The following is a 57,671-nucleotide window of genomic DNA, read 5'->3' on the forward strand; positions in this document are numbered from 1 at the left end:
TCTCCCCTTTCCCTCTTTGCTAAAGAGGGGGAAAAACGAGCGAGATTTTATATCATTGTTTTATTTTGATATGGTAAATATAAATTAGTCAGATGATAGCCAATTTATAAGGAAAATCCCCTCTTTAGCAAAGAGGGAAAGGGGAGATTTGGCAGCCTTAATTAGCGAAGAAAATAAGTAATACAAAAATGAAAATCCTCAACCCCATTTTGCCTATTATGGATACTATTTTAGGCGACTTAGTTAGCCTCCAAACTGAAGGCAAAATTACACATCAAACTATTGAACGCGTGCCGTTGCAGTGGTATGAAAGCGAACGGAATATTTTGCGTAAAACTACTGACACAGGGCGTGAAGTGGCGTTTCGTTTGTTCAAAGAGGGGCAACGCTTGAAACACGATGATGTGGTGTTTATCAGCGATGAGTTAGCGATTGTGATCGAAATCTTGCCAAGCGAAGTGATTGTGCTTTCGCCGAAAACTTTGCCTGAAATGGCGAGAGCCTGTTATGAAATCGGCAACAAACATTCGCCGCTTTTTTTAGATGGCGATGAAGTCACGTTGCCTTACGATAAACCGATGTTTGAATGGTTACAAGCGGCAGGATTTGAACCGAAAAAAGCAGAACGCCGTTTAAGCCAAGCCCTGCGAGCCAATTCAGCACAAGGACATCGGCATTCACATAGCCATTCACACGATCATAACGGCTATCATCATCACGGAGATGGAAATTGGCACAAACATTAAACCGCTCTTTAACGGATTTAGGTGCGTTGTTGCACTTGGTCGATCCCACCTTGCCGATTGGAGGATTTAACCATTCAAACGGTTTAGAAACCTTCGTCCAGCAAGGCGTTGTTTCGACTAAAGCAACTCTCGAAGAGTATGTGCAAACCCAGCTGTTGCAGAACTGGATTTACAACGACGGGGCATATCTTTCCCTTGCATTCGATGCAATGAACGAAGGTAATTTTGACCGCTTGTGTGAGCTGGATTGGCAACTTTCCGCCACTAAAGTGGCACGCGAAAGCCGCGAAGGGAGCTTTAAACTCGGTGTACGCTTGCTGAAAATTTTTATTCGCTACGAAACACATACGCTGCTCACCGCTTACCAACAAGCGATTGTCGAAAAACGCGTGCAAGGCTACTTCCCTATCGTGTTTGCAATGGTTGCTCAAGCAATGGGGTTAAGCAAAGCCGATACGCTCTACGCTTTTTATTACAATGCCGCAGTGGGGGCAATTACTAATGGAGTGAAATTGATTCCTCTCAGCCAAATGAATGGGCAAGATATTCTGTTTGACTTGCGTGGCTCGCTCGTACAAGCGGTAGAATTAAGCCTTGAACCCGACGAAGAGTGGCTTGGTGCGGCAACGCTGGCGAATGATATTCGGGCTATGCAACACGAAGTGCTTTATACGCGACTTTACATGTCGTAATAATATTGAAAACAATTAAGGAAAAGCAAAATGAGCTTTAAAGAAATTTTAGAAACCTTACCCACAATCGATCATTTAACCGGTTTAAATGTGATGGATGGTAAAACGATTATCCACAACATTCCAGCCATACCAGGTAAATTAGGTTCGCTTCGACTTTATAATGCATTAGCTGAAAAATTTAACGGGAAATTAAACCGCACTTCCGCACAACAAGGCGTTGAATGGTTTGCAGAATACATCGAAGATGCAAAAGCGAATCCAGGCAAGCATCCGAACATTGATTTACTATTTAAAGTCATTGATGAAAATCTTAATTTAACCCTGATTCCACTTTGCTAATTAATCAGAATTATTTAGAATAATTGAACTTTTGATTGACAAAACCTGTCTTATTAACAAATTGGTTCAATAAAATAGCTTATTGTGCTATAACTAAGTACATTGATTGGCAAAAGCCAAAATAAAGAAGGGAAACGATGGATAAAGAAACACAAATGATGTTAGTTCCTCAAGGCAGTATCGAAGGTTATATTCGTGCGGCAAATGAATATCCGATGCTGACCGCAGAGGAAGAAAAGGAATTGGCAGAACGTTTGTATTATCACGAGGATTTAGATGCTGCGAAAAAACTCATTTTGTCGCATCTTCGTTTCGTGATCCATGTTGCGCGTGGCTATTCTGGCTATGGTTTGCCACAAGCTGACTTAATCCAAGAAGGCAATATCGGCTTAATGAAAGCTGTTAAACGTTTTAACCCTGAAGTTGGTGTACGTTTGGTGTCATTCGCCGTGCATTGGATTAAAGCGGAAATCCACGAATATGTTCTTCGTAACTGGCGTATCGTAAAAGTAGCGACCACGAAAGCTCAACGTAAATTATTTTTCAACCTACGCAAAACTAAACAACGTTTAGGCTGGTTCAATGAAAATGAAGTTGATCTAGTAGCAAATGAATTGGGTGTTTCCAAAGAAGATGTGATCGAAATGGAATCGCGTATGAGCGGTGCAGATGTAGGTTTTGATTTACCTACTGATGATGCAGAAACAGAGACTTATTCTCCAGCCCTTTATTTGGAAGATAAAAGTTCCAATTTCGCAGCAGAGCTTGAAGATGAAAACTTTGAAAGCCAAGCAACCGAGCAATTAGGTGCTGCGCTACAAAGTCTAGATGCGCGTAGTCAGGATATTATCAAAGCTCGTTGGTTAGATGATAACAAAGCTACATTGCACGACTTGGCAGCGAAATATAATGTCTCTGCGGAACGTATCCGTCAATTAGAAACCAATGCGCTGAAAAAATTAAAAAGTGCGGTGAGTTTTTAAATAACTTAGAAAAAGAAAACCTGCTAATTAGCAGGTTTTTTATTTATCATTTAAACGTAATTTCAAATCTTCAACAGTTTGGCAAGTCTTAATCTTATCAAACACTTGGTTCGCTTCATCATATTCCTTATTCAAATAACGTAACCACTGTTTAATTCGTGCCACATGATAAAAACCGCTGTCATATTCATTTTCGACATTCGCGTATTTTTGCAAGATTTTTTGAATCTCACACCAAGGCATTTTTTCTGCATTTGATTTCAGAACATGGCTTAAATTCGGAATATTCAATGCACCTCGTCCCACCATTAAATCCTGACAACCTGTTTGGGATAAGCAGTCTTGCCCATCTCGCCAATGCCAAATTTCTCCGTTAGCAATAACAGGAATGGATAAACGCTCTCGGACTTCACCAATTTTTTTCCAATTAATTCGATCAGCACGATAACCATCGGCTTTTGTGCGTCCATGAACTGTAATTTCGGTTGCTCCACCCTGCTCCACCGCATCAGCGATTTCAAAAGCTTGAGAAATATCATCCCAGCCTAACCGCACTTTTACACTAACGGGGAGTTCACTTGGCACAGCTCTGCGTAAGGCTTGAGTGGCACTATAAATCAATTCAGGCTGTTTCAATAATGCCGCACCACCATTACTGCCATTCACAGTTTTAGAGGGGCAACCACAATTTAAATCAATGCCATGAGAACCAAGCTCGATCGCACGAATCGCATTTTCAGCAAGGCATTCTGGATGCTGCCCTAGCAACTGCACTCGCACAGGCGTGCCAGAGGAAGTAAAGCCCTGATTTTTTAATTCAGGGCATAAACGATAAAATACTTTTTCAGGGAGAAGTTGATCAACTACGCGCACAAATTCTGTTATACATAAATCATAGTCATTCACTTCGGTGAGAAGTTGGCGTACAAAGGGATCTAAAACCCCTTGCATAGGCGCAAGAATAACACGCACTATTTCCAGCCTTTTGCTTTACAAATTAAATCGTAAGCAGCTTGAATCTGTTGAGTTTTTTCTTTTGCCATTTCCATCATTTCTGGCGGTAAACCTTTCGCCACGAGTTTATCTGGATGGTGTTCATTCATTAAACGACGATAAGCACGCTTAACCGTGTTTTGCTCGTCGGACTCAGTCACACCCAATACTTTATAGGCATCATTTAAAGTTGGACCTGAAGCATGTTGGTAACCACCACTATTTTGTTGCTGATATTGTTGGTAACCACCTTGATAGGCACCTTGTTGATATTGCTGATAAAAACCGCCTTGAGTAAAAGCTCGAGCAGCCATTTCCATTGCTATCATCTGTTCAAATTGCATACGAGAAAGACCCAGTTCTTCAGCGATCACATAAAGCACTTCTTTCTCATTTTCGTGAAGTTCTGAATCGGCAAAAGCCGCCTGAACTTGCACTTGTAAGAACATTCGTAATAAATCAGCACGTTGCCCACAGCCAATGCGAAATTCACGGATAACTTGACGAATCGGGAAATCAGATTCTTTACCACGACGAAACGCATCCTGCGCTAATTTGCGCCCCGCATCATCCAATTTAAGCTGAATCATTAATTGATTAGCTAATTGGATATCTTCTTCTGTTACACGCCCTTTCGATTTACTTAAATGCCCTAACACCGCAAAGGTGGTTTGCATAAACAAGTCTTGACGCGTTGTTTTCTTTTTAAAGAAACTGGAACTTACCGAACCAAGTTCATACAATTTTTTATCTGCAATAGAGCCTAAAATGAGCCCAGCAATCGCACCAAAAAACCCACCAACTTTCCAACCTAAAAATACGCCTATAATTTTTCCAATAAATCCCATTCTTTCCCCTGTTAAGTCAAAGTGCGGTTATTTTTATAATGTTATTTATAATGATGACAAAAATTTATTTCTCAAGTTTTATACGCCAAATTCGGCACGATAAGCACGCATTTCTGGCAAATGGCTACTGTATCGAGGATCTTGTTCGATAAATTGCATCAAGTCATCTAAATCAATGATTGATAGCACTTGGCATTGATAATCACATTCAACTTCTTGAATTGCAGAAAGCTCGCCTTTTCCTCTCTCCTTACGGTTTAAGGCGATTAATACCGCTGCAAGCTCTGCCTTATTTGCACTGATTAATTCCATAGATTCACGGATCGCAGTACCCGCCGTAATCACGTCATCCACAAGCAAAATTTTTCCTTGCAATGGGCTACCAATTAAATTGCCGCCCTCTCCGTGATCTTTCACTTCTTTGCGATTAAAACACACGGGTTTATCAATACCATAACGATTAAATAGCGCCACCGAAACTGACGTGCCAATTGGAATACCTTTGTAAGCCGGGCCAAAAACAACATCAAAATCTACCGCACTTGCCTGAATTGCCGCAGCATAGAACTCGCCTAAACGCGCTAAATCTGCCCCCGTATTGAACAAACCCGCATTGAAGAAATACGGACTTTTACGCCCCGATTTCAAAGTAAACTCTCCGAATTTCAATACATTTCGGCTTAAAGCAAATTCGATAAAATCGCGTTTATATTGTTCCATTTTTTAATCCCTATAAACTGTGTTTATAAGCCTAGCGCTTCGCGTTGAGCGATGAAAATTTGATTACAGCCTTGTTTAGCTAAATCTAATAATGTTAATAATTCTTCATGGCTAAATGGCTCTCCTTCTGCAGTGCCTTGCACCTCAATCATGCGACCATCTTCCATCATCACAACATTCATATCCGTTTCTGCTGCAGAATCTTCTACGTATTCCAAATCACAAACTGCTTGACCATCAACAATCCCTACAGAAATTGCCGAAACTAAACCTTTAATTGGATTAGTTTTTAACGTGCCATTCTCAATTAAACCATTGATCGCATCACATAATGCGACAGCCGCACCGGTGATAGAAGCTGTTCGAGTACCACCATCCGCTTGAATAACATCGCAATCTAAAGTAATCGCACGTTCACCAAGTGCTTTGAGATCCACCATCGCGCGCAAAGAGCGGGCAATTAAGCGTTGAATTTCCATTGTGCGTCCACCTTGTTTACCTTTAGCCGCTTCGCGTTGCATGCGACTATGTGTTGAGCGTGGTAACATTCCATATTCAGCCGTGACCCAGCCTTGCCCCTGTCCTTTTAAGAAACGCGGAACAGCATCTTCCACTGTTGCAGTACAAAGCACTTTGGTATCACCAAATTCAACAAGCACAGAACCTTCAGCATGCTTGGTATAGTTACGAGTGATTTTAATTGGGCGGGGTTGATTATTTTCTCGATTATTTGGACGCATAATTATTCCTTGATATGGTTTCGAACGATGTAATAAAAAAGCGCACTATTCTAGCACGCTTTGGTTTTCATTATTGGGTAGTTTTTTCAAAGTCACGAATTTTGTGGAAAGTTTCGTTTAAATCTGCCGCAAAATTAATTTTTTGAATATCTGGCGAAGAATTAGATTTAACTAACATTCTCAACGGCTGGAATTGCATATTGCACAAGTAAAGTTGTTGATGCGGCAACATATGTTGAACAAATCGAGTAAGCGCATGAATGCCACCAGCATCAAGCACTGTCACTGCATCACATTGCAGCACAATATGTCGGATTTCATGATCGGTATGAACCGTTCTATCATGCAAATCTGCAAATAATTTATCTGCAGCAGCAAAGAAAAGTGGACCGCTAATTCGGTAAACCAAAACATTATCTAAATCTTCAGGCGCATTGTGCTCAATGGCTTTTGTCATCTCAGCAATCGTCCGAATAAACAAGAGACTCGCAAGCAACACCCCCACACTAATCGCAATCACCATATCAAATAATACGGTCAAAATAAGACAAGTCAGCAACACCGCCATTTCATTTTTGCCTGAACGGCGAGCAAGGTGAATAATATCGTGCACACTTGCCATATTCCACGCCACCACCAACAACAAAGCAGCCATAGATGACAAAGGCAAATAAGAAAGGGCTTGCGAAAACAAAAGTAAAGCGAATAAAACAAGTATTGCGTGCACGACACTCGATATTGGCGATACCGCCCCTGATTTCACATTAGCCGCAGAACGAGCAATCGCAGCTGTTGCCGTAATCCCACCAAAAAACGGAGAAATGATATTCCCCAAGCCTTGTGCTAATAACTCGTTATTAGAGTGATGTTTAGTATCAGTCATATTATCTAAAATCACGGCACAAAGAAGTGATTCAATTGCGCCTAATACCGCCATTGAAAAAGCAATGGGTAACAACGCTTGTAAGATATTAAAATCCCAATGAATTAATTGACCTTGTGCATCAGGAATATTCCACGGCAGAGAAAAATCTGGCAATACATTAGGAATCCCATGACCAATGGAACCATCAGGCAAAGTATATTGGAATGCAGATCCAATCGTCGCCACCTCAAAACCAAAATTCTGTAATGCTATAGCTAAAATTGTACCAATAATCACAGCAGGTAGATGCCCTGGCACTGCCAAACGCAATTTATGCCATTGAGTCAGGACTAATAGTGTTACCACACCAACTGCTGTATTGGCCCAATTTATCGTAGGAAGTGCGGTAAAAATTATTTGGATTTTTGCGAGATAATGCGCCGGCATTTTTTCTATGGAAAGCCCCAAAAAATCCTTAATCTGCAAAGTACCAATAGTAATGCCAATCCCACAAGTAAAACCTAAGGTGACGGGCAAGGGAATATATTCAATTAAACGTCCTAGACGAAATAACGCCATCAACACTAAAATGAACCCCGAAAGCAACGTTGCCATCAAAAGACCACTTAGCCCAAATTGTTGAGTAACAGGGTATAGAATCACAACAAAAGCGGCTGTAGGCCCAGATATATTAAAGCGAGAACCACCCGTCAGCGCGATAACGATACCCGCAATAATTGCCGTGTAAAGACCATGTTGCGGCGGTACACCACTCGCAATAGCCAAAGCCATGGAAAGCGGAATTGCAATTACACCAACGGTCAACCCTGAAATAATGTCGCGAATCAGAGATTTTTTCGAATAACCTAAACGAAAGGAATCTTTCAGCGCGCTAAAGGGTTTTACAGCTAAAAAAACATTTTTAGAAAATAACGCTTTAATATGCATAAAAAAACTACAAACGATAAATAAAGTGCGGTTATTCTAGCGAAACTTTTAAAAGTTTTTTATGTTCTAGCGCAAAAAACTTGACTAAACTGGAGCAAATCTTTATAGTTTGCGCACCTTTTACGGTGAGATGTCCGAGTGGTTGAAGGAGCACGCCTGGAAAGCGTGTATGTGGGAAACTGCATCAAGGGTTCGAATCCCTTTCTCACCGCCATCCTAATTTAATCCCCTTATTTTTCTTCTTTCCTTCTTATTCAAAATCAATTTTTTATTCTTCTTATTTTTATTACGCTCATTGAATTTTTTCATCAATGCAGTAAACTAGGCACCGATTTTTAATCACCTCTCTTTTCACTTTAAATGTTACCTGCGAGTAACAAAAGGACACATCATGACAAACAAAGTAAACAGTTATGTCTGGAAAGCCTTAATTGGCTCTGCCGTCGGCTATGCAATGGACGGTTTCGATCTTCTCATTTTAGGTTTCATGCTTAGCGCAATTTCTGCAGACTTAAATCTAACACCAGCCCAAGGTGGATCTCTCGTAACTTGGACACTGATTGGCGCAGTTTTTGGCGGCATTTTATTTGGCGCATTAAGCGATAAATACGGACGTGTACGCGTGCTTACTTGGACTATTCTTCTCTTTGCGGTGTTTACTGGTTTATGTGCGATTGCGCAAGGTTATTGGGACTTACTGATTTATCGCACAATTGCTGGTATTGGATTAGGCGGTGAATTTGGAATTGGGATGGCTCTAGCAGCCGAAGCATGGCCCGCACGCCACCGAGCTAAAGCAGCATCTTATGTTGCATTAGGTTGGCAAGCTGGTGTGTTAGGTGCCGCATTACTTACACCATTATTGCTCCCGCATATTGGCTGGCGTGGAATGTTCTTAGTAGGTATCTTCCCTGCATTTGTCGCTTGGTTCTTACGTTCTCATCTACACGAACCTGAAATTTTCACTCAAAAACAAACCGCACTTTCAACGCAATCCAGTTTTACTGATAAATTACGTTCATTTCAGCTTCTTATGAAAGATAAAGCCACGAGCAAAATTAGTCTTGGTATCGTCGTACTCACCTCCGTACAAAACTTCGGTTATTACGGCATTATGATTTGGTTACCTAATTTCTTATCAAAACAACTTGGATTCAGTTTAACTAAATCTGGACTTTGGACAGCCGTTACCGTCTGTGGCATGATGGCTGGAATTTGGATTTTCGGACAACTTGCTGACCGCATCGGACGCAAACCAAGTTTCTTACTTTTCCAATTAGGCGCGGTGATAAGTATCGTGGTTTACTCACAACTTACCGATCCTGACATCATGCTTCTTGCTGGGGCATTTTTAGGTATGTTTGTGAACGGAATGATGGGCGGTTACGGTGCATTGATGGCAGAAGCCTACCCAACAGAAGCTCGAGCAACCGCACAAAACGTACTTTTCAATATTGGTCGTGCCGTAGGGGGATTTGGACCTGTGGTTGTGGGCGCAGTTGTGCTCGCATACTCCTTCCAAACTGCCATCGCCCTACTTGCGATTATCTACGTAATTGATATGTTAGCGACAATTTTCTTAATCCCTGAATTAAAAGGTAAAGCCTTAGACTAAGAAAATATAAAAGATAAAAATGCTCGCCAAGTGCGAGCATTTTTTATGAAATAAAAGTAAGCAATTGTAAGAATACTTGTTCAGCTGAAATCTCTTTCATTGAACTTGCCGATAAGTAATGCTGATTTTTACCATAACAGCCAATCAATTTAGGATCCGTTGCGCCATAAAGCGTAATATTGGGCTTATCCAAGGCGGCAGTTAAATGCGCCAAGCCTGTATCCACCGACACTACGGCTTTTGCATTCGCAAGCTGTTTTGCAAGCTCCGTTAAAGTTAACTTAGGCAACACGATCACATTAGAATGAGCTTGAGCCAAACGCTCTGCTCGCGCTTTTTCCTGTTCACTTCCCCAAGGCAAGCGAATTTCGTAATCAGAAAGTGCGGTAATTTTTTCAACCAATTTTTGCCACTCAGATTCTTCCCAATGCTTATCTGCCCGAGTTGTAGAATGAATAAATACCACATAGTTTTTTTCTGAAGTTTGATGAAGAAAATGGCGAGCAATACCATAGTCGCCCTGAACTTGAGGTAATTCATAACCTAAACTTTGAGCAAAAAGCTGACGAATTCGTTCCACCGCATGCTGTTGATAAGGAATAGCATATTTTTTATCGTAGAAAAAAGATGCTAGCGGCTCTCGAATGCTTTGACGATCATAGCCATGTTTCACACCTTGAGCGAAACGAGTTGCAAATAAAGCACTTTTAATGAGCCCTTGCGCATCAATTACCGCATCATAGTTTTCATCCTGCAACAAAGTGCGGTAATTTTTCCACTCATTTATTGTTTGAATGGAAAAAGGCGATTTACGCCAACGGCGCAAAGCAATAGGAATCACGCGATTTACGGCGGAATGCCAACGTGGAATTTCTGCAAAGTTTTCTTCCACCACCCAATCAATACTTAAACTAGGAATCGCCTTTTGTGCATCAGTCAAGGCAGGCAAAGTGTGGATAACATCCCCCATAGAGGAAGTCTTAATCACGCATACTTTCATTTAATTAACCTTCTTCCCCAGTGCATAATCCCAAGCCCAGATACGGCTAAAATGCCCCCAATAATTAAGGAGGAATCCACTTGTTCATTCAACCAAACGGCAGAGAATAAAATGCCTAAAATCGGCACAAGAATAATATAAGCCGAGGCATTGCCTGCCCCTAAGTGTTTCACACCATCAAAATACCATGCATAAGCCAATACCGTTGCACCAAATGCAAGACCAAGTAAACTAAACCATTGCGATCCATTTAATTGAAATACGGTTGCCCAATCTTCCGCACTTTCCGTCCATAATGTTGCCAACGTCAGCATGAAAAAACCAAAAGTAGAAGAAATCGTGGTAGCGGTGAGAGAATCAATTCCGATTAATACTTTACGAGCCAATAAAGTATAAGCAACCCAGCAAACTAAAGCACAAAGCAATAACATTTGACCGAATCCAAAATTTTGTAAGAGATTAGTTGGATTCCCTTTTGTCATAGCTAACAAAGAACCGCTAATCGCAATAATCATCCCTAATACAACCCAACGATTCCATTTTTCTTTAAATAATAAAATCGCAAAAAACATCGTAAAGACAGGATTAGAGGCAACGATCATCGTTCCTTGCCCAGCTGGAACATATTTCAAACCCCAAATAAAGAAAGTTGAATAACCAAAGATCCCCAGCAAAGCAGTTAACAATAACCCCACCCATTGATTAGGTCGCAGTTGTTTAGCATATTTGAAACGATTCGCCGCATATAGCCAAATAATGAGTGGAATAATGGCGAAAAAAAAGCGCACGCTTGAAGCAATAAATGTCGGCATAGCTTGGGCAACCACTCGCCCCCAAGGCCAAGAGGCGCCCCATAAAATCACCATTCCAATTAATTGTAAATGTATGCGTAGAGGGTTCATTTTGATAATAATGCCTCTAATTTTTCTAATGCTATTTCCGGCGTAATATCAATCAAACTTTGATGATATCCGCCCTCTTTATCGCCTTTACGGACTTTAATCAATCCACCTTCAATTAAACGAATAATCGTCGCTTTATCCGAAAGTGGCGGCGTATATTGCGGGCTAGTAGGTCCATAAAGTGCAATCAATGGACGATTTACTGCAGCAGCAATATGCATTAAACCACTGTCATTGGTCACGACTGCCGTACAATTTGCAATTAAATCCACGGCTTCACTTAAGTTGGTTTTTCCTGCTAAATTGACACAAAACTCACGCAACGCTTCTGGCAGCGCTTGACGGATTTCTTCGCCCACAGGTTCATCTTTAGCAGAGCCAAATAATTCCACTGCATAGCCTTGGGTAATTAACATTTCTGCTAATTTAGCATAATGATAATGTGGCCAACGTTTTGCTGGGCCAAATTCTGCGCCAGGACAAAAACCAATAATCGGACGTTCGCCTAAAAGTGCGGTCTGTTTTTCAAAGTTTTTTAAGGTTTCAGCTTGTTGCGCTGGCTCAATCGTCAAATAGGGTTTCAAGATAGGAATATCATCGGCTTTTGGTACAGAATTTTTTTCAAAAGCTAATGCAACATAACGCTGCACCATCATTGGATAATCTTTTTTATTGGCTCGTAAATCATTCAATAAAATATAACGGCTTTCACCTTTCCAACCACGACGATGGATAATTTTTGCAAAGAAAGGAATAAGCGCAGATTTCAATGAATTAGGCAAAACAATCGCCATATCATATTGTTCACGCAAAGACTTTCCTAAACGATAACGCGTTCCCAATTCAAAGGCCCCGTGCCCTAATGGCATTTCAATCGCCTTACACACCTCTGGCATTCGCGCAAGCAAAGGCTTACACCAATTCGGTGCCATCACATCAATATTGCAGTTTGGATATTGAATTTTCAGTTGCTGGTACAAACTGTGCGACATCATCATATCGCCAACCCAAGAAGGGCCAATAATTAGAATATTCATTTTCTGTCTTTCAGATAAAAGTGCGGTCAAAAATACCGAGATTTTTAACCGCACTTTGTTGATGGGAAGTAGGCAAACCTACGGTTTATTTTCTATTCAACCACGCCATATATTCAGCCACGCCTTCCGCGACTGTTTTGAATGGTTTATCGTAGCCTGTTGAGCGAAGTTTAGTCAAATCTGCTTGAGTATATTCTTGATAACGAGATTTCAAATGCTCTGGGAATGGAATAGTTTCAATCTCGCCTTTACCGTGGAATTTCACTACTGCATCAGCCACCGCACGGAAACTTTCTGCATTTCCTGTACCAAGGTTGTAAATACCAGAAATACCATTTTGCCAACACCAAATATTCACTGCAGCCACATCGCCCACATAAACAAAATCACGGCGGAAGTGTTCGCTGCCTGCAAATAATTTTGGATTTTCGCCTTTTAAGATTTGGTTATTCAAGTGGAATGCTACGCTCGCCATAGAACCTTTATGATTTTCACGCGGCCCGTAAACATTGAAATAACGGAAACCACATACTGGCGATTTTGCTTCTGGCAAAATGTTGCGTACATATTGGTCGAATAAGAATTTAGAATAGCCATAAACATTTAACGGACCTTCAAATTCACGTTCTTCACGGAATACCTTGGTGTCTCCATAAGTTGCTGCACTTGAGGCATAAAAGAAAGGAATTTCGCGATCAAGGCAATAATGCAACAACTCTTTAGAATATTCGTAGTTGTTGTGCATAATGTATTTGCCATCCCATTCCGTAGTCGCAGAACATGCCCCCTCGTGGAATACTGCATCAATATCGCCAAATTCGTCGCCCGCAATAATAGAAGCAATGAAATCTTCTTTATCGCAATAATCTGCAATATCTAAATCAACTAAATTGGCAAATTTTGTGCCATCTTTTAAGTTATCTACCACTAAAATATCTTTGCGCCCTAAATCATTTAATGCTTTGACAATATTGCTGCCAATAAAACCTGCGCCACCTGTTACGATAATCATAATTCTGTCCTCTTTAAAATAAGTCTGCGTATTGTAATAGATTTTCTACCGCTTAGCCAAAAAACTCTGCGAAAAACAACCGCACTTTTAATCCCCAATAACTCGTGAGGCCGGTCGTAACAAGATCCATTTTGCCTTTACTCAACAGCACAATTGTGGGCGTTACATTAATTTGCCATCGTTCTGCAAATTCCCCTTTAGGATCGTTAACCGTAGTGAAGTGGTAGTCATTTTTACTTAAATAATCATTTACGTCCGCCTCATTACCTGAACGTAACGCCACCGATACAACTTGATAGCCTTCTTTCGCTAAAGAATTAATTGCTGGCGAAGTATAGCGACAATAACCACACCAAGTTCCCCAAAAATAAAGCAGCGTCGCTTTATTTTGATCAAGACTTTCAAGAGAGAACGTATTCCCTTGAAGATCTTGTAACGTGATTTTATTTATTTCCTCTGGTACCACAGGGCGACGAACAAAATCCAGTATGCTACTCATCACAATAAAAGTTAAAAAGAGGGATAATCCATTCTTAAGTAGTTTTTTAATCTTCATTTTCTTTATTCCTTATCGCATTGAGATGATTGTAATCAAGCATAAAACCACAGTCAAAAATAAGGGATTTTTGCTACAATAGGTAAAACATAAATAAAAGGAGGAAAATAATGACACCGAATCAACTTGCTCAATATATCGATCACACCGCACTGACCGCAGAAAAAAATGAACAAGATATTTTGACACTCTGTCATGAAGCGATTGAACACGGATTTTATTCTGTATGTATCAATTCTGGTTATATTCCACTCGCTAAAGAAAAACTTACAGGATCAAATGTAAAAATTTGCACCGTAGTTGGCTTCCCTTTGGGTGCTAATTTAACCTCTGTCAAAGTATTTGAAACACAAGAATCCATTAAATCAGGTGCAAATGAAATTGATATGGTGATTAATGTAGGTTGGATAAAATCGCAAAAATGGAATGCCGTAAAACAGGATATTCAAGCTGTATTTGATGCTTGTAATGGCACGCCATTAAAAGTAATTTTAGAAACTTGTTTGCTCACTAAAGATGAGATAGTGAAAGCCTGTGAAATTTGTAAAGAAATCGGTGTGGCTTTTGTTAAAACATCAACAGGTTTCAATAAAGGCGGTGCGACTGTAGAAGATGTTGCATTGATGAAACAAACAGTCGGCAATATTGGTGTTAAAGCATCAGGTGGTGTGCGTGATACTGAAACTGCACTTGCAATGATTAAAGCGGGTGCGACTCGCATTGGTGCAAGCGCTGGCATTGCAATTATTAGCGGAACGCAAGATACCCAAAGCACTTACTAATCCTTTCACGCGTGGTATCCTCACCACGCGTTTTTACATATTCGATAATTTCTGTAGCAAACGATCCATAGCTCGATATCCCAAAGCTTCCGCTAAGTGCGGTTGAGAAATTTGTTGTTCTCCTTGTAGATCGGCAATGGTTCGAGAAACTTTCAGAATACGATGGTAAGCCCGAACAGAAAGCCCTAGTTTATTCAGCGCATTTTCAAGGAAAAAGGCATCTTTATCACTTAACTTGCAATCACGTTCAATCTCTTTACTGTTCAAATAAGCGTTAATTTTCCCCGATCTTTCCATTTGAATCTCACGCACTTTTAACACTTTTTCTCGTACTTGTGCGCTGGTTTCGCCACGATCGCCGGTATTTTGTAAGCTGCCTTGTGGCAATAAAGGCACTTCAATAGACAAATCAAAACGATCTAAAAATGGCCCTGAAAGTCGATTTAAATAACGCATAATTTGCTGGGGTGAAGTGCGGTTATGTGTTCCGGTATAATGGCCTGTGGGACTTGGATTCATCGCTGCCACCAATTGAAAACGAGCTGGAAATTGGATTTTGGCATTAGCACGAGAAATAATAATCTCACCACTTTCCAAAGGCTGACGTAGTGCATCTAACACCTTTCGCTCAAATTCTGGAAGTTCATCAAGAAAAAGCACACCATTTGTTGCTAAGGATATTTCACCAGGTTTTGGGATCGTCCCGCTGTTAAATCTATAAATAAGTGGCATAATAGGCAAAACCTAGAACAGTGGAATAAGGCTTTAGCCTATTTTTTTACCCTTTAAAGATACTATTTCAAGGCGGAAACTATGCGAATAGCTTTCAAATTATTCTAAAATATATAAATAGCAGTCAAATTATTTATGAAAACAGAACAAACTTTTAAACAAGTTCGTAAGATCAAACCCACACGCTTTAGCGTATCAGGCTATCTTCCTTTCAGAGAGGGAATAAGCATACCTTACGAATCTACTCTTGAACGAGATTTTTTGCTTTATTTCACTTACCTTCCATCGGTAGAGGAAATCATTGCACAACCTGCACGCATACTGTTTGTAAAAAATGGTATGACTTATCCTTACACGCCCGACTATCTGATTCGTTTTAATGACGGACGACGCTCACTTTTGGTTGAAGTTAAGCCAAAATCACAATGGCAGGCACATTGGAAAGAATGGAAAGAAAAATGGAAAACAGCAATGGCGTTTGCTAAACAGAACGATTGTGTCTTTCATATCTATGATGAAGATAAAATCTATCATAGCGCTTTTCTCAACATTCATTTTCTACAACGCTACAAACGCTTGCAATGCGATCCTGAAGATATTCAAGCGGTACTTTCTCAAGTGGAATTAATGGGTATAACTAACATTGATTGCCTACTGGCGCGTTTCTTTGGCGGCTCACTCTATCGAGGACAAGGACTTCGTATCATCTATCATTTATTGGTGAATAAACAATTAACCTGCAACTGGTTTGAGCCAATCACCGAATTTACCGAAGTATGGGGGTTTTATGACTAATTCAGCTAACTTCATTCACCCACGCCATCACCCAAAATTAACGCGTGAACGCATTATTTTAAAGAAAGGCAACGTTTATATAAACCGCAAGGACGGCGAGCAATATGAGTTGGTGGAATATCTTGATGAAAATGCACAAGTCTTGATCCGAAACCTTCATACGCGCCAATGCAAAATTACCAGTATTTATCAGCTTGAAAACGTGAAAATCAACGAGCGAGAAGATTTATCGGTGGATTTAAGTGAAATCAGTGATGAATATTGGGAAAAGGCACTTGAACGCTATGAAATGATTAAGCCGTTATTGGAAAGAGATCAACCAATTAAGGAACGTGCAGCGGAATTAGGCGTAAGCGAACGCAGTTTATATCGTTGGTTAAACGCATATAACGCACTCGGTTCTGTTGCAGGATTAGTCGAACGTAAACGCGGTTGGTCGAAAGGCAATTCACGATTAACCAAAGAGCAAGATGAACTGGTAGCGAGCGTAATTAACGAGTTTTATTTACACAAGCAACGTCCAACAATGGAGCAAACCATTCGTGAAGTGCAGCGTGTGGCAAGTCAAAAAGGCATTCCAAGTCCTTGTCGTCGCACAATTAGTTTACGCCTTTCAAATATTTCAGAAGAAGAAAAGTTGCGTAAACGCGGACAAAAGGAAAAAGCGAAAAACAAATTCACACCGAAGCCAAATAGTTTCCCGAATGCGGATCACCCTTTAAGTGTTATTCAAATCGACCATACACCTGTCGATCTAATTATTGTCGATAACCAATATCGTAAGCCGATTGGCAGACCTTATTTAACATTGGCAATGGACGTGTATAGCCGAATGATTACAGGGTACTACCTGTCACTTGATGCACCATCAGTAACATCAGTTGCAATGTGTATCGCTCGTAGTATTTTGCCGAAAGAACGTTTGCTACTCGACCATAATGTAAAAGGTGAATGGTCGGTATTTGGTTATCCCAATAAGATCCACGTTGATAATGGTGCAGATTTCCGTTCATTGGATTTATCGAAGTCTTGTCAAATGCACGGTATTACACTTGAATTCCGCCCTGTTGGTCGCCCTGAATTTGGTGGACACATTGAGCGTGTAATCGGTACTTTTATGAAAGAAGTTCACGGTTTAAGTGGAACAACGTTCTCTAATATAAAAGAGAAAGATACTTATCAATCAGAAGCCGAAGCGGTGATGACTTTAGATGAATTTGAAACGTGGTTAATCAATTACATCGTAAATGTGTATCACAAACGCACTCATTCTGCGTTAGGTATGTCGCCAGTTCAAAAATGGCGATTAGGAATTTTTGGTGATGGTAACAATGCTGGTAGAGGTTATCATCAAATGCCTGCTGATGAACAAACGTTACTACTTGATTTCTTGCCAAGTGAGAAACGAACTATTCAGCATAATGGTGTAACCATTGATGGCTTACGTTACTATGATGCTGCGTTGAATATGTATATCAACGATTCAGATGAAAAAGGTAAAAGTAAGGAATTTTTATTCCGTCGCGACCCACGAAATATCGGGAAAATTTGGTTCTACGATCCAAAATTGAAGCGTTATTTCCCTATTCCGTTTGCAGACCAATCCTTACCTGATATGAGTATTTGGGAATACAAACAGGTTCGCCAATTCTTGAAAGATAAAGATGAAAAACTTATTCACTCACAACAAATTCACGATGCTTTAACTGAAATGCGTGATTTGGTTGAACAATCGGCACAACGTACGAAAAAAGCACGACGACAAGCTCAACGGCAGAAAGTCCATGCGAAAAGTAAAGTGGTTATTCCAACAGCATTACCCGAAAGCAAACCAAAAGAGCAAATTAAACAACCTACTTCTAACTTGCTTTTAGATGATGATTTCACGTTTGGAGAGATTGAATAATGGAAAAGCAATATGAGCATATTCACGAAAAATTTCGTCATTTAGTAACGGCAAGTAATCAAGAGCGAATTGAATTTTTAGATGAACCACGTTGGGTAGGTTATGCCGTTGCGAATAAGATTATTGATAATTTGGTTTCTTTGATGCATAAACCCAAACGCCCTCGTATGTTAAATTTATTAGTCGTTGGGGATTCGAATAATGGAAAAACCACGTTAATACGCCATTTTTATAATTTACATGGAACACCTTTTGTCGATTCAAAGGCTGATGGTAATTGTCCTATTATCTTAGCGGAAGCACCACCTAGTGCGAATGAAAAGGAGCTTTATATTTCATTATTGGAGCGTTTTTACATTCCCTATCGGGCAACGGATAGTATCGCTAAATTGCGTTATCAAACAATTCATTTATTCCGCGAGTTCAAAGTAAAAATGCTGATTATTGACGAGTTCCATTCCTTATTGGTTGGCACACCACGTCAGCAACGGCAAGTAATGAATGCGATTAAGATGCTGTGTAATGAGCTGCAAATTCCGATTGTGGGTGTAGGTACGCGTGATGCCATTCGGGTACTACATACCGACCCTCAACACGCGAGCCGTTTTGATGTTGCCGAGTTACCAACATGGAAGCTGGATAAGGAATTTCAAAAACTATTATTCCAGTTTCAAGGTATTTTGCCTTTGAAGAAGTGTTCTAACCTTCAATCGCCTGAATTAGCAACCCGAATCCATACGATTTCAGGTGGTAATTTAGGGAATGTACATCGCTTATTAACCGCTTGTGCTGTTGAAGCCATCAACACAGGTACAGAGCAAATCACTTTAGATATTATTGAGCATAACGCATGGGTACAACCAACACAGGGCTTCCGAAAAATTATCGGGTAAAATCAGGTGTTATCCGAACATCACTTTACCCAAACGAAAGTATTAGTTCATGGCTTATTCGTGCAGCATTAGATTGTGGCACGGAGCCTATCATTTTTACTGGCTTTTATTGGGATAAGTGGCGTTTATGGACGCTTGATTTAGACAGAGGATTCGAGCCGATAGCACCGCAGATTTATGCAGATATAACGGAATTATCCTTGAATAGACAGATTGATTTAACTTGTCATTCGCTTTATTCAGTCTTAAAACCGATTAATGGTGAACAGACGTTGTTAAAAGGTCAAGCCAAATGGGTACTTCCGCGAAGTTCTCGAAATCGCTCATATCGTAGCGGTCAACCGTATTGTGCTTGTTGTTTAGAAGAAACCCCTTATTTGCGTAATGAATGGCGTTTAGCGTGGCATTTTGGCTGTTTGAAACATCGCGCATTGCTTGAAACAAAATGCCCTCATTGTGGCGAACCTTATCAACCGCATTTGCTTTCAGCGGATAAACGACAGCTTAACCATTGCCATCACTGCGGTAAGCGTTTATCCGTAGCAGGTGAAAAACTTACCGAAGTGGAAAAAGAAGCCTTGATGTTACTTGATGAAGTATTTAAAACTGATTCAGGATATTATTTTCAGCAACAAGTAAACGCCCAAGCTTACTTTGCGATATTACGCTACTTTATCAATCTTATTCGTCGTGCTGCTATGGTAAAACCCTCTCACGCAATAGCAAGATTTGTTGAGCAGCTCGGTATTTCTCAAACGGCATTATGCCAAACGAAAACCGCACTTGCTTTTGAAGTGCTTCCAGTTGAAGAACGCAAGCATTTAATCGTTAATGCGGTTAAAATACTTCAAATGCCACGTGAAACGCTTATTCAGGCAATAAAACAAAGTGGTATCACACAAAAAGCCTTTGCTTTTGAAACATACCCAATCGAGCTTGAAACATTCTTTAAACACGCTTTAAAAGGCAAAACAGTAACACGCAAAGCCTCTCTGCGTAGTTCAAAAAATAGTTCTGTTTTAAGTCTAAACCGTCAATGGGAACGACTAAAACGACAGTTACAAATCGCAGTATGAACATTACTCACATTCGCTCTCAAAATAGCTGCTCTATTTGTGGCAAAAGTCCAGTAAAACGCAAATTCCAAGAGGAATACTATTGCGCGAATTGCTACGCCCAATGGTTTAAAAAGAAAGTATGCAAAGGGTGCGGACAACTTAAACGTATTCATCGTAGTGGTGAACTTTGCCTTGAGTGTGAAAGAAAGACGGATTGCGTGCGTTGTGGTAAGGTAGCTGGCACTTTTGAAGTCGGTATGATAAGCCCTTACGGAGCAGTATGCAGTGCGTGCGTTCGCTACTTCCGTGAAGAAAAAGAATGTTCAGAATGTGGTAAAATGACACGCGATAGATACCGTTCACCTGTTACGAATGAATCTGTATGTTTATCTTGCTACCGTAAATATACCTTTGGCACTTGCAAGAACTGTCGTCGTTATCGCAAGATTCACAATGAAGAAAAGCAGTTGTGCAAGAAATGTGATGAACAACTTCTCTCACGTTGCCCCAAATGCAAAGGTGAAATGCCATCAGGTTACGGCAAGGTCTGCCCTGATTGTGCAAGACGAATCCTATTATTCAATATGATTCGCTTAAATGTGCATATTTTTCGCAATAAGGCAGTAAAAACCGCCTACAAGAAATTCATTTTTTGGTATATGCGAAAATGCGGTATTAGCGTTGCTTTGCATAAAGGTTCGGATTTTATGCGTTTCTTCATTGATTGTGATGATATTTGGCAGAAAATCCCTGATTATGCAGAATTGGTTACGCACTTTAAGCCAAACGGTTTGCGTGCCAATTTAACCGTGTTACGTTGGTTACTTGATACTCATCAAATAGTTATAGATGAAGCCTTAAAAGACGATTTAGCTGAATTGGAACGCATACAAGCATTATTCAATAAATTGAAAGAATCGGTGCCTTGTATCGCAAGTTACTATCAGATGTTACAACAACGCTTTGATAGCGGTAAAACTTCGCTTAAATCGGTACGATTAGCTTTGCAACCTGCTATCGACTTAATTAGCTCTCAAGCGATAACAGATTATCCTACACAGGAACAGTTAAACCATTACTTGAGCGAGAAAACAGGTCAAATTGCGGCAATTACAGGGTTTATCAATCACCTGAAATCGGCATATCACCGCGAGTTAGGCATTGACCGCAAACTTATTCAACAGATGAAAGCTAAACGGCTCAAAAAGCGTTATTCGCAACGTTTAGTGGAACTCTACAAGCAAACAGAATTAACCGCTACGGAACAAATGGAGCTAGTTTATGTTGTGCTATATAACTTGCATGGTATCGAAATCAAAAAGCCAAAACTTGATGCGATTTTACTATTAGATGGCGTGGCTTATTACCGTGATAAGACGAAGGATTGTTTCCTTCCACAAGACATCTATCTGCGTATAAAACCGCAGTTTTAACGAGAAAAAATGTTATTTTTGCGATCTCGCTCGAAAAATTGAAACACATTTCTCGACAAAAATCACTTAACTGTTAAGGTGTCGTCCAGTTATCAATCTATCAACTAACTGGAGAAAACCATGAACAGTACAAAAAACTCAACCTTAAAAGCTCAATTTAAACAATGGCTTGAGGAAGAACAGAAAACCGATGAGATGATCGCATTTGCCACTATACCGCACATTTTAAGACGGTTTGACAGGCAGCTTGCCATCATCAAAGGAAATCGACTTGAGAAACGTTATCTAAGCGAATGGCGGAAGCTGTTTCGGATAAATAGAGAAATTGATAAAGAACTTTTTAGGATTAATTTTTCTTTATAATAAGGAAAATTAGAATAGAAAGAACGGCTATTTATCCATTTTAATGACTTTCTTAATTTTTTCTACTATGCCTAAAAATGCCTTTAACCGATTAAAGTTAAAGGCATTTTAGTTTAATAAGTTAGATCTAACAATATATGTTTATTCATCAGTAAATGTGATAGGTGCTGGCTTTGGCTTTCCTTTTCGTCTTTCTTTCTCTTTTTCTAAGAGCATTTCTTCCATTATGCGAGGAAAGGCTTGCTCTGCTCGTGATACATAATCTGATTGAGTAAGTAAACTTCTTACACTGATCGGGCAACGTAAACAAGTAGTATCTTCTGCAAATCTCACTTCTACTTTAGGTCTTTCATTTTCTTCGCTTTCATCGTCATCAAAATTGAAAGCTATATCAAAAACGGCTAATACCACTTGATTATCTGCGATTTCGTATGCACCATAAATAGTAAATAAGTTATATATTGGTTGTTCTATCTTTTTGGCGATGTTTCTCAAAGATTTATTCAAAGAAATAACACTAAAATCAAAGGTAGATTCTGAATAAAGTGTAGCTAGTCCTTTCATAAACTCTTTAAAATCTTCATAGGACATTTTACGTAAATCAACGTTAAGTGATGTATCTTTCATTATTTTTCCCTTAATAACGAGTGAAATTATCCCAATAGGCAATATGTTCATTTTTCATCTCTCCCCACAGGACAACACAGGGAAAGAGTGCTAATGTAGGCATTGTCAAAATCATATTTGCATTGGAAATAGGGGTTTTCAAGTAACCAAACCGATAAATTAAACCAGCAATGAGTATAATGAATTCAAACAGTATCGCATAAGCATTGCCTACCGCAATGACATAGCACATTAGATTATCTTGATAATTTACAATTAAATAACGACTTATAGTGATGATAATCACCAACAATATGACATAGTAGAAAAAGCGTAATCTTTTTGCACATTGATAGAATATATTTAATGTCAGAATGTAAATTAAAATAAATGCTTGCATTTTCTAAATTAAGTGAATCACGTAGATTATAAACGATCTTGCTACAAGTATCAGTTAATCTGATAAAATTATACAGAATAGAAAGAATGGCTATTGAGCCATTCTTTTTCTAAAGGACTTTCTTAATTTGTTCGGCTATGCGCTTAATTACAGGAACAACAACACTATTTCCTGCTTGTTTATATAAACTTGCATTACTAATGTTTGGTAAAATAAAATCTTTAGGATACCCCTGAAAATTAAAGCATTCTCTAGGGGTTAATTTTCTGATAGTATTTTTTTTACCTTGAACATTAAGCAATGGAACATTATGTCCACCAGTTCCCATATTAGCTGTTAATGTAGGGCATAAGTTACTTTTATTCGCTCTTACATACTGTCTGCGCCATTGATAAAGAGTTTTAGCATCCTTAATTTCTTCAACTAACTTATCAAAGAAAGGTGTTTTTTCTGTATAAAAATACTTTTCATCAATTGTATTTTCATCTTCTAACATATTTTGTAACGTTGCAGTGAGTTCGATTTTTTCAGGAAACTGAAACTTTTTCATAGCTTGTTCATCTTGGAAGCATACAACATAAATACGTTCTCTATTTTGAGGTATATTTCCATATTCAGAAGCGTTTAGGACTTGATGCTTTATATGGTAGCCGTTATCCATTAATGATTTCTTGATGATTTCAAATGTTCTACCATGATCGTGACTAACTAAGTTTTTTACGTTTTCCAAGAAAATAACTTTGGGTTTCTTTTCAATAAAAATTCTTTCCAACTCAAAATAAAGATCTCCACGACCTTTATCTTCAAACCCTTTTCTATAACCTGCAACCGAAAAAGCCTGACAAGGAAATCCTGCTAACATAATATCAAAATCAGGAATGTCTTTAGCTTGAACATCAGTAATACTACGATGATCTATAAAGGTTTTGTGATTAGCCTTAAATGTTTCAACAGCAAATTTATCTAATTCATTTGCATATACAATTTCAAACCCTGCCTGCTCAAAAGCAATATCAATACCGCCTACACCTGCAAAAAATGAAGCACATCTCATTTTCATAAAAAATCTCAATAACCATAATATGGTGGCGTATTATACAGATTTAAGCGTAAAATGCAGCACGTAATTTAATCACTTAGGCAATACAAATGCACCGCTTTGAATATAGTAATTATCAGCATCCATGATTGTACTATTATTAAGTGTATCACCTTGATAAATCTTATATTTGCCACTATTTATTATTTCAGCAAGTTCTTTATTTTTTATCATCCCAACAACTTGCAACTTAACTTCTAGTGATTTTGCCATTACTTCGATAGAATCTTCTGTAAGACTTTGAGGGTTAATTTTAAGATTCGTTTTAACTCTACAAAGCACAATATAATCATAAAATCCTCTACCATCCTTATCCTTATTGGGGATGTAAATAGCTTCGTCTTTTGTTTCTGTTTTTGTTACGCGCCAATCTTTCACTTCTAGTAATAGCAAGTTACCGAAATCTTTTGTTGTTTTCACGGCAACCTTAATTTTTTCGTTGTTATTGTCTGTAAGTATAAAATCAGAAGAATCCCATTTACCTAAATCAAAACAATCAAAATCAATTTCTGATATTTCTAATTTACCCCTCTTTTTACACCAATTATAAAATGCTACTTCTCCCATTTTTCCAATGAATATATCTTGAAATATCTGTTCTTTATTTCTTTTTTTTACCCCACCTGTTCTATGATCTCTATGTTCACCATGCGCTCCATAAGTCATATTCCAACAAAACTTTAAACATTTTCTTATATCATCTTCGGTTGCTTGTACGTTCTCTTCAAATGGTTTTTTTTGATTAATCATGTGCGAACATAACATTCGTTCAAATTTAGTTGTCATCTTCATAATCCTCACGAATAAGCTCAGGTCTTAAAACAGGAATTTTTGTAATTTTGTTATCCCTTTTTAGTTTAAAAATCTCTTCTTTATGTTCAAATTTCCATTTTTCATAATCTAAATAACTGCAAACATCTACTTTGAAGTTGTTATTATCGATCTTAGTTATTTTTATTGAATCAATTTCTTTTTCATCAAGAATATCTCTGGTGAGCATTTCATATTCTTTAAGCCCAAATATACTAAATAACAACCATTTACCTAAAATTGATTGAGGGTTAGTTTGCAAGGATTTTCCATCATCTTGAGTTATTTTAGCGGTAATCATCGTGCCATTAGGAAGGTGTAAATTGAAATGTGATTTACTCCTTGATTCTCTATCCAGTGCATCAAAACCGAAGAAATTAGGAAATAACTGATGGATATATTTCGGGATATGCGCATAAGCTTCGTATGCTGGTCTAGGAATATTGCTACCTTTATTTTTTGAACTTGCTAAGGATGCATTAAATGCAGATTTTTCATTAACATCATAAGTATCATCATTGTACAACGGCAATATTATAAAGTTATCACTTTTGTCAAACGATGGGATAATCGGTAAATTTTGAGGAATTTCTAAATCTAAAGATGTATCAAATGTTGATTTCTCATCAACTAAATAAGTATTGTCATCGTGCAATGGTGGCATTACAGAGCAATCTTTTTCATTAGAGGATGGTTCAGAGTTAAATATATTTTCTAATATATAAAATGGATCATCGTGTATATCAATTTTTACAGATAGAATTCTCTCATTTTCAGAAGCATCAAACCTTTTAAATAAGGTGCTTTTGCTCATATTAAAAATGTAATCATTTTTTCCATCATTAAAAGATATAGACGAGTCTCTTTTATATATATCTTTAATGTTATTTATGTCAATTTTTTCATAGGGAGATTCTATTATATAAAAACAATTGGTATCTCTAGTTATAAAGTGATATATATCCAAATCTGTTTCATAAAGTCTTTTATCATCATCAATTCTATTATTTCTAAGTTCTGCTATTCTATGAACTAAATCAACATCTTCCCCTGCTTCAAATAATTTTCTGAGTTCTCCACTCTTTTTATTAAATTCCGCTACTTTTTGATTTGAGAAATCTGAATTATGAATCCAAGTTTTTAACCCTACTCCAATAGCCTTATCACCAATCCTAACGATAGCATCAAAAGCACTATCTTTTCTAGTAATCCCTTGAACCTCAAAACTATTTATAAATGAAATTTCATGGTTCCTATAATGAAGGTATGGTTTTTTTCCGTTCTCACCATCTAAATCTTTAAATAGCCCACTAAGTATCCCAAGAATACTTATTCTATTGATATATTTATCTTGTTTCTCTTTATCTAATTGCTTCCATAGAATATTTGCCATAATTTAGATTCCATTAAAGTTTAATTGTATTTTTATTCAGATTTTTTGTTGTTAGTTTATTTATAGCGTTATACACCCAGTTACTACTTTGGGCAGTAGGGTGTCTAAACGTTGATATTTTGGTTTGATATTGATTTTGTTCTAAAATGTACTCTGTTGGTAGCTGCTCTTTAAGAATAACTTCACTTAGTATTTCCGCTAATTTACTGCTTTGAATATCATTAAGACTGATGAAATCTTCGTCACAGCTTTCTTTGTAGGCGATGCCACTCATTGAAATATCGTGTGATTTTTGAGAAAAATCTATGATATAAAATGTTTCGTTACCAAGCACGATACGAATCACAAATGCAATTTCAGGGTAAGCAAATGCGGTATCATGCTCTAGCGATAAAAACACTAAATTGTCATCATCACGATAGCCCAAATTTGGGGTAAACCAATGTGCGGTTCCTCGATTTAATGAAGCAAAAGCTTTTGCCATCTCCCACAAGCGGAATAGTCTTATATCTTTATTCTCCGCCGAATCATCTAGGTAGCACACAGCTAGCCCTGTTGTGCCTTCTTTACCGTAATAATCCCCGAATCCAGAAGCATTAGCTTCTTTTGGTAATAATGCTTGTCTTTGAGGTGGATTGTTGTTTTTAGATTCAAGTTTGATTTGGTTGATAATTCTTTGTTTACCTAAGTTCTCAAACAGTTTCTTAATATCTTGTACGGTTCTATTATCGGGTTCGCTATCTACAATCTTATTGGCAAGACTTTCTGTTTCTACTTCTCGTTTATATCGTTTAATTATTGGCTTTTCCCCGTTTTCAGGTAGAGATCCTTCACCATCTGCTTTTTTGTTTCGATGTAATACAAGTGTAATATCATCACCTTCAGGCTGGTTTATACCAATGACTTCTGCACACAATACAACGTCGCCTAACTCAATCCCACGAATTTTAAGTTGCACAGGTTGAGTGTGCCAAAATGGAACATTAATAGAAATATGAGTTTGATGTGAGAGAAGTATTTCCTGAATAAGTTTCTTTACTTTATATAATGTAGTTAGGTCATATTTTAGATGGTATAGAAAGATAGCGTCTTTCTTTACGAAATGTTTTGGTAAAAGAACGTGTTTTTGAGAATGTAGAGATGCTTCGTTTTCGTCTAAATAAAAACGTTCTCTAACGTTATCCCAGTTATATGTCGCTAAGATTCTCTTTATATCTGCCGACATTCCATAATGACTGCAAAAAAGCTGTAATGGGTGAACAATAAAATCCGTACCTTCTTGCTGAATTTTGATTAGCTGATTTTGGTCGTATCTATAATTATTACAATCTGAATCAATGGTGTATAAGTTGGGTTCAAATGGGGTGCTACGTCTTTGATGTTTTGTATCGTTAAAAGAGCAATAGCTGACGTTATCTTTTTCTTCGCTAACTTCTTGATTAGCTGTAATGAGATATTCTTTTAATTGTACTTGTTTTATTGCTTTGCCATTTTTCCAAACACTACCGATAGAGAAATAATGAAGGACATTGATAGGAACGGTAATGTACAACACACTAAGTTTATGCCCATCTCCATAAGTAGGGCGAGTTAAATTTACCAGCTTAATCTTAACGTTTGCTTGAGTGTTTTTTTGATGAAAAATCAAATTGTCATCATACCAAACAACGATATATTCATAAGAAGGGAAATACCAACTGCTACCTTGAATTGGTGGTGTAGGTTTTGGATTTAATTCTTTGTGGTTATCAGGATATTTGAGTTTGTTGAAATATGCTGAAAAATCAGGACAGAAACCGTCATAAGGTTCGTAGGTAACTTCATTTATGGTAAGTTTATTTACGAATGACATAATCTATATCCTTTTCATACACTTAAAACGGATTTTTAGATTATAAATGATCTTATATGCTAAGTGCCAATTATTTATATAGTTTGACGGTGTTTTATATATTTAACACCCGCCTCCAACTAAAGCAGGCATTGATGCACTATGGTGCGGTGAGCGAAAAGGACGTTGTTTCCAATTATGAAAATTTAGCTCATTTTGAACTAAACTCGTTACAGATGCCGTTTCTATCGCTTCTAAATCAGTCATTTCAGGTAAAAGCCCTGTCAATCGGCTAGCTAACATGGTTTTCCCTGTGCCAGGAGGACCAAGAAAGAGCAAGTTATGCTGACCAGCGGCGGCAATGGTCAATGCTCGTTTGGCATGCTGTTGACCAATAATATCCGTTAAATCTAATGTATTTTTACCCGAAAAATTTACCGCACTTTCTTTCACAATTTCAGTGGCAAGGGGTAATTTTTCCTGACCGTTGAGAAATTGCACCACATCTAAAAGCGTTTGCGCAAAATAAGTATTTTGATCAGAAACAAGCGAGGCTTCATTGGCATTTTGTTTCGCGATAATTAACTCTCGCTTTGACTTTTGCGCAGCAAGAATAGCAGGAATCACACCATGCACACCACGCAATTGGCCCGTAAGCGCAAGCTCAGCCACAAATTCAAATTGCTTTAAGCGACTCGCATCAAGCTGCTCCGATGCGGCTAAAATTCCAATGGCAATAGGCAAATCAAATCGACCACCTTCTTTCGGCAAATCCGCAGGGGCGAGATTCACAGTGATACGCTTGGCTGGATATTTAAATTGTGCATTCATTAACGCACTACGCACCCGATCTTGTGCCTCTTTCACCGTCTTTTCGGGCAAACCAACAAGCGTAAATCCTGGTTTTCCGTTGCTTAAATGCACCTCAATGGTGACAAGCGGTGCTTGCACACCCATAGAAGCACGGCTGTAAACAATAGCAAGGGACATGATAATCCTTAAAGTGCGGTAAAAATGAAAATAGTTTTTGCACTATAAAAAAAGCACATAATGAAATCATTCATCATGTGCTTTTCTTGCGATCTAGATCGCAAAATTTACATTTTATTCCGCAAAAAGTGGCGAAAACCAAAAATCTAATTTCGCTGCAAGTTTATCAATACCAATTTTATTTTGTGCAGAAAAGGCTTCTACTTGAATATCACCTTGGAATGGAAGAATCGCTTCGCGCACCATTTTCACTTGTTTACTACGTGCACTTTGACTCAATTTATCGGCTTTAGTAAGCAATAAAAGTACTGGTAAATCTGCTGAAACCGCCCATTCAATCATTTGTTGATCAAGGTCCTTAAGCGGATGGCGAATATCCATCAGCACAACCAATCCCGCCAAACATTCGCGTTTTTGCAAATATTCACCTAATGATTTTTGCCATTGGATTTTCATTTGCTCTGGTACAGCTGCGTAGCCATAGCCTGGTAAATCCACCAATTTACAATTTGGTTCCACTTCAAATAAGTTAATGAGTTGTGTGCGCCCTGGTGTTTTTGAGGTACGGGCCAAATTTTTTTGATTGGTTAATGCATTAAGTGCGGTCGATTTTCCCGCATTTGAACGACCCGCAAACGCAATTTCAATGCCCGTATCTTCAGGAATAGAACGAATATTCGGCGCACTCGTTAAAAAGTGAGTTTTATGGTAATTAAGTTTAATTTCAGACATAAGGATTCCTTTTAAAATTGCGCTTAGAATAGCATAAATAATCCTGTTTCCGAAATGACACGGATTAACTCAAAAGGTAAATTAAGAGATAAAAAAATGCGAAATCAAAGAGATTTCGCATTCAAGTCTAAAGAATAAACTTATTTTCTTGCAAGAGGCGGTACAAACATTAATCCTAAATCCCAAGGCTGTTCAATCCAAGTATTTTGAGGAATATCAATCACATAATCATCAACTAGTTCTGCCCCTGCTGGTTTTGCAAATACTGTCACAAATTTTGCATTTGGATACATTTCACGGATTGCACGTGCCGTATTACCTGTATCAACTAGATCATCAACTATGATGAAACCTTCCCCGCCATTTGGTACCTGTGCAGCGTGAAGAACCTGCAATTCACCTTGATTATTGTGGTCATGATAACTTGCAATACAAACGGTTTCTACGTGGCGAATGCTTAACTCGCGAGCTAATACAGCAGCAGGGAATAAACCACCGCGACTCACAGCAATAATACCTTTCCATTGGGATGCTGGAAGTAAACGCTCTGATAATTTACGAGCATGCATTTGGAACATATCCCAAGTCACCACATATTTTTCACTCATTTTAATACCCTAAATTTTGTCAATAAATAAAAATTGCGTAAGGATAACCTGAAATAGCATTTTATGCTATTATTTCCTCAAACTTTTTCGATAAAAAGGAGAAACTATGTCTGAAATTACAACGCTTCAACCCGAATTGCTATGGAAATGGTTCGATCAAATTTGTGCAATACCACATCCATCTCATCATGAAGATACACTTGCAAACTTTATTGTTAACTGGGCAAAAGAAAAACATTTTTTTGCAGAACGTGACGAGGCGGGTAATGTTTTAATTCGCAAACCTGCAACAGTAGGTATGGAAAATCGCACACCTGTTGTATTGCAAGCCCACTTGGATATGGTACCTCAGGCTAATGAAGGTAATCCCCATGATTTCACTAAAGATCCGATTCGTCCTTATATTGATGGCGATTGGGTAAAAGCACAAGGGACAACGCTTGGTTCCGATAATGGTATTGGTTTAGCATCTACATTAGCCGTTCTTGAAAGCGATAACATCGCACATCCACCACTTGAAGTCCTTCTTACCATGACAGAAGAAACAGGAATGGACGGTGCATTACACCTCCGTCGTAATTGGCTACAATCGGACATTCTTATCAATACTGACACTGAAGAAGTCGGAGAAATTTATATCGGTTGTGCCGGAGGGATTAATGCCAATTTATCAATACCAATTCAATGGGAAAACAACACTTTTGAACAATCAATTCAACTCACATTGAAAGGTTTGCGTGGTGGACATTCAGGTTGCGATATTCATACTGGACGAGCTAATGCAATCAAAGTTATGGCTCGCGTATTAGCGAAACTTTCACAAAACACTTCTCCTTTCCAGCTTGCAGAAATTCGTGGTGGTTCAATTCGAAACGCTATTCCTAGAGAAGCTGTTGCGATTCTAGTTTTCAATGGCGAACCTCATGCTTTTGAAAGTGAGGTAGAAAAACTAAACATTTTATTAAAAGAAGAATTATTCATTGCTGAACCTAACCTTAAGCTTTTCTTAGAATCAGCGGAAAAACCACAATCTATCTTTACCTTAGAATCAACAGAAAAAGTCATTCATTTATTAAACGCGTTACCTAACGGCGTCATTCGTAATAGCGATGTAATCAAAAATGTTGTCGAAAGTTCACTCAGCATTGGGGTATTAAAAACCGAAGATCACAGTGTGAAGGGGACTATTTTAGTACGTTCATTAATTGAAAGCGGTAAAGATTATGTAACAGAATTATTAACCTCTGTTGCCAACCTTGCGGGTGCGAAAACTGAATTTTCAGCACCATATCCAGGTTGGAAACCAGTCAATGATTCCTCCATATTAAATCTTACCCAAAAACATTATGCTGCAGTGTTAGGAAAACAACCTGATATTAAAGTCATTCATGCGGGTTTGGAATGTGGATTACTCAAAGAGCATTATCCTAATATCGAAATGATTTCTCTAGGACCAACTATCCGTAATGCGCATTCACCAGATGAGAAAGTACAGATTTCTACTGTCGCAACATACTGGAATGTATTAGTAAATGTATTAGCTGATATACCAGTTAAAGCTTAATAAATAATAAAAAAGAGATAAAAAAATACCGCACTTTAATATCTCAAAGTGCGGTAATTTTTATCGATATTTTAACTACACATCATAAGTGGTAGAGGCTGTATTCCCACCTCGACCTGTCCAGTTGGTGTGGAAGAATTCACCACGTGGTTTATCAGTACGCTCGTAAGTGTGTGCACCGAAATAGTCACGTTGTGCTTGCAATAAGTTTGCCGGTAAACGGGCTGAAGTATAGCCATCTAAGAAGGTAATCGCAGAGGCCATACAAGGCATTGGGATACCCACTTCGATCGATTTTGCCACCACTTTACGCCAGTCGCTTAATGCGTTTTCTAAAATGCCTTTGAAGTAGCTATCTGAACCTAAGAAGATTAAATCTGGATTTGCTTCATATGCATCCCGAATGTTGCCTAAGAAACGGCTACGGATAATACAACCTTCACGCCATAATAATGCGGTTGCACCGTAGTTGATGTTCCAGCCAAATTGTTCAGAGGCTTCACGAATCAGCATAAAGCCTTGTGCGTAAGAAATAATTTTAGACGCTAATAAGGCTTTGCGTACTGCTTCAATCCACACTTTTTTATCACCTTCAACCAGTTGAATTGTTTTGCCGAATAATTGGTTAGCGGCAACACGTTGATCTTTAAATGAAGATACGCAACGAGCAAAGACAGATTCAGTGATTAAGGTTAATGGAATACCGAAATCTAATGCATTGATACCCGTCCATTTACCAGTCCCTTTTTGGCCAGCTGTATCTAAGATTTTTTCAACTAATGGTTCACCATCAGCATCTTTATAACCAAGAATATCGGTGGTGATATCGATTAAATAGCTATCAAGTTCAGTTTTTTTCCATTCTGCGAAGATAGCTTGCATTTCTTCATAGCTTAAGCCTAAACCTTCTTTTAAGAATTGGTAAGCTTCACAGATTAATTGCATATCGCCATATTCGATACCATTGTGAACCATTTTCACAAAGTGGCCAGCGCCTTCACCACCAACCCAGTCACAGCAAGGCTCACCTTGTTCGGTTTTAGCTGAGATTGCTTGGAAGATTGGTTTGACATATGGCCATGCTTCTTGGTTACCACCCGGCATGATAGAGGGGCCATGACGCGCACCTTCTTCACCACCAGAAACCCCCGAACCGATAAAGCGAATACCTTTTTCCGCTAATGCTTTTACACGACGGTTAGTATCAGGATAGTTTGAGTTACCGCCATCAATGATGATATCGCCTTCTTCTAAATGTGGCAGTAATGCCTCAATGAATTGGTCCACCACATCACCCGCGCGCACCATTAACATCACTTTGCGTGGTTTTTCTAATTTAGCGGCCAAATCTTCCAAAGAATAAGCACCGATAATGTTCGTGCCTTTTGCCGCACCTTGTAAAAATTCATCCACTTTGGATGTGGTTCGGTTATACGCCACCACTTTAAACCCGTGGTCGTTCATATTTAAAATGAGGTTCTGCCCCATAACGGCTAAGCCGATAACACCGATGTCGCCTTTTACTGACATTGTTTTCTCCTGTTGTAGGGTACAAGTTGTTGTACCGATTTGAATATGTTGGTGCAATAAGTTGCACTCTACAAAATAAATTCTATTCTTTAATATCTTTAATCAAAGAACCTTTTTCATCATAGACTTGAAATCGAATTAGATGTCCATTTTTATAAAAAATTTTTGTTCTTAACTTACCTTCTTGCGTATAACCTTCAGACCATCCTTGAGCTAGTCCTTTTACCAATGGTGTATGAGAGTGCAATTTCCCATTAGGGTGATAAACATCAAAATATTTATCTACATACCCATTTTTTACAACTGTTTTAAAAGTTCGACCATTACTTGCAGTTCCTGTAAATTCACCATCTTTTATATTAGCAGGAACTTGTTTTTTAGAGATCGTTCTCATACTTTCAGGAATATCACTAATCTGATTAATTTCAGGCTGTGAAGAAGTAGTCTTGTTATTATCTGTCACACATGCGGTCAATATGAGAGATGCAAATAATGTTACTAATATTTTTTTCATATTTTTACCCTAAAAAATAAATGTTATTAAATTAAAAACCCTATGATAGCGCGTGTCTCCTGACGCGTGCCTTTATCTACAAGCATACGTTATGAAACGTGCGCTATCAGTAATCCATCTTCTTTCTACGCAAAAGTGCAGCCACCTTTCCAAGTATTTACCTCTTCGTCCACGCACTCATATGTTGAGTAAATCCAATATATGGATAATAATCCACTGCTTGTGGAGCAGATAAAAGCACGATTTTGGCTTGTGGATGTAAGGCTTGCTTAGTGTATTCAATTAACTGCAAGATGATACCTTGTTTCAGATATTCTATAGCAAAACTTCTTTTAAATTTCTCTAATCAAAGAGCTACCTTGCTCTAACGTGTCTAGCCACTGCCATTTTTCATAGCCGATGAGTTTACTCTTTTCTAAAGAAAATGTGGTACAACAACGCCCCAAACGGTTTTCTAGAGATTGATTTAAATGTTGATACGTAAATTCAATTTGAATATCGTCAATCCATTTCCCAATTAAGAAGCCTTTTAAAATTTCACCGCCACCATATTCGGCCCAAATCATTTTACCTTGTTGATGGTAATGAAATTCTGTTTGGCTACTCACTTCACCATTTGCGGTGTTTTCAACAGCAACAAATTTTTTATTATCTAAATTCAACATTAAGTCACTCCGCATCTGATGTATCTATATTTTAATCTTACTTTAATCCATACAATGCTAATAAATTAACTCTTCGTCCATGCACTCATATGCTGCGTAAATCCAATATGTGGATAATAATCCACGGCTTGTGGAGCCGATAAAAGCACAATTTTGGCTTGTGGATGTAGGGCTTGCTTAGTGTGTTCAATCAATTGCAAACCGATACCTTGCTTTTGATATTGTTCATCAACCGCTAAGTCAGATAAATAACAGCAATAGGCAAAATCCGTCACGGAACGTGCTAAACCCACTAATCGTTCACCATCCCAAGCGGTCACTAATAAATCCGCATGGTGTAACATTGCTGCGACACGTTTTTCATCCTCTAACGGACGGCGTGCCCCGAGCGTTGTTTTATTTAGCAATTCAATAAATTGTTTAACTGAAATCGGTTCATTCACTTTGTAGTCTATCATTTTGCAAGCCTGTGATATTGGATACTCAACTTGTTATAGCAATTTCGCTGCCACTTTATCCAAATACCATTCCGTTACACCATTTTTTGCTTTAATTTTTGCTGCAGGGTAAAGTAGATTATCGGCTGGAGTCGTTTGGATTTCTTTTAAAATATCTGCTTTGCTTTCACCTGTGACTAAATAGGTAATGCGTTTGGCTTGTTCAATAAGTTTAGCTGTTTTAGAAATGCGAATTTGACCACTTTCAGGGTGCTTAGCAATGACAGCTAGGTTTTTATCATCAAAATTGGTTTGATGTGGGAAAAGAGAAGCGGTATGACCATCAGTTCCCATACCTAAAATGATCCAATCAAAAACACCGTTTGGAATGACCGCACTTAATTCTTCTTCGAAACGTTTGAGCTCAAAGTGCGGTTCATTTTCACCGCGAATTCGGTGAATATTTTCTGCTGGAACTTGAATATGATCGAATAAGAGTTTTTGCACTTCGCCATAGTTGCTTTCAGGATCGGATGGTGGAACCATGCGATCATCACCCCACCAAAAATGCAGATTTTTCCAGTTAATTTGTTCCGCATAAGGCGTTTTGGATAAGGTTTTAAATAACAACTTAGGTGTTGAACCACCGGAAAGGGAAATATGTACGGGATGATTTAATTGGCTATAAATCACAAATTCTTGGGCAATTTTATCGACTGCGTGTTGAGCCGTTGGGAAGCTGATATAGTTCATTGATTTTCCGTAAGGTGGGCTTTAGCCCATAATTTATTATGTTAGATATTAAGAGTGGTGGGCTAAAGCCCACCCTACATTAGATTAATTAAACTTTTTTCTTCATTAAGCCTGTCGGTTTACGCCAAACCTTACCTTGTTTTGCGATTAATTTATCGGCTGCCACAGGGCCCCAAGTGCCAGCTTCATATTCATGAATACGACCACCATTAGCTTTGTAATCTAAAATCGGTTGCACAAATTTCCACGCGGCATGCACAGCATCAGTACGAGCAAATAATGTTGCATCGCCTTTCATCGCATCTAACAATAAGCGTTCATAAGCAGTTAATACTTGTGCGCCTGCTAAATCTGCATAACGGAAATCCATTGATACTTCTTTCGCTTCAAAGCCTGCACCTGGTTTTTTCAAACCAAAACGCATTGAAATCGCTTCATCAGGTTGAATACGAATAATCAATTTATTCTCTGGTGCATTTTGGCTGAATACAGGATGTGGCGTAGTTTTAAAATGGATCACAATTTCCGTCACCCTTGCTGGTAAGCGTTTACCTGTACGGACATAGAATGGCACACCAGCCCAACGCCAGTTTTCAATTTCACAACGTAATGCGATGTAGGTTTCAGTGCGAGAATCTGCCGGTACGCCTTTTTCTTCTAAATAGCCATTTTCCATTTTGCCGTTAATTTCAGCCGCAGTGTATTGACCTAAAACAAGGTTATGCTCCATATCTTCTACAGTTAATGGACGCAAACTATGCATCACTTTTGCTACTTCATCACGCATTGAATTCGCATTAATAATCGCTGGTGGCTCCATTGCCACCATCGCTAATACTTGCAATAAATGGTTTTGGAACATATCTCGCATTGCACCAGAACCATCATAATAGCCACCGCGCTCTTCCACGCCAATAGATTCTGCACCCGTAATTTCTACATAATCAATGAAATTTCGGTTCCAAAGCGGTTCAAACCAACCATTTGAGAAACGTAATACGAGCAAGTTCTGAACGGTTTCTTTACCTAAATAATGGTCGATACGATAAATTTGGTGTTCTTCAAAGAAATGGTGGATTTGTACGTCTAACGCTTGCGCTGTTTTTTCATCGTAACCAAAAGGTTTTTCAACAATAATACGTTTCCAGCCATATTCTTCCGTATTCAAACCATGTGCAGCCAAACACTCAGGGATCACGCCATAAAGACTTGGCGGAGTGGACATATAGTAAAGGGTGTTACCACAGGTTTTATATTTATCATGAAGATCATCTAAACGTGGAACAAGTTTGCCATAATCTTGAGCATCCGAAGTATTCACTGCTTGGTAATAAAGATGAGAGCAGAAAGCATCTAAGGTTTCTGGTGTTGTTTCTTCATTATGGATTAAGGTCTCACGCATTTTTTCGCGGAAAGTTTCATCGTTCAAGTCAGAACGCGCAACACCTAGAACGGAAAAGTTTTCACTCAAACGCCCGATTTTGTAGAGATTATAAAGAGCTGGAATGAGTTTACGGTGAGTTAAGTCACCAGACGCGCCAAAGATGACGATACAGTTATTATCAGTTTGCATAATTATTCCTTATAAGATTCCGAGTAATATCGGAAAATAATGCCGTATTCTAGAGAAAAAAACCAATCGAACCAATCAATTAAATTGAAAGACAGAACGCCAATCGAGCGATTGATCGCCCACCATGACAAAATGCGGATTAATCAAGGTTTCACGTTGGTTATAGGTTAAAGGCTCAAAATGAGAGTCAAAAATGGCACCGTGAGTTTCACCCAGTAGGACTTCAGCGCCAGCGGTATCCCATTCACCAGTTTGTCCTAAACGAACATAACAATCTACTGCACCTTCAGCCACTAAACCACTTTTTAAGCTACTTGAACCCACTACAACAAATTCACTAGGAAAATCCTTCGGTAAAATCGACCTCACTTTTTCTTGTGAAGTGGTTGCACCTACCGCAATTCGTAAAGGGCGGTCAAAATTCATCGTGGTTTTAGTGAGTTTTTTTACCTGATCCAGTTGTTTTTTAAATGCGCCGAAATCACGCATTGCATAATAAGTTGTCGATAAAATTGGTGCATGAATAATGCTTAATACTGGCTTATTTTTACGAACTAAGGTTATCAACACAGAAAATTGATCGGCACGATTAATAAATTGTTGTGTGCCATCAAGAGGATCAATTAACCAATATTCTTTCCAATTTTTACGTTCTTCAAAGGAAATATGACAATTTTCTTCCGAAAGAACGGGGACATTAGGAAAAAGTGCAGTCAATTTTTCTGTTAAAAATTTGCTCACAAAAAGATCCGCTTCCGTCACAGGTGTATTGTCTTCTTTCAATTCAACATGAACCTGTTTTTGATAAAACTGTTGCAAATGCTTACCCGCTTGGTAAGCAATCAGCAATACTTGGTTAAGTAAATGTTCGTTTAACGTGAGCATAAAATTATTCTCTTGTTTTTGGCAGCAACCACGGCATCACAAATAGAGCATAAAACACCATTCCGCATGTGCTTATTAGCCCGAGGGATAATCCCCCTTCGGTTAACCAGCCCCAAAAGGAAGTTTCTTGTTCACCGAGCAATAGTAAATAAAAATAAGATGCCATATGGCAGTAAACAAATGAAATGATCGATGAAACTAATACAATCGAAGCAATGTTATAACGTGTGTAACGGAATTTTGCAGCTAAAAGTGCGGTTAAAAATGCGGGAATTGTAGCAAGAAGAAATGCTGTGAGAGCATAGCTAGAAAAAGGAACGATAACGCCACTTGAATCATCATCGAACCAAATCAAAAGTGCGGTGACGATTACTTGTAAAATTAGAGGAAAAAAAATAAGTGTTTTTAAATAAGATTTCATAATAAAAAAATAGGCTATCCCAAAGGTAGCCTATTCTAAAATAAATTTAAGGATTAATCAGATTTTTTCGCACGTAATACGCGAGATGCAAAAATCACAATGCCCACGATAAATACGATTAAACCTAACCACTCGCCAATAGTATCCCAGTTTTCAAGATTTAAGGATAATGGCGCTTCAGAACCACCGGTAGTAACAGAAGCCGCAATAATGAATGCTAAAATCACCCCCATTAAGCTTTCACCTACAATTAAACCTGCAGAGAAAAGGGTACCGAAACGTTCTGCTTTAGCTGACACTTCTTTGTTACCAAGTTTTGCAATATGGCGAGTCATGATCCACGCTAAGAATGCACCGACAATCACAGGCATATTAATTGATGGTGGTAAGTAAATACCAATCCCCACGGCAATAACTGGCAAGCCAAAGACTTTGTTGCTAACTTTTTTCAAGAATGCATCAATCGTAATTAACACAGCCCCCAAAACCACACCAGTTAAGATGTAAGTCCATTCCAATTTATTGGTGAAAATACCTTGAGAAATGGTGGTCATTAATGTTGCTTGTGGTGCAGATAGCGCTTGTGAAGGATCCATATCTGGGCGTGGCAACGCACCGCTGAAACCATACGCATGATATAAGATTTCTAATACTGGTGCGATAACAAGCGCACCGACAAAGCAGCCGATAATTAATGCGACTTGTTGACGCCAAGGTGTCGCATCTACTAATAAACCGGTTTTTAAATCTTGCAAGTTATCATTAGAAATCGTTGCGGTGGTTAAAACAATTGACGCAGTAAAGAGTGTAAGTGCGGTTAAAAATTTCTGACCATCTACGGTTTCAAATAATCCTGATGCATTACCGATTGACACCAATACCAATGAAATCACGATAACAGAAATAATCCCGATACCAGAAATTGGGCTTGAAGATGAACCTACTAAACCCGCCATATAACCAGAAGCTGCGGCCACGAAGAAGCCGATAAATACAGCTAAGAAAGTACAAACAACCACTAATAAAATGGAAAGCTCAGGTGAAATCGGTGCAGCTGCGATAAAGTGATGTAATGAAATAACAATCAACACAACTGTCGCGATTAAGATATAACTCATTGTTTTTGGAGAAAGGTCGATATCAACGCGATGCTCAGATTCAGCCTGCCCACCTTTCAACATACGGAAAGAATGTAGCATCCCCTCAATCATTGGTTTCATTAAAATCAGCAATGTCCAAATCGCTGCAATACCAATCGTACCCACACCAATAAAGCGTACTTTCGTTTTCCAAACCACCATTGCTGCATCAATTAAGCTTGCGTCTGCCGCGATATCACCTGACATCGTGAAATATGGCACAGCCACACCCCAAGTCAAAATAACACCGATTAACATCGCAATACCGCCTACGATACCAATTAAATAACCGGCACCCAGCAAGGCTAGTGAGAAGCCCATTGGTAATTGGAAAGCTGCTTTACCAGTTTGAATCCAAGCGCTTGCACCATCAGCCATCACGCGTAAACCGTTCGTTAAAAATGCAACTAATCCCGCTAAAACACCACCGTAAGCAATATCTTTCACGCCGCTGTCGCCATCCGCATGATTACCCGCTTTTAAAATTTCTGCAGCCGCTACACCTTCAGGATAAGGTAAATCACTGTTTACCACCATCGCACGGCGTAATGGAATGGTGAATAACACGCCCAATGTACCACCCGCAGCACAAATCAACATAGTTTGCCAGAATGGGAAGTCTTGCCAGTAACCCATCATTAATAAGCCTGGTAAGACGAAGATCACAGAAGAAAGTGTCCCCGCTGAAGATGCTTGTGTTTGCACCATGTTATTTTCAAGAATACTAGAATCTTTGAAAAATTTGAGTACCGCCATAGAAATGACAGCCGCCGGAATAGATGACGCAAATGTCATCCCCACTTTTAGACCGAGATACACATTGGATGCAGTGAAAATCACTGTAATCAATGCGCCGAGGATGATCCCTCGAAAGGTCAATTCTTTTAAGTTTTCGTTATGCATATGTTACATCCTTAAGTAAAAAAAAGAGAACACTTTAAAAATCGCAAAAAACGCATATTTTTTCAAGTACTTTTAATCTTAACTTTATTCAATTAGAAAATATTTAAATTAAGCGGTATTTCTCTTTCCTAATTTAATAAAAATGCAATAAATAAGATTTGTGATACTATCTTATTCAATAATAACGTAATCCCAAAGGTAAATTCATGACTAGCAAAGAAGGTGTCCGCTTAGATAAATGGTTATGGGCAGCACGTTTTTACAAAACTCGTACTATCGCCAAAACCATGATTGATGGGGGAAAAATACACTATAATGGACAAAGTGCTAAAGTTAGTAAAATTGTAGAACTAGGGGCATTAATAAAATTACGCCAAGGGAATGAAGAAAAAGAAGTTGAAGTACTTGCATTAAGTGATCAACGTCGTGGCGCACCTGATGCACAATTACTTTACCGAGAAACTGAAACAAGCCTAAAAAAACGTGAAGAAATAGCATGGGCTCGTAAAAATAATGCATTATCTATGCCCCATCCTAATCGTCACCCAAATAAACAAGAAAGACGTAATTTACTAAAATTTAAACACCAAGATCACTTTGAATAAAAAAATAACCGCACTTAATCTTACAAGCATGGTTATTTTTCTTACTATATTTCGATTAAATATCTAAATTTGCTCTTAACGCATTCAGCTCAATGAACTCACGGCGTGGCTCAACTTCATCTCCCATTAAGGTCGTGAAGAGTTGATCCGCTGCAACAGCATCCTTAATAGAAACTTTCAACATACGACGTGAATTTGGATCCATTGTAGTTTCCCAAAGTTGATCTGCGTTCATTTCACCAAGTCCTTTATAACGTTGAACTTCAAGGCCTTTACGAGATTCTTTTACCAGCCATTCAACGGCTTGTTCAAAGCTACGCACTGGTTGTACTTTTTCACCACGAGTAACATAAGCGCCTTCTTCCAATAAACCATTGAGCTGTTTATTAAGAGAAACAATTTTTGCGTATTCGTTGCCGTGAACAAAATCAAAATTCAAGAAATAATCTGTATCAATACCGTGTTTACGAACAGTAATCACCGCTTCATACACTTGGCGTTCCGCATTAAATTGTGTACGTACTGAATATTGATGCGCTTCTGTTTCTTTTGCAGTCAGTTGTTCAACAAAAGATTTACCCCAATTTTCAACCGCACTTTCGTCTTTCATCATTTCAACAGAAATTGGCGACTGATAAATTAATCCTTGCAATACAGGGTCTGGATAATGGCGACTTAAGCGACCGATAAGTTTTTGTACGCTGTTATATTCTGCCACCAATTTTTCAAATACAAGGGCATTCATTGCCGGTGCATTTGCGCTAATATGTAATTCTGCGCCATCTAACGCAAGCGTTAATTCATATTGCTCCATTTCATCCGCATCTTTAATGTAGCGTTCTTGTTTTCCTTTTTTCACTTTATAAAGTGGCGGCTGAGCAATGTAAACATAACCACGTTCAATAAGTTCAGGCATTTGACGATAGAAGAACGTTAAAAGCAACGTACGAATGTGAGAACCATCCACATCAGCATCAGTCATGATAATAATATGATGATAGCGTAATTTATCAGGGTTATATTCATCACGACCAATACCGCAACCTAAGGCAGTAATCAATGTTCCCACCTCTTGGGAAGACAACATTTTGTCAAAACGTGCTTTTTCTACGTTTAAGATTTTACCTTTCAATGGCAAAATTGCTTGAGTTTTACGATCACGACCAACTTTTGCAGAACCACCCGCAGAGTCACCCTCTACCAAGTAAAGTTCAGAAAGTGCAGGATCTTTTTCTTGGCAGTCTGCAAGTTTACCCGGTAAACCTGCAATATCTAATGCCCCTTTACGGCGCGTCATTTCACGAGCTTTGCGTGCTGCTTCGCGCGCACGAGCGGCCATAATAATTTGATTTACAATGATTTTTGCATCTGCAGGATTTTCCAATAAATATTCCTGCATTTTTTCATTCATCGCAGATTCCACCGCACTTTTAACTTCTGAAGACACGAGTTTGTCTTTAGTTTGCGATGAGAATTTTGGATCAGGCACTTTAACTGAAATAATCGCCACCAAACCTTCACGTGCATCATCACCTGAAGTCGCCACTTTTTCTTTTTTCAGCATACCTTCGTTTTCCATGTAGCTATTTAAGCTACGGGTTAAAGCCCCTCGAAAACCTGCAAGATGAGTACCGCCATCACGTTGAGGAATGTTATTGGTGAAGCAATACACGTTTTCATTTACACCATCATTCCACTGCAAGGCGACTTCTACACCGATGCCATCTTTTTCAGCTGTAAAATAAAATGGTTTTGGATGAATTGGGTTTTTATTTTTGTTTAAGTATTCTACAAATGCTTGAATACCGCCTTCGTAATGGAAATGGTCTTCAGAGCCATCACGTTTATCAATTAAACGAATAGATACGCCTGAGTTCAAGAAAGAAAGCTCACGTAAGCGTTTTGCTAAGATTTTGTAATCAAAGGTTGTGATAGCAAAAATATCTGAGCTTGGCCAGAAACGAACCGTTGTCCCCGTTGCCTCTGTGTCACCAATCACTGTTAATGGCGCTTGTGGCTCACCTAAATGATAGAATTGCTCATGAACGTGACCTTGACGACGAATGGTTAACTGTAATTTATCAGAAAGCGCATTCACCACTGATACACCTACACCGTGTAAACCGCCCGATACTTTATAAGAGTTATCGTCAAATTTACCGCCAGCGTGAAGCACGGTCATGATAACTTCTGCTGCAGAAACGCCTTCTTCAGGGTGAATATCCACAGGAATACCACGCCCATCATCTTGTACCGATACAGAATTATCATCATGAATTGTCACGATAATATCGGAACAATGGCCAGCGAGGGCTTCATCAATGGCATTATCCACCACTTCAAATACCATATGGTGCAAACCAGTACCATCATCAGTATCACCGATATACATACCTGGACGTTTACGCACCGCATCAAGGCCTTTTAATACTTTAATGCTCGATGCACCATAGTTATCATTGGTCGTTTCTGACATAATTTATCTCATTCTTTTGTAAATAAAAATTGGGTGGGATTATAGCAAAAAATCGCCGTTTTGGCGATGCTTTTCGGGAAAGGAAAGATATAAAAAAGGGCGAATAATCTCGCCCTATAACTTGTTATTTTTTCCAATTTTTTAGCGCATCAGCAAAGGCATTGCCCATCGCATTATTACCTCTTGAACTACGCTCCTCTCGCTGCGTATTTCCACGAGGTCTTGCAGATAAAGTACGGTCAGATTTGCTATCATTTTTGACCGCACTTTCATCTAATCGCATCGTTAACGCAATACGTTTACGCGGCACATCTACTTCCAACACTTTTACTTTTACGATATCACCAGTTTTCACCACTTGATGTGGATCTTCGACGAATTTATCGCTTAATGATGAAATATGTACTAAACCGTCTTGGTGAACACCGATATCCACAAATGCGCCGAAGTTGGTCACATTGGTCACCGTACCTTCTAAAATCATACCTGGTTTTAAATCGGTGATTTCTTCCACACCTTCTGCGAATACAGCCGTTTTGAACTCGCCGCGTGGATCGCGACCCGGTTTTTCCAATTCTTTAAAAATATCTTGAACCGTTGGTAAACCAAATTGCTCATCAATGAATTGTTTAGCGTCAAGTTGATGCACCACACCAGCGTTACCCATTAAATCTTGGATAGATTGCGCGGTGGCTTGCAAGATTTTTTCGACAACAGGATAAGCTTCTGGGTGAACGCCTGAAGCATCAAGTGGATTTTTACCTTCTGCAATACGCATAAAGCCCGCACATTGCTCAAAGGCTTTTGGCCCTAAACGTGGCACTTTTTTCAATTCGCTACGGCTTTCAAAACGCCCATTTTCATCACGGTATTCCACAATGTTTTGCGCTAAGGTTTTTGTCATACCAGCTACACGAGCGAGCAATGGCGCGGATGCCGTATTCAAATCCACACCCACCGCGTTTACACAGTCTTCCACCACCGCATCGAGTTTACGCGCAAGTTGAGTTTGGTTTACATCGTGTTGATATTGCCCCACACCAATGGCTTTCGGTTCGATTTTCACTAATTCTGCCAATGGATCTTGTAAACGACGGGCGATAGAGACCGCACCACGCAAAGATACATCTAAATTCGGAAATTCATTTGCGGCAAATTCAGAAGCAGAATAAACGGATGCGCCCGCTTCGCTCACTACAACGGTTTGAGGTTTATTTTCTTTGATTTCTTTAATCACTTCTTTCGCAAAACGTTCTGTTTCACGAGAAGCTGTACCATTACCAATGGCAATTAACTCTACGTTATGTTTGCGGATTAAGCTGAAAATCGCCACTTGCGCTTCAGCTTCACGCCCCGTGTGTGGATAAATGGTGGTGGTATCTAATAATTTACCTGTGTTATCCACCACTGCGACTTTAACCCCCGTACGTAAGCCTGGGTCCAAGCCCATGGTGCTCTTCGCGCCAGCGGGTGCCGCCATTAAAAGTGCGGTCAGATTTCGAGCGAAAACATCAATAGCTTCTTCCTCCGCTTTTTCACGTAAACTTGCCATTAATTCCGTTTCTAAATGCAACGACACTTTGATTTTCCATGTCCACGCAATCACTTGCTCACGCCATTTATCCGCAGGATGACCTGTAAAACGTACATCTAAATAATCACGAATAATTTCTTCACAATAACTTTGGCGACTTCCCTCTTCCGCATCAGGATCAGCATTTAAGCTTAATTGTAAAATGCCCTCATTACGTCCACGGAACATCGCTAATGCACGGTGAGAAGGCGCATTTTTCAATAATTCTTGGTGGTCGAAATAATCTTGGAATTTTGCGCCGTCCGTTTCTTTGCCTTCGATCACTTTGGATACGATAACCGCATTTTTTGCTAAATAATCACGGACTTTCGCTAATAAACCTGCATCTTCAGCAAAACGCTCCATTAAAATATAGCGTGCACCATCAAGGGCTACTTTGGTGTCTGTCACGCCTTTATCAGCATCAACAAAGGAAAGTGCGGTTGATTCTGGATCATTTTTCGGCTCGTTCCAAAGTAAATCAGCCAATGGCTCAAGACCAGCTTCAATGGCAATTTGGCCTTTGGTGCGACGTTTTGGTTTATATGGTAAATACAAATCTTCTAATTCAGTTTTGCTTTGTGTCGCATGGATTTTATCGCGCAATTCAGCGGTCAATTTCCCTTGCTCTTCAATGGATTTCAAAATGGTTTGACGACGTTCTTCTAATTCACGCAAATAAATTAAACGGGTTTCAAAATGACGAAGTTGGGTGTCATCTAGACCACCTGTGGCTTCTTTACGATAACGAGCGATAAATGGAATGGTGTTGCCATCATCTAATAATTGAATGGCAGCGAGGATTTGTTGGGGTTGAACGGTTAATTCTGCCGCAATAATTTGGCTAATTTGTTGATTTAACATTGTCATACTTCTTTGTTATGAAAAGATTCGAGAAAAAACGGGGATAGAATACTGGTTTTAGGCTGTTGGCTCAAATATAATTCGAAAAACTTTCTTTTATTTTTATTATGGCAAAATCAAATTATATTACCCGTCAAGGCTGGAATGAGCTTGATCAAGAACTCAAGTTTTTGTGGAAAGAAGAACGTCCCAAAGTTACCCAAGCTGTTTCAGATGCCGCTGCTCTTGGTGACCGCAGTGAGAATGCAGAATATATTTACGGAAAACGTCGTTTACGTGAAATTGATCGTCGAGTACGTTTTCTTTCTAAACGACTAGAAGTGCTACAAATAGTAGATTACAGCCCTAAACAAGAAGGTAAAGTGTTTTTTGGTGCGTGGGTTGAGCTAGAAAATGAAGAGGGAGAAGTGAAGCAATATCGCCTAGTCGGTTGTGATGAATTCGATCCTGCTAAAAACTGGATCTCCATTGATTCTCCTGTTGCGCGTGCTTTAATCGGTAAAAGCGTTGACGATGAAATCCATGTAAAAACGCCCTCTGGCAAAATAATTCTCTATGTGAACCGAATTTGGTATGAGAAATAAGCAATGAAAAAACATTCATCATCTTTCTCTTTAAATAAGATCAAACAAAATTCGAATAATTTTCACCGCACTTTCAAGCAAAAGTCAAAGTTTAAACTCATCTCACTAAAAGAAACGAAAGTTATCGTATTTAATAAACCCTTTGACGTGCTTACTCAATTTACTGATGAGCAAGGTCGTCGCACATTAAAAGATTTTATTTCTATTCCAAATGTTTATGCAGCAGGACGATTAGATAGAGATAGTGAGGGATTATTGATTCTAACTAACAATGGCGAACTACAACATCGCTTAGCAGATCCTCAATTTAAAACAGAAAAAACTTATTGGGTACAAATTGAAGGAATACCCGAAGAAAAAACTTTAGATCAACTTAGAAAAGGCGTAAAACTTAAAGATGGCATAACTAGCCCAGCCAAAGTATGCCATATCTCCGAACCTAACCTATGGGAACGAAATCCGCCCATCCGAGATCGTAAAAATATTCCAACAAGTTGGCTAGAAATAAAAATCAGTGAAGGGCGTAATCGTCAAGTTCGTAGAATGACCGCCCATATTGGTTTCCCTACTTTACGGCTAATAAGAGTAAATATCGGCGATTTATCCATAAATAATTTAAAAAATGGTGCATTTAGATCATTGTCATTAGATGAAATAAAAGACCTATTTAATCAATTAAAGATAAGATACTAATCCGATAAATATAACTTGATAACTATAAATATTATAGAGATATATCTAATATCTCATAAACAAAAAGTGCGATGAAAACTCACCGCACTTTTCTCTTACTTGTCTCTTAGACTATTTCGCTACATCTATTATTTGATGATTTTCGCTACAACGCCCGCACCAACTGTACGACCACCTTCACGGATTGCGAAACGTAAACCTTGGTCCATCGCGATTGGGTGGATTAAGCTTACTGTCATTTTGATGTTATCACCAGGCATTACCATTTCCACGCCTTCTGGTAACTCGATTGTACCAGTTACGTCAGTTGTACGGAAATAGAACTGTGGACGGTAACCTTTGAAGAATGGAGTGTGACGACCACCTTCATCTTTTGATAATACGTAAACTTCTGATTCGAAATCAGTGTGTGGAGTGATTGAACCTGGTTTCGCTAATACTTGACCACGTTCGATTTCTTCACGTTTTGTACCACGTAATAATGCACCAATGTTCTCGCCTGCACGACCTTCGTCAAGTAATTTACGGAACATTTCAACACCAGTTACAGTTGTTTTAGTTGTTGGTTTGATACCAACGATTTCAACTTCATCACCAGTGCGGATGATACCACGCTCAACACGACCTGTTACTACTGTACCACGACCTGAGATTGAGAACACGTCTTCGATTGGAAGAAGGAACGGTTGGTCAATTGCACGCTCTGGCTCAGGAATGTAAGTATCTAAGTGGTTTGCTAACTCAAGGATTTTTTCTTCCCATTCTGCTACGCCGTTTAATGCTTGTAATGCAGAACCACGTACGATTGGAGTATCGTCACCTGGGAAGTCATATTGAGAAAGAAGTTCACGAACTTCCATTTCTACTAATTCTAATAACTCTTCGTCATCTACCATGTCGCATTTGTTTAAGAATACGATGATGTAAGGTACACCTACTTGGCGACCTAATAAGATGTGCTCACGAGTTTGTGGCATAGGACCATCAGTTGCTGCTACTACTAAGATTGCACCATCCATTTGTGCCGCACCAGTAATCATGTTTTTAACATAGTCGGCGTGTCCCGGACAGTCAACGTGTGCGTAGTGACGAGTTGCTGTATCGTACTCAACGTGTGAAGTGTTGATGGTGATACCACGCGCTTTTTCTTCTGGCGCGTTATCGATTTGGTCAAATGCGCGAGCTGCACCACCGTAGTGTTTTGCTAATACGGTTGTGATTGCTGCTGTTAAAGTTGTTTTACCGTGGTCAACGTGGCCGATTGTACCCACGTTTACGTGCGGTTTTGTACGTTCAAATTTTTCTTTAGACATTTGTTTAGTTTCCTAGAAAATGCTCTATAAGCCATTCAACTTATAGAGCGGATTGTTACAAAAAATTATTTTTTACGCGCTTCAATTACTGCAGCTGCAACACTTGTTGGAGCTTCAGCATATTTTAACGGTTCCATTGAGTATGATGCACGACCTTGAGTTTGTGAACGTAAGTCTGTTGCATAACCGAACATTTCTGAAAGTGGAACCTCAGCATCGATCTTAACAACGAACTCATTCGCTTCTTGACCGTTCACCATAGCACGACGACGGCTTAAGTCACCAATTACATCACCAACATATTCAGGTGGAGTTTCAACTTCAACTTTCATAATCGGCTCAAGTAATACTGGGTTTGCTTTTGCGAATGCTGCTTTAAATGCTAAAGATGCAGCAAGTTTAAACGCTAACTCAGATGAGTCCACATCATGGTATGAACCGAAGTGTAAACGTACACCAAGATCAACTACTGGGTAACCAGCTAATGGACCAGATTTAAGCTGTTCTTGGATACCTTTATCAACCGCAGGAATGTATTCACCAGGGATTACACCACCTTTGATTTCATTTACGAATTCGTAACCTGGGCCTTCTGGATCTAATGGATATAAGTCAATAACAACGTGACCATATTGACCACGACCACCAGATTGTTTTGCATGTTTACCTTCTACATCATTAACACGAGTGCGGATAGTTTCACGATAAGATACTTGTGGTTTACCGATGTTAGCTTCCACTTTAAACTCACGTTTCATACGGTCAACGATGATATCTAAGTGTAACTCACCCATACCAGAAATAATGGTTTCACCAGATTCTTCATCAGTGTGAACACGGAATGAAGGGTCTTCTTGTGCTAAACGACCTAATGCTAAGCCCATTTTTTCTTGGTCAGCTTTAGTTTTTGGTTCTACCGCAACAGAGATTACTGGCTCTGGGAATTCCATACGCTCAAGGATGATTGGTGCTTCAATTGCACATAATGTATCACCAGTAGTTACATCTTTTAAGCCGATAGCAGCTGCAATGTCACCTGCACGAACTTCTTTAATTTCTTCACGTTTGTTAGCGTGCATCTGTACGATACGACCAAAACGTTCGCGTTTTTGACGTACAGAGTTTAATACTGTGTCACCAGAATTAATAACACCAGAATATACACGGAAGAAGGTTAAGTTACCTACAAACGGGTCAGTTGCAATTTTAAATGCTAATGAAGAGAATGGTTCTTCATCACTTGCATGACGTTCGCCTTCAGTTTCATCTGGATTGATACCTTTAATAGCTGGAATATCTGTTGGCGCTGGTAAATATTCAACAACGGCATCTAGCATAGCTTGAACACCTTTGTTTTTGAACGCAGAACCACAGGTTACTAAGATAATTTCACTTGCTAATACACGCTGACGTAATGCAGACTTAATTTCTTCTTCAGTTAAGTCTTCACCGCCTAAGTATTTCTCCATTAATTCTTCAGACGCTTCAGCTGCGGCTTCTACAAGGTTTTGACGCCATTCTTCACAGTCTGCTTGCATATTTGCAGGCACATCTTCATAAGTGAAAGTCATACCTTGGTCAGCTTCATTCCAGTTGATCGCTTTCATTTTGATCAGGTCAACTACACCTGTGAAGTTTTCTTCTGCACCAATTGGAAGTTGAAGTGGAACCGCATTAGCACCTAAGCGAGTTTTTAATTGTTCAACAACACGTAAGAAGTTAGCACCAGTACGGTCCATTTTGTTTACAAACGCAATACGCGGAACTTCATATTTGTTAGCTTGACGCCATACGGTTTCAGATTGTGGTTGAACACCACCAACCGCACAGTAAACCATTACCGCACCATCAAGAACACGCATAGAACGTTCTACTTCAACAGTAAAATCCACGTGTCCCGGAGTATCGATAACATTGATACGATGTTGTGGGAATTGTTGTGACATACCAGACCAGAATGCAGTTGTTGCCGCAGAGGTAATGGTGATACCACGCTCTTGTTCTTGTTCCATCCAGTCCATCGTTGCTGCACCATCGTGCACTTCACCGATTTTGTGGCTAACACCAGTATAGAATAAGATACGCTCAGTAGTAGTGGTTTTACCCGCATCAATGTGCGCACTGATACCGATATTACGATATCTTTCAATAGGGGTTGTACGAGCCATTATTATAACCTTGTTTATTTAATATCAGTTTATATAAGGGTAAGGCTTCATCAACGATGAAGCCCTTTAAATTCAAAAACTTATTACCAACGGTAGTGAGCAAATGCTTTGTTAGCTTCAGCCATGCGGTGAACGTCTTCACGTTTTTTCACTGCTGCACCTTTATTATCTGAAGCATCAGATAATTCGTTTGCAAGGCGTAAAGCCATTGATTTATCACCACGTTTACGTGCTGCTTCAACGATCCAACGCATACCTAATGCGTTACGACGTACAGGGCGCACTTCAACTGGTACTTGGTAAGTAGAACCACCAACACGGCGAGATTTAACCTCAACAGTTGGACGTACGTTTTCAAGTGCAACTTCAAACGCTTCTAAAGGCTCTTTACCTGTGCGTTGTGCTAAAGTTTCTAAAGCACCATAAACGATTGATTCAGCAACGGATTTTTTACCGTCTACCATGATTACATTAATAAATTTTGCAAGTAACTCTGAACCGAACTTCGGATCTGGAAGAATCTTGCGTGCTTCAACACTACGACGACGTGGCATTGCGAATTTCTCCGTATTTTAATCTTCAGGATATCCAAAACCCATCAGCAATATTTCTCATTGAGAAAATTTGCAGCGCAAGGCGCTTTTTGACTGGAGTTTATGGTTTAAATTGTTTTGCTAATTTAGACGTTTGGCCTTACTTAACGGAGAACCATTAAGCTTTAGGACGTTTAACGCCGTATTTAGAACGACCTTGTTTACGATCTTTAACGCCTGCGCAGTCTAATGCACCGCGTACTGTGTGGTAGCGCACACCCGGTAAGTCTTTAACACGACCACCACGGATTAATACAACACTGTGCTCTTGAAGGTTGTGACCTTCACCACCGATATAAGAAGTTACTTCAAAACCGTTAGTTAAGCGGATACGACATACTTTACGTAACGCTGAGTTTGGTTTTTTAGGAGTTGTAGTATATACACGAGTACATACACCACGTTTCTGCGGGCAAGCCTCTAATGCAGGAACGTTGCTTTTTACAACCTTTTTCACACGCGGTTTGCGTACTAGCTGGTTGATAGTTGCCATTAAAAAAGCTCCAGTTTAAATGTTATTCAATAATAGAATGTTGTTCAAAAAATCTACTTCCATACAGAAATAGACGGCGAATTTTAATCGTTCTGAGGTTTATTGTCAATAATTAAACAGCGCCAAAGATCCGTGAAAGGATCTTTAGTTATGCATAAAAAACGCTTCCAAAATTAACCACACTTTTTATTCAAAATGCCAAACCAATTGCCCCAGCTAAATGACAGTTTTATAATTTCTACTTAATTAGTATTAAATTACAATCATTATGCTACGCTCGCTCAAATTTCACTTACGCTATTTCTTCCATAAAAAGCTACGCCAAACACACAGAATTTCCCACAAAAGTTTAGAATTTATCTGCCTAATTATAGGTGCGACATTTGTCTCACTCTTTTCATTTGGCTTTGCTAAATTATCCGATCTTGGTCTAGAACTAAACGCTCACTTGTCATCTAAATATCCTATTGCAGTTTGGTTTGTGTTACCCATAGGCATGGCTTGCCTGACTTGGTTTACGAAAAAATATACCCCCTATGTTGGAGGAAGCGGTATTCCGCAAGTCATTGCATCAATTAATCTTCCTCATAGTAGCTATAAAACCAAATTAGTTGAATTCAGCCAAACTATTTGGAAAATTCCTCTTACCTTTTTGGCTATGCTTATCGGTGCATCAGTTGGGCGTGAAGGTCCATCAGTACAAGTTGGCGCAGCTGTCATGCTTGCGTGGGGAAATTATTGTAGAAAACATAATTTAGCGTTTAGAGGATTAAGCACCAATGAATTACTTGCAACAGGTGCAGCAGGTGGGCTTGCTGCTGCCTTTAATGCACCTTTGGCTGGGGTGATATTTGCGATTGAAGAACTTGGACGTGGCGTAATGTTACGTTGGGAACGACGCGTATTGATGGGGGTATTAGCTGCTGGTTTTATTCTTGTCGCGATTCAAGGAAACAGCCCTTATTTTCCAAGTTATCAAGGAGCAACATCTGTTTCTTATCTCTATCTTTGGCTTGCAATTTGTGGGGTGGTTTGTGGCATTCTAGGTGGCATATTTGGACGATTATTAGCAAAAGGTATCGCAGGATTATCACCTGAAAAATGGCGAGGCTGGGTTCGCCAACATCCTATTTATATTGCTTTATTATTGGGTTTAGTGCTTGCCGCACTCGGCAGTTACACTCATGGACAAACTTATGGTACTGGCTATGAGGTTGTTGCGCGCGCTTTAGAAGGGCAAGCCATAGAGCCTGAAATTGGCATCCTTAAACTTTTGGCAACGGTGACCACTTATTGGAATGGTATTGCCGGTGGTATCTTTACCCCATCATTGACAACAGGCGCAGGCATTGGCGCAATGCTTTGGGATCTCAGTGGCGGTATGATCGATCAACGTTTTTTAGTGATTTTATGTATGGCGGCGTTTTTAGCTGGTGGCACACAATCACCAGTTACAGCCAGTGTTGTTGTAATGGAAATGACGGGCGCACAACCCGTTCTCATTGGGCTCTTGATTTCCAGCATTATTGCATCCATAATCTCGCGCCAATTTAGCCCAAAACCATTTTACCACTTTGCTGCAGGCCGTTTTCGCCAGCAAATGCAAGCTCGCCAAGCCGAAGAATTACGCAGCAAAACCGAATAAGAGAAATAAAAATGCCTCAAAATCTACCGCACTTTTACCGCGGCCGTTTTTCTGTTGCGCCAATGTTAGATTGGACAACACGCCATTGTCGTTATTTTCATCGCCAATTTTCAAAGCATGCGTTACTTTACACTGAAATGGTCACAGCGCCTGCGATTATCCATGCCAAATACGATCACTTGGATTTTGATTTACAAGAAAATCCCGTTGCGTTACAGCTAGGAGGAAGCGATCCTAAACAACTCAAATATTGTGCAAAACTTGCTGAGGAACGAGGTTATCACGAAATTAATCTTAATGTAGGATGCCCTTCTGATCGCGTACAAAATGGGATGTTTGGCGCTTGCTTAATGGCGAAAGCAGATTTGGTAGCAGACTGTGTAGAACAAATGCAAAGTACGGTCAAAATTCCAGTCACGGTGAAAACGCGTATTGGCATTGATGAATTAGACAGCTATGAATTTTTATGTGATTTTATTGAAAAGGTTCAAGAAAAAGGTTGCCAAGAGTTTATCATCCACGCACGAAAAGCTTGGCTTTCAGGGTTAAGCCCTAAAGAAAATCGAGAAATTCCGCCATTAGATTATGCTCGGGTGTATCAACTAAAACGTGATTTTCCACATCTAACTATCGCAATTAATGGCGGCATAAAAACCATTGAGGAAATGCAGCAACATTTGCAATATGTAGACGGCGTGATGGTTGGGCGAGAAGCCTATCAAAATCCAAGTTTACTTGGGCAAATTGACCAAGCCTTATTTGATCCTAACTCACCAATTGTTACCGCTCATGAAGCGGTACAGTCAATGCTTCCTTATATTGAGCGACAACTTAGCCAAGGCATACACCTTAATCATATCGTCCGCCATATGTTAGGCGCATTCCAAAATTGCAAAGGTGCTCGTCAATGGCGACGCTATTTAAGCGAAAATGCGTTTAAACAAGGCGCAGGAATTGAAGTGGTTGAAACCGCCTTAAGCTTTGTCGAAAGCTAATCCTAAAAACAAAATAAGCCGCAAAAGTGCGGCTTATTTTTCAGCTGTTTTTCTTACGCAATACGCATTTGAAAAATCACCAATTCAGCTTGGCAACAGAAAGTAAAATCTGCCTTTAATAAATAACCATCATCCACTTTTGTAATTTCAGATTGAATTTCACAAGGTTCACTTTCTACATCACGCGCTTTCTGAGTAAAAAATGCGAGCGCTTCTTGCGCTTGTTCCTCACTGTCATAAACATATTCAATAAACTGACTACAATCACGATTATCGAAAAGTGATTTCATATCAAATGTGTTACAACCTACACATTCAATCGGTTTTTCAGTTTGAATCGCCATAATATTATCCCTTTTATTCAGATTATTTTGCAGCAACAAAACCTACTGCCTCATACACTTTCACCAAGGTTTCTTGCGCTTTTGCACGAGCTTTTTCCGCTCCTTGTCGTAAGATATTATCTAATAAAGCTTCATCATTACGATATTGATGGAAACGTTCTTGTAAACCAGCAAGTAGGGTTGAGACTTCATCTGCTACTGCTGTTTTTAAATGTCCGTACATTTTACCTTCAAATTCTTTTTCAAGATCAGCAATTGGCTTATCCGTAACCGCAGAAAGAATATCTAAAAGATTGGATACCCCCGCTTTATTTTGCACGTCATAACGAACAACAGGTGGCTCATCTGAATCTGTTACGGCACGTTTAATTTTCTTCGCCACAGATTTTGGTTCTTCCAAAAGTGTCACTACATTGTTGCGGTTATCATCTGATTTTGACATTTTCTTTTCAGGCTCTTGCAATGACATAATACGCGCACCTGCTTTTCCAATGAAAATTTCAGGAATAGTGAAAATATTGCCATAGAGCGCATTAAAGCGATTTGCAATATCACGCGTAATTTCTAAGTGTTGTTTTTGGTCATCACCAACAGGCACGCTTTTTGCTTGATAAAGTAAAATATCCGCCGCCATTAACACAGGATAATCAAACAAACCTACGTTAATATTTTCTGCATAACGCGCCGATTTATCTTTGAATTGCGTCATTCGACTCATTTCACCGAAATAAGTGTAGCAGTTTAACACCCAGCCTAATTGCGTGTGTTCTGGAACATGAGATTGAACAAAAATAGTACTTTTATTTGGATCAATTCCGCATGCCAAATAAAGTGCAAGCACATCAAGCGTTGCTTTGCGAAGGGCAACAGGATCTTGACGAACAGTGATCGCATGTAAATCAACTACGCAGAAAATACATTCATAATCCTCTTGCATTTTCACCCAGTTGCGCAACGCGCCCAAATAATTTCCGATAGTTAATTCACCAGAAGGCTGCACGCCACTAAAAACAATTGGTTTTGCCATAATCAATCCTTAATACCTTAAAACTGTTCGCACATCATACCAGAAACTCTAGGCTTTTTTAATGTTCGAGTTCAAAAGCTAGGTTAAAAATGCTATATTTAACGAAAACGTTTTCCTAATATTTCCTAATGAAAAACTACCATGATATTGTTCTTGCCCTTGCTGGAGTGTGCCAATCAGCAAAATTGGTTCATCAACTTGCAACAGAAAGTCGAGCAGATTCAGATACATTTTTAACCGCACTTAATAGCCTTTTCATTACCCAACCACAACGAATCGAAGATGTTTTTGGTGGAGAAGTTCGTCATTTAAAATTAGGTCTAGAAACCTTAATTCATCAGCTCAATGCACAAGGCGATCAAAATTTAACTCGCTATTGGTTAAGCCTTTTGGCGTTAGAAGGAAAATTATCGAAAAATCCCGATGCTAAACAAACATTAGGCAATCGAATTTCTCGCCTAAAAGAACAGGAAATTCATTACGCTCGCGATAGTGAAACAATGCTATCTATTATGGCAAATATTTACAGCGACGTTATTAGCCCATTGGGCAAAAAAATTCATATCCTAGGCTCACCTGATTATTTGCGACAAGAACTCGTACAAAATAAAATTCGTGCAGTTTTACTTGCAGGAATTCGCTCTGCCGTGCTGTGGAAACAAATGGGTGGAACAAAATGGCAAATTTTATTTTTCCGCAGAAAATTACTTGCCACCGCAAAACAGATTTATTCTTCTATTTATTAATACAATTCTGGAGCAAACATTTATGCAACTCTCTACACTGACCGCACTTTCCCCTCTTGATGGTCGTTATCAAGATAAAGTAACTCCATTACGCGCTATTTTTAGCGAATTCGGGTTAATGAAATTCCGTGTAGCTGTGGAAGTTCGTTGGTTACAAAAATTAGCTTCAACGGCAGAGATTACTGAAGTACCGCCATTTTCTACGCAAGCAAATGCTTTTTTAGATGGAATTGTGGCTAATTTTAGTGAAACTGATGCGGCGCGTATTAAAGAAATTGAACGCACAACTAATCATGATGTGAAAGCCGTTGAGTATTTTCTGAAAGAGAAAATTCAAAATGAAGTGGAGCTAGTAAACGTTTCCGAATTTATTCACTTCGCTTGCACCTCAGAAGACATTAACAACCTCTCTCACGCATTAATGTTAAGTACCGCTCGTGATGAAGTGATTTTACCAGAATGGAAAAAACTGATTGATGAAATCACTCGTCTTGCAGAAGAATATAAAACAATTCCATTACTTTCTCGCACACATGGCCAGCCAGCTTCACCAAGCACCGTAGGCAAAGAAATAGCGAATGTCGTTTACCGCCTAAAACGTCAATTTAAACAACTCCAAAATGCGGAAATCTTAGGTAAAATCAATGGCGCGGTAGGTAACTACAACGCGCATTTATCGGCATATCCTAATATTGATTGGCATAAATTCAGCGAAGAATTTGTCACTTCATTAGGTAT

General features: G+C 39.1%; 55 protein-coding genes, 1 tRNA gene and 3 pseudogenes (1 of these 59 cut by a window edge). 21 read left to right on the forward strand and 38 right to left on the reverse strand.

The window, feature by feature from the left end:
- Positions 1 to 188 precede the first annotated feature (188 nt).
- From ureE to rpoH, 4 genes are all read left to right on the forward strand, one after another.
- Positions 189 to 746 (forward strand): urease accessory protein UreE, encoded by a 558-nt coding sequence (ureE, locus tag KP710_RS06730; protein WP_111407743.1) that lies wholly within the window; start codon positions 189 to 191, stop codon positions 744 to 746.
- A complete protein-coding gene (locus tag KP710_RS06735; protein WP_111407744.1) occupies positions 731 to 1,438 on the forward strand; it encodes an urease accessory protein UreF in 708 nt (235 codons plus the stop codon). Before ureE ends, KP710_RS06735 begins: the two co-directional genes overlap by 16 nt.
- A gap of 30 nt (positions 1,439 to 1,468) precedes the next feature.
- Positions 1,469 to 1,780 (forward strand): DUF2322 family protein, encoded by a 312-nt coding sequence (locus tag KP710_RS06740; RefSeq protein ID WP_111407745.1) that lies wholly within the window; start codon positions 1,469 to 1,471, stop codon positions 1,778 to 1,780.
- Positions 1,781 to 1,917: 137 nt separating this feature from the next.
- Positions 1,918 to 2,763, forward strand: a complete 846-nt coding sequence (gene rpoH / locus KP710_RS06745) for an RNA polymerase sigma factor RpoH (RefSeq protein WP_111407746.1) — start codon at positions 1,918 to 1,920, stop codon at positions 2,761 to 2,763.
- A 39-nt stretch (positions 2,764 to 2,802) separates the two neighbouring features.
- Here the strand turns inward: rpoH and dusC are convergent, their stop codons facing one another.
- The 5 genes from dusC to dauA all read right to left on the reverse strand — a co-directional run bounded on the left by dusC (position 2,803) and on the right by dauA (position 7,877).
- Positions 2,803 to 3,735 (reverse strand): tRNA dihydrouridine(16) synthase DusC, encoded by a 933-nt coding sequence (dusC, locus tag KP710_RS06750; protein WP_111407747.1) that lies wholly within the window; start codon positions 3,733 to 3,735, stop codon positions 2,803 to 2,805.
- Entirely contained in the window at positions 3,735 to 4,604 is an 870-nt protein-coding gene (djlA, locus tag KP710_RS06755; RefSeq protein ID WP_111407748.1) for a co-chaperone DjlA, read from the reverse strand. Before djlA ends, dusC begins: the two co-directional genes overlap by 1 nt.
- A 78-nt stretch (positions 4,605 to 4,682) precedes the next feature.
- Positions 4,683 to 5,324: an orotate phosphoribosyltransferase gene (gene pyrE, locus KP710_RS06760; RefSeq protein ID WP_111407749.1), complete on the reverse strand. Its 642-nt coding sequence runs from the start codon at positions 5,322 to 5,324 to the stop codon at positions 4,683 to 4,685.
- Positions 5,325 to 5,347: 23 nt separating this feature from the next.
- Positions 5,348 to 6,064, reverse strand: a complete 717-nt coding sequence (gene rph / locus KP710_RS06765) for a ribonuclease PH (RefSeq protein ID WP_111407750.1) — start codon at positions 6,062 to 6,064, stop codon at positions 5,348 to 5,350.
- A gap of 70 nt (positions 6,065 to 6,134) precedes the next feature.
- Complete coding sequence (gene dauA, locus KP710_RS06770; RefSeq protein ID WP_215771015.1) at positions 6,135 to 7,877, reverse strand: C4-dicarboxylic acid transporter DauA; 1,743 nt, start codon at positions 7,875 to 7,877, stop codon at positions 6,135 to 6,137.
- 124 nt (positions 7,878 to 8,001) lie between these two features.
- Between dauA and KP710_RS06775 the strand changes: the two genes are divergently transcribed.
- Both KP710_RS06775 and KP710_RS06780 read left to right on the forward strand, forming a co-directional pair.
- Positions 8,002 to 8,091: transfer RNA gene (locus KP710_RS06775), tRNA-Ser, on the forward strand.
- Positions 8,092 to 8,268: 177 nt separating this feature from the next.
- Positions 8,269 to 9,492 (forward strand): MFS transporter, encoded by a 1,224-nt coding sequence (locus KP710_RS06780; protein ID WP_215770739.1) that lies wholly within the window; start codon positions 8,269 to 8,271, stop codon positions 9,490 to 9,492.
- Between the two features lie 43 nt (positions 9,493 to 9,535).
- Here KP710_RS06780 and rfaC read toward each other — a convergent pair whose 3' ends face one another.
- The 5 genes from rfaC to KP710_RS06805 form a co-directional block, all read right to left on the reverse strand.
- Positions 9,536 to 10,492, reverse strand: a complete 957-nt coding sequence (rfaC, locus tag KP710_RS06785; RefSeq protein ID WP_215771016.1) for a lipopolysaccharide heptosyltransferase RfaC — start codon at positions 10,490 to 10,492, stop codon at positions 9,536 to 9,538.
- Positions 10,489 to 11,394 (reverse strand): DMT family transporter, encoded by a 906-nt coding sequence (locus tag KP710_RS06790; protein ID WP_215771017.1) that lies wholly within the window; start codon positions 11,392 to 11,394, stop codon positions 10,489 to 10,491. The genes rfaC and KP710_RS06790 overlap by 4 nt, the downstream gene beginning before the upstream one ends.
- Positions 11,391 to 12,431: a lipopolysaccharide heptosyltransferase II gene (waaF, locus tag KP710_RS06795; RefSeq protein WP_215771018.1), complete on the reverse strand. Its 1,041-nt coding sequence runs from the start codon at positions 12,429 to 12,431 to the stop codon at positions 11,391 to 11,393. The genes KP710_RS06790 and waaF overlap by 4 nt, the downstream gene beginning before the upstream one ends.
- 85 nt (positions 12,432 to 12,516) lie before the next feature.
- Entirely contained in the window at positions 12,517 to 13,443 is a 927-nt protein-coding gene (gene rfaD / locus KP710_RS06800) for an ADP-glyceromanno-heptose 6-epimerase (RefSeq protein WP_005636304.1), read from the reverse strand.
- Positions 13,444 to 13,495: 52 nt separating this feature from the next.
- Positions 13,496 to 13,999 carry a protein disulfide oxidoreductase gene (locus KP710_RS06805; RefSeq protein WP_048953418.1) on the reverse strand — a complete coding sequence of 168 codons (504 nt, stop codon included), beginning with the start codon at positions 13,997 to 13,999 and terminating at the stop codon, positions 13,496 to 13,498.
- Between the two features lie 110 nt (positions 14,000 to 14,109).
- On the opposite strand from KP710_RS06805, the gene deoC reads away from it, so the two are divergent.
- Positions 14,110 to 14,781 (forward strand): deoxyribose-phosphate aldolase, encoded by a 672-nt coding sequence (deoC, locus tag KP710_RS06810; RefSeq protein WP_048953412.1) that lies wholly within the window; start codon positions 14,110 to 14,112, stop codon positions 14,779 to 14,781.
- Between the two features lie 33 nt (positions 14,782 to 14,814).
- Here deoC and KP710_RS06815 read toward each other — a convergent pair.
- Positions 14,815 to 15,486 (reverse strand): annotated as a pseudogene (locus KP710_RS06815) (ATP-binding protein); the annotation flags it as partial.
- Positions 15,487 to 15,648: 162 nt separating this feature from the next.
- Between KP710_RS06815 and KP710_RS06820 the strand changes: the two are divergent.
- From KP710_RS06820 to KP710_RS06845, 6 genes are all read left to right on the forward strand, one after another.
- On the forward strand, positions 15,649 to 16,308 hold the full coding sequence (locus KP710_RS06820) for a TnsA endonuclease N-terminal domain-containing protein (protein ID WP_215771020.1): 660 nt from the start codon (positions 15,649 to 15,651) through the stop codon (positions 16,306 to 16,308).
- A complete protein-coding gene (locus tag KP710_RS06825) occupies positions 16,301 to 18,214 on the forward strand; it encodes a TnsB C-terminal domain-containing protein (protein WP_215771021.1) in 1,914 nt (637 codons plus the stop codon). Before KP710_RS06820 ends, KP710_RS06825 begins: the two co-directional genes overlap by 8 nt.
- Positions 18,214 to 19,107: a TniB family NTP-binding protein gene (locus KP710_RS06830; RefSeq protein WP_215771022.1), complete on the forward strand. Its 894-nt coding sequence runs from the start codon at positions 18,214 to 18,216 to the stop codon at positions 19,105 to 19,107. Before KP710_RS06825 ends, KP710_RS06830 begins: the two co-directional genes overlap by 1 nt.
- Positions 19,065 to 20,183 (forward strand): TniQ family protein, encoded by a 1,119-nt coding sequence (locus KP710_RS06835; RefSeq protein WP_215771023.1) that lies wholly within the window; start codon positions 19,065 to 19,067, stop codon positions 20,181 to 20,183. Before KP710_RS06830 ends, KP710_RS06835 begins: the two co-directional genes overlap by 43 nt.
- Positions 20,144 to 21,598 carry a hypothetical protein gene (locus KP710_RS06840; protein ID WP_215771024.1) on the forward strand — a complete coding sequence of 485 codons (1,455 nt, stop codon included), beginning with the start codon at positions 20,144 to 20,146 and terminating at the stop codon, positions 21,596 to 21,598. Before KP710_RS06835 ends, KP710_RS06840 begins: the two co-directional genes overlap by 40 nt.
- A gap of 120 nt (positions 21,599 to 21,718) precedes the next feature.
- Positions 21,719 to 21,961 carry a tRNA delta(2)-isopentenylpyrophosphate transferase gene (locus KP710_RS06845; RefSeq protein WP_215771025.1) on the forward strand — a complete coding sequence of 81 codons (243 nt, stop codon included), beginning with the start codon at positions 21,719 to 21,721 and terminating at the stop codon, positions 21,959 to 21,961.
- Between the two features lie 141 nt (positions 21,962 to 22,102).
- Here the strand turns inward: KP710_RS06845 and KP710_RS06850 are convergent, their stop codons facing one another.
- The 9 genes and pseudogenes from KP710_RS06850 to gpt all read right to left on the reverse strand — a co-directional run bounded on the left by KP710_RS06850 (position 22,103) and on the right by gpt (position 30,430).
- Complete coding sequence (locus tag KP710_RS06850) at positions 22,103 to 22,588, reverse strand: hypothetical protein (protein WP_215771026.1); 486 nt, start codon at positions 22,586 to 22,588, stop codon at positions 22,103 to 22,105.
- A 10-nt stretch (positions 22,589 to 22,598) separates the two neighbouring features.
- Entirely contained in the window at positions 22,599 to 22,874 is a 276-nt protein-coding gene (locus KP710_RS06855; protein WP_215771027.1) for a hypothetical protein, read from the reverse strand.
- A 202-nt stretch (positions 22,875 to 23,076) separates the two neighbouring features.
- Complete coding sequence (locus KP710_RS06860) at positions 23,077 to 24,027, reverse strand: DNA cytosine methyltransferase (RefSeq protein WP_215771028.1); 951 nt, start codon at positions 24,025 to 24,027, stop codon at positions 23,077 to 23,079.
- Positions 24,028 to 24,099: 72 nt separating this feature from the next.
- Positions 24,100 to 24,852, reverse strand: a complete 753-nt coding sequence (locus tag KP710_RS06865) for a hypothetical protein (protein WP_215771029.1) — start codon at positions 24,850 to 24,852, stop codon at positions 24,100 to 24,102.
- Positions 24,842 to 26,269, reverse strand: a complete 1,428-nt coding sequence (locus KP710_RS06870; RefSeq protein WP_215771030.1) for a phospholipase D-like domain-containing protein — start codon at positions 26,267 to 26,269, stop codon at positions 24,842 to 24,844. Before KP710_RS06870 ends, KP710_RS06865 begins: the two co-directional genes overlap by 11 nt.
- Before the next feature lie 13 nt (positions 26,270 to 26,282).
- Positions 26,283 to 28,121, reverse strand: coding sequence for a hypothetical protein (locus KP710_RS06875; protein WP_215771031.1), 1,839 nt, complete (start codon positions 28,119 to 28,121; stop codon positions 26,283 to 26,285).
- Positions 28,122 to 28,229: 108 nt separating this feature from the next.
- Positions 28,230 to 29,090 (reverse strand): annotated as a pseudogene (locus tag KP710_RS06880) (YifB family Mg chelatase-like AAA ATPase); the annotation flags it as partial.
- 114 nt (positions 29,091 to 29,204) lie between these two features.
- On the reverse strand, positions 29,205 to 29,822 hold the full coding sequence (gene yihA, locus KP710_RS06885) for a ribosome biogenesis GTP-binding protein YihA/YsxC (protein WP_005632793.1): 618 nt from the start codon (positions 29,820 to 29,822) through the stop codon (positions 29,205 to 29,207).
- Positions 29,823 to 29,962: 140 nt separating this feature from the next.
- Positions 29,963 to 30,430, reverse strand: coding sequence for a xanthine phosphoribosyltransferase (gpt, locus tag KP710_RS06890; RefSeq protein ID WP_048953410.1), 468 nt, complete (start codon positions 30,428 to 30,430; stop codon positions 29,963 to 29,965).
- Between the two features lie 106 nt (positions 30,431 to 30,536).
- Between gpt and pepD the strand changes: the two genes are divergently transcribed.
- Positions 30,537 to 31,994, forward strand: a complete 1,458-nt coding sequence (gene pepD / locus KP710_RS06895) for a beta-Ala-His dipeptidase (protein WP_048953408.1) — start codon at positions 30,537 to 30,539, stop codon at positions 31,992 to 31,994.
- Positions 31,995 to 32,069: 75 nt separating this feature from the next.
- On the opposite strand, the gene gnd is transcribed toward pepD, so the two are convergent.
- The 10 genes and pseudogenes from gnd to KP710_RS06945 form a co-directional block, all read right to left on the reverse strand.
- Positions 32,070 to 33,524 carry a decarboxylating NADP(+)-dependent phosphogluconate dehydrogenase gene (gene gnd, locus KP710_RS06900; RefSeq protein WP_215771033.1) on the reverse strand — a complete coding sequence of 485 codons (1,455 nt, stop codon included), beginning with the start codon at positions 33,522 to 33,524 and terminating at the stop codon, positions 32,070 to 32,072.
- 82 nt (positions 33,525 to 33,606) lie between these two features.
- On the reverse strand, positions 33,607 to 34,038 hold the full coding sequence (locus KP710_RS06905; protein WP_111407771.1) for a toxin-antitoxin system YwqK family antitoxin: 432 nt from the start codon (positions 34,036 to 34,038) through the stop codon (positions 33,607 to 33,609).
- 157 nt (positions 34,039 to 34,195) lie between these two features.
- A pseudogene (locus KP710_RS06910) lies at positions 34,196 to 34,354 on the reverse strand (GNAT family N-acetyltransferase); the annotation flags it as partial.
- Positions 34,355 to 34,370: 16 nt separating this feature from the next.
- Positions 34,371 to 34,703, reverse strand: a complete 333-nt coding sequence (locus KP710_RS06915) for an avidin-fold protein (protein ID WP_009499570.1) — start codon at positions 34,701 to 34,703, stop codon at positions 34,371 to 34,373.
- A gap of 65 nt (positions 34,704 to 34,768) precedes the next feature.
- The gene (locus tag KP710_RS06920) at positions 34,769 to 35,161 is read right to left on the reverse strand and encodes a GNAT family N-acetyltransferase (RefSeq protein WP_048953403.1); all 393 of its coding nucleotides are present in this window, start codon (positions 35,159 to 35,161) and stop codon (positions 34,769 to 34,771) included.
- Positions 35,162 to 35,194: 33 nt separating this feature from the next.
- On the reverse strand, positions 35,195 to 35,893 hold the full coding sequence (gene pgl, locus KP710_RS06925; protein ID WP_048953402.1) for a 6-phosphogluconolactonase: 699 nt from the start codon (positions 35,891 to 35,893) through the stop codon (positions 35,195 to 35,197).
- A gap of 88 nt (positions 35,894 to 35,981) precedes the next feature.
- The gene (zwf, locus tag KP710_RS06930) at positions 35,982 to 37,466 is read right to left on the reverse strand and encodes a glucose-6-phosphate dehydrogenase (RefSeq protein WP_048953401.1); all 1,485 of its coding nucleotides are present in this window, start codon (positions 37,464 to 37,466) and stop codon (positions 35,982 to 35,984) included.
- 75 nt (positions 37,467 to 37,541) lie between these two features.
- Positions 37,542 to 38,351, reverse strand: coding sequence for a 3'(2'),5'-bisphosphate nucleotidase CysQ (gene cysQ, locus KP710_RS06935; protein WP_048953400.1), 810 nt, complete (start codon positions 38,349 to 38,351; stop codon positions 37,542 to 37,544).
- A 4-nt stretch (positions 38,352 to 38,355) separates the two neighbouring features.
- Positions 38,356 to 38,772 (reverse strand): HI_0559 family membrane protein, encoded by a 417-nt coding sequence (locus KP710_RS06940; RefSeq protein ID WP_048953399.1) that lies wholly within the window; start codon positions 38,770 to 38,772, stop codon positions 38,356 to 38,358.
- Positions 38,773 to 38,825: 53 nt separating this feature from the next.
- Positions 38,826 to 40,814 carry an OPT family oligopeptide transporter gene (locus KP710_RS06945; RefSeq protein ID WP_048953395.1) on the reverse strand — a complete coding sequence of 663 codons (1,989 nt, stop codon included), beginning with the start codon at positions 40,812 to 40,814 and terminating at the stop codon, positions 38,826 to 38,828.
- 206 nt (positions 40,815 to 41,020) lie between these two features.
- Here KP710_RS06945 and hslR point away from each other — a divergent pair, with 206 nt between their 5' ends.
- Entirely contained in the window at positions 41,021 to 41,419 is a 399-nt protein-coding gene (gene hslR, locus KP710_RS06950) for a ribosome-associated heat shock protein Hsp15 (protein WP_106013682.1), read from the forward strand.
- Between the two features lie 55 nt (positions 41,420 to 41,474).
- On the opposite strand, the gene gyrB is transcribed toward hslR, so the two are convergent.
- Entirely contained in the window at positions 41,475 to 43,895 is a 2,421-nt protein-coding gene (gene gyrB / locus KP710_RS06955) for a DNA topoisomerase (ATP-hydrolyzing) subunit B (protein ID WP_215771034.1), read from the reverse strand.
- 124 nt (positions 43,896 to 44,019) lie between these two features.
- Positions 44,020 to 46,332 (reverse strand): Tex family protein, encoded by a 2,313-nt coding sequence (locus KP710_RS06960; protein ID WP_215771054.1) that lies wholly within the window; start codon positions 46,330 to 46,332, stop codon positions 44,020 to 44,022.
- A gap of 107 nt (positions 46,333 to 46,439) precedes the next feature.
- Between KP710_RS06960 and greB the strand changes: the two genes are divergently transcribed.
- Positions 46,440 to 46,916: a transcription elongation factor GreB gene (gene greB / locus KP710_RS06965; RefSeq protein ID WP_048953387.1), complete on the forward strand. Its 477-nt coding sequence runs from the start codon at positions 46,440 to 46,442 to the stop codon at positions 46,914 to 46,916.
- A 3-nt stretch (positions 46,917 to 46,919) separates the two neighbouring features.
- The gene (locus KP710_RS06970; RefSeq protein ID WP_065265527.1) at positions 46,920 to 47,609 is read left to right on the forward strand and encodes an rRNA large subunit pseudouridine synthase E; all 690 of its coding nucleotides are present in this window, start codon (positions 46,920 to 46,922) and stop codon (positions 47,607 to 47,609) included.
- Between the two features lie 128 nt (positions 47,610 to 47,737).
- On the opposite strand, the gene tuf is transcribed toward KP710_RS06970, so the two are convergent.
- The 4 genes from tuf to rpsL all read right to left on the reverse strand — a co-directional run bounded on the left by tuf (position 47,738) and on the right by rpsL (position 52,176).
- Positions 47,738 to 48,922 (reverse strand): elongation factor Tu, encoded by a 1,185-nt coding sequence (gene tuf, locus KP710_RS06975; protein WP_215771035.1) that lies wholly within the window; start codon positions 48,920 to 48,922, stop codon positions 47,738 to 47,740.
- 65 nt (positions 48,923 to 48,987) lie between these two features.
- Positions 48,988 to 51,090 (reverse strand): elongation factor G, encoded by a 2,103-nt coding sequence (gene fusA / locus KP710_RS06980; protein WP_005643407.1) that lies wholly within the window; start codon positions 51,088 to 51,090, stop codon positions 48,988 to 48,990.
- A gap of 83 nt (positions 51,091 to 51,173) precedes the next feature.
- Positions 51,174 to 51,644, reverse strand: a complete 471-nt coding sequence (gene rpsG / locus KP710_RS06985; RefSeq protein ID WP_005626581.1) for a 30S ribosomal protein S7 — start codon at positions 51,642 to 51,644, stop codon at positions 51,174 to 51,176.
- Between the two features lie 157 nt (positions 51,645 to 51,801).
- The gene (rpsL, locus tag KP710_RS06990) at positions 51,802 to 52,176 is read right to left on the reverse strand and encodes a 30S ribosomal protein S12 (RefSeq protein ID WP_005543325.1); all 375 of its coding nucleotides are present in this window, start codon (positions 52,174 to 52,176) and stop codon (positions 51,802 to 51,804) included.
- 268 nt (positions 52,177 to 52,444) lie between these two features.
- Between rpsL and KP710_RS06995 the strand changes: the two genes are divergently transcribed.
- Together KP710_RS06995 and dusA are read left to right on the forward strand one after the other, a co-directional pair.
- Positions 52,445 to 53,821: a chloride channel protein gene (locus KP710_RS06995; RefSeq protein ID WP_181153744.1), complete on the forward strand. Its 1,377-nt coding sequence runs from the start codon at positions 52,445 to 52,447 to the stop codon at positions 53,819 to 53,821.
- 11 nt (positions 53,822 to 53,832) lie between these two features.
- Complete coding sequence (dusA, locus tag KP710_RS07000) at positions 53,833 to 54,816, forward strand: tRNA dihydrouridine(20/20a) synthase DusA (RefSeq protein WP_140449787.1); 984 nt, start codon at positions 53,833 to 53,835, stop codon at positions 54,814 to 54,816.
- Between the two features lie 53 nt (positions 54,817 to 54,869).
- On the opposite strand, the gene KP710_RS07005 is transcribed toward dusA, so the two are convergent.
- Positions 54,870 to 55,160 (reverse strand): YfcZ/YiiS family protein, encoded by a 291-nt coding sequence (locus tag KP710_RS07005; protein WP_140449786.1) that lies wholly within the window; start codon positions 55,158 to 55,160, stop codon positions 54,870 to 54,872.
- 22 nt (positions 55,161 to 55,182) lie between these two features.
- On the reverse strand, positions 55,183 to 56,187 hold the full coding sequence (gene trpS / locus KP710_RS07010) for a tryptophan--tRNA ligase (protein ID WP_140449785.1): 1,005 nt from the start codon (positions 56,185 to 56,187) through the stop codon (positions 55,183 to 55,185).
- 128 nt (positions 56,188 to 56,315) lie between these two features.
- Between trpS and hflD the strand changes: the two genes are divergently transcribed.
- Complete coding sequence (gene hflD / locus KP710_RS07015; protein WP_005638526.1) at positions 56,316 to 56,933, forward strand: high frequency lysogenization protein HflD; 618 nt, start codon at positions 56,316 to 56,318, stop codon at positions 56,931 to 56,933.
- Between the two features lie 22 nt (positions 56,934 to 56,955).
- Positions 56,956 to 57,671 carry the 5' portion of an adenylosuccinate lyase gene (gene purB, locus KP710_RS07020; RefSeq protein WP_140449784.1) on the forward strand. It continues 655 nt past the right edge of the window, so 716 of the gene's 1,371 nt are visible here — the first part of the coding sequence; the start codon lies at positions 56,956 to 56,958; its stop codon lies off the right edge, out of view.

The organism is Haemophilus sp. SZY H35, from assembly GCF_018829705.1.
Classification (GTDB): Bacteria; Pseudomonadota; Gammaproteobacteria; order Enterobacterales; family Pasteurellaceae; genus Haemophilus; species Haemophilus haemolyticus_K.

Bases quoted from the DNA above. Each gene is read 5' to 3' on its own strand.
- ureE (WP_111407743.1), top strand. From the start codon at position 189: ATGAAAATCCTCAACCCCATTTTGCCTATTATGGATACTATTTTAGGC.
- KP710_RS06740 (WP_111407745.1), top strand. From the start codon at position 1,469: ATGAGCTTTAAAGAAATTTTAGAAACCTTACCCACAATCGATCATTTA.
- rpoH (WP_111407746.1), top strand. From the start codon at position 1,918: ATGGATAAAGAAACACAAATGATGTTAGTTCCTCAAGGCAGTATCGAA.
- djlA (WP_111407748.1), bottom strand. From the start codon at position 4,604: ATGGGATTTATTGGAAAAATTATAGGCGTATTTTTAGGTTGGAAAGTT.
- pyrE (WP_111407749.1), bottom strand. From the start codon at position 5,324: ATGGAACAATATAAACGCGATTTTATCGAATTTGCTTTAAGCCGAAAT.
- rph (WP_111407750.1), bottom strand. From the start codon at position 6,064: ATGCGTCCAAATAATCGAGAAAATAATCAACCCCGCCCAATTAAAATC.
- dauA (WP_215771015.1), bottom strand. From the start codon at position 7,877: ATGCATATTAAAGCGTTATTTTCTAAAAATGTTTTTTTAGCTGTAAAA.
- KP710_RS06780 (WP_215770739.1), top strand. From the start codon at position 8,269: ATGACAAACAAAGTAAACAGTTATGTCTGGAAAGCCTTAATTGGCTCT.
- rfaC (WP_215771016.1), bottom strand. From the start codon at position 10,492: ATGAAAGTATGCGTGATTAAGACTTCCTCTATGGGGGATGTTATCCAC.
- KP710_RS06790 (WP_215771017.1), bottom strand. From the start codon at position 11,394: ATGAACCCTCTACGCATACATTTACAATTAATTGGAATGGTGATTTTA.
- waaF (WP_215771018.1), bottom strand. From the start codon at position 12,431: ATGAATATTCTAATTATTGGCCCTTCTTGGGTTGGCGATATGATGATG.
- rfaD (WP_005636304.1), bottom strand. From the start codon at position 13,443: ATGATTATCGTAACAGGTGGCGCAGGTTTTATTGGCAGCAATATTGTC.
- KP710_RS06805 (WP_048953418.1), bottom strand. From the start codon at position 13,999: ATGAAGATTAAAAAACTACTTAAGAATGGATTATCCCTCTTTTTAACT.
- deoC (WP_048953412.1), top strand. From the start codon at position 14,110: ATGACACCGAATCAACTTGCTCAATATATCGATCACACCGCACTGACC.
- KP710_RS06820 (WP_215771020.1), top strand. From the start codon at position 15,649: ATGAAAACAGAACAAACTTTTAAACAAGTTCGTAAGATCAAACCCACA.
- KP710_RS06825 (WP_215771021.1), top strand. From the start codon at position 16,301: ATGACTAATTCAGCTAACTTCATTCACCCACGCCATCACCCAAAATTA.
- KP710_RS06830 (WP_215771022.1), top strand. From the start codon at position 18,214: ATGGAAAAGCAATATGAGCATATTCACGAAAAATTTCGTCATTTAGTA.
- KP710_RS06835 (WP_215771023.1), top strand. From the start codon at position 19,065: ATGGGTACAACCAACACAGGGCTTCCGAAAAATTATCGGGTAAAATCA.
- KP710_RS06840 (WP_215771024.1), top strand. From the start codon at position 20,144: ATGGGAACGACTAAAACGACAGTTACAAATCGCAGTATGAACATTACT.
- KP710_RS06845 (WP_215771025.1), top strand. From the start codon at position 21,719: ATGAACAGTACAAAAAACTCAACCTTAAAAGCTCAATTTAAACAATGG.
- KP710_RS06850 (WP_215771026.1), bottom strand. From the start codon at position 22,588: ATGAAAGATACATCACTTAACGTTGATTTACGTAAAATGTCCTATGAA.
- KP710_RS06860 (WP_215771028.1), bottom strand. From the start codon at position 24,027: ATGAAAATGAGATGTGCTTCATTTTTTGCAGGTGTAGGCGGTATTGAT.
- KP710_RS06865 (WP_215771029.1), bottom strand. From the start codon at position 24,852: ATGACAACTAAATTTGAACGAATGTTATGTTCGCACATGATTAATCAA.
- KP710_RS06870 (WP_215771030.1), bottom strand. From the start codon at position 26,269: ATGGCAAATATTCTATGGAAGCAATTAGATAAAGAGAAACAAGATAAA.
- KP710_RS06875 (WP_215771031.1), bottom strand. From the start codon at position 28,121: ATGTCATTCGTAAATAAACTTACCATAAATGAAGTTACCTACGAACCT.
- yihA (WP_005632793.1), bottom strand. From the start codon at position 29,822: ATGTCTGAAATTAAACTTAATTACCATAAAACTCACTTTTTAACGAGT.
- gpt (WP_048953410.1), bottom strand. From the start codon at position 30,430: ATGAGTGAAAAATATGTGGTGACTTGGGATATGTTCCAAATGCATGCT.
- pepD (WP_048953408.1), top strand. From the start codon at position 30,537: ATGTCTGAAATTACAACGCTTCAACCCGAATTGCTATGGAAATGGTTC.
- gnd (WP_215771033.1), bottom strand. From the start codon at position 33,524: ATGTCAGTAAAAGGCGACATCGGTGTTATCGGCTTAGCCGTTATGGGG.
- KP710_RS06905 (WP_111407771.1), bottom strand. From the start codon at position 34,038: ATGAAAAAAATATTAGTAACATTATTTGCATCTCTCATATTGACCGCA.
- KP710_RS06915 (WP_009499570.1), bottom strand. From the start codon at position 34,703: ATGTTGAATTTAGATAATAAAAAATTTGTTGCTGTTGAAAACACCGCA.
- KP710_RS06920 (WP_048953403.1), bottom strand. From the start codon at position 35,161: ATGATAGACTACAAAGTGAATGAACCGATTTCAGTTAAACAATTTATT.
- pgl (WP_048953402.1), bottom strand. From the start codon at position 35,893: ATGAACTATATCAGCTTCCCAACGGCTCAACACGCAGTCGATAAAATT.
- zwf (WP_048953401.1), bottom strand. From the start codon at position 37,466: ATGCAAACTGATAATAACTGTATCGTCATCTTTGGCGCGTCTGGTGAC.
- cysQ (WP_048953400.1), bottom strand. From the start codon at position 38,351: ATGCTCACGTTAAACGAACATTTACTTAACCAAGTATTGCTGATTGCT.
- KP710_RS06940 (WP_048953399.1), bottom strand. From the start codon at position 38,772: ATGAAATCTTATTTAAAAACACTTATTTTTTTTCCTCTAATTTTACAA.
- KP710_RS06945 (WP_048953395.1), bottom strand. From the start codon at position 40,814: ATGCATAACGAAAACTTAAAAGAATTGACCTTTCGAGGGATCATCCTC.
- hslR (WP_106013682.1), top strand. From the start codon at position 41,021: ATGACTAGCAAAGAAGGTGTCCGCTTAGATAAATGGTTATGGGCAGCA.
- gyrB (WP_215771034.1), bottom strand. From the start codon at position 43,895: ATGTCAGAAACGACCAATGATAACTATGGTGCATCGAGCATTAAAGTA.
- KP710_RS06960 (WP_215771054.1), bottom strand. From the start codon at position 46,332: ATGTTAAATCAACAAATTAGCCAAATTATTGCGGCAGAATTAACCGTT.
- greB (WP_048953387.1), top strand. From the start codon at position 46,440: ATGGCAAAATCAAATTATATTACCCGTCAAGGCTGGAATGAGCTTGAT.
- KP710_RS06970 (WP_065265527.1), top strand. From the start codon at position 46,920: ATGAAAAAACATTCATCATCTTTCTCTTTAAATAAGATCAAACAAAAT.
- tuf (WP_215771035.1), bottom strand. From the start codon at position 48,922: ATGTCTAAAGAAAAATTTGAACGTACAAAACCGCACGTAAACGTGGGT.
- fusA (WP_005643407.1), bottom strand. From the start codon at position 51,090: ATGGCTCGTACAACCCCTATTGAAAGATATCGTAATATCGGTATCAGT.
- rpsG (WP_005626581.1), bottom strand. From the start codon at position 51,644: ATGCCACGTCGTCGTAGTGTTGAAGCACGCAAGATTCTTCCAGATCCG.
- rpsL (WP_005543325.1), bottom strand. From the start codon at position 52,176: ATGGCAACTATCAACCAGCTAGTACGCAAACCGCGTGTGAAAAAGGTT.
- KP710_RS06995 (WP_181153744.1), top strand. From the start codon at position 52,445: ATGCTACGCTCGCTCAAATTTCACTTACGCTATTTCTTCCATAAAAAG.
- dusA (WP_140449787.1), top strand. From the start codon at position 53,833: ATGCCTCAAAATCTACCGCACTTTTACCGCGGCCGTTTTTCTGTTGCG.
- KP710_RS07005 (WP_140449786.1), bottom strand. From the start codon at position 55,160: ATGGCGATTCAAACTGAAAAACCGATTGAATGTGTAGGTTGTAACACA.
- trpS (WP_140449785.1), bottom strand. From the start codon at position 56,187: ATGGCAAAACCAATTGTTTTTAGTGGCGTGCAGCCTTCTGGTGAATTA.
- hflD (WP_005638526.1), top strand. From the start codon at position 56,316: ATGAAAAACTACCATGATATTGTTCTTGCCCTTGCTGGAGTGTGCCAA.